Annotated in this window: 57 protein-coding genes and 1 tRNA gene (1 of these 58 only partly in view); 37 read left to right on the top strand and 21 right to left on the bottom strand. The window is 67.4% G+C overall.

The annotated features are described in order from the left end of the window. Nucleotides 1-389: the 3' portion of a QsdR family transcriptional regulator gene (locus AB0M65_RS05575; protein WP_364021877.1), read on the top strand. Its footprint begins 88 nt before the window's first position; the window shows 389 of its 477 coding nt (coding positions 89-477); the start codon falls outside the window, past its left edge; the stop codon is at nt 387-389. A gap of 4 nt (nt 390-393) precedes the next feature. Here AB0M65_RS05575 and rsmI read toward each other — a convergent pair whose 3' ends face one another. Next, entirely contained in the window at nt 394-1,227 is an 834-nt protein-coding gene (gene rsmI / locus AB0M65_RS05570) for a 16S rRNA (cytidine(1402)-2'-O)-methyltransferase (protein WP_364021874.1), read from the bottom strand. A gap of 68 nt (nt 1,228-1,295) precedes the next feature. Between rsmI and AB0M65_RS05565 the strand changes: the two genes are divergently transcribed. Beyond that, on the top strand, nt 1,296-2,867 hold the full coding sequence (locus AB0M65_RS05565) for a phospholipid carrier-dependent glycosyltransferase (RefSeq protein WP_364021871.1): 1,572 nt from the start codon (nt 1,296-1,298) through the stop codon (nt 2,865-2,867). 35 nt (nt 2,868-2,902) lie between these two features. Here the strand turns inward: AB0M65_RS05565 and AB0M65_RS05560 are convergent, their stop codons facing one another. After that, complete coding sequence (locus AB0M65_RS05560) at nt 2,903-3,850, bottom strand: DMT family transporter (protein ID WP_364021868.1); 948 nt, start codon at nt 3,848-3,850, stop codon at nt 2,903-2,905. 119 nt (nt 3,851-3,969) lie between these two features. Next, complete coding sequence (locus AB0M65_RS05555; RefSeq protein WP_364021866.1) at nt 3,970-4,212, bottom strand: hypothetical protein; 243 nt, start codon at nt 4,210-4,212, stop codon at nt 3,970-3,972. On the opposite strand from AB0M65_RS05555, the gene AB0M65_RS05550 reads away from it, so the two are divergent. Next, nucleotides 4,205-4,576 carry a hypothetical protein gene (locus AB0M65_RS05550; RefSeq protein WP_364021863.1) on the top strand — a complete coding sequence of 124 codons (372 nt, stop codon included), beginning with the start codon at nt 4,205-4,207 and terminating at the stop codon, nt 4,574-4,576. The genes AB0M65_RS05555 and AB0M65_RS05550 overlap by 8 nt on opposite strands. A gap of 94 nt (nt 4,577-4,670) precedes the next feature. Here AB0M65_RS05550 and AB0M65_RS05545 read toward each other — a convergent pair whose 3' ends face one another. After that, nucleotides 4,671-6,446 (bottom strand): serine/threonine-protein kinase, encoded by a 1,776-nt coding sequence (locus AB0M65_RS05545; RefSeq protein WP_364021860.1) that lies wholly within the window; start codon nt 6,444-6,446, stop codon nt 4,671-4,673. 184 nt (nt 6,447-6,630) lie between these two features. Here AB0M65_RS05545 and AB0M65_RS05540 point away from each other — a divergent pair, with 184 nt between their 5' ends. Both AB0M65_RS05540 and AB0M65_RS05535 read left to right on the top strand, forming a co-directional pair. Beyond that, entirely contained in the window at nt 6,631-8,502 is a 1,872-nt protein-coding gene (locus AB0M65_RS05540; RefSeq protein WP_364021857.1) for a propionyl-CoA synthetase, read from the top strand. A 269-nt stretch (nt 8,503-8,771) separates the two neighbouring features. Then, nucleotides 8,772-10,364: a beta-N-acetylhexosaminidase gene (locus AB0M65_RS05535; RefSeq protein ID WP_364021854.1), complete on the top strand. Its 1,593-nt coding sequence runs from the start codon at nt 8,772-8,774 to the stop codon at nt 10,362-10,364. A gap of 48 nt (nt 10,365-10,412) precedes the next feature. Here AB0M65_RS05535 and AB0M65_RS05530 read toward each other — a convergent pair whose 3' ends face one another. Then, complete coding sequence (locus AB0M65_RS05530; RefSeq protein ID WP_364021851.1) at nt 10,413-11,024, bottom strand: TetR family transcriptional regulator; 612 nt, start codon at nt 11,022-11,024, stop codon at nt 10,413-10,415. Next, nucleotides 11,014-11,709 (bottom strand): MOSC domain-containing protein, encoded by a 696-nt coding sequence (locus AB0M65_RS05525; protein ID WP_364021848.1) that lies wholly within the window; start codon nt 11,707-11,709, stop codon nt 11,014-11,016. Before AB0M65_RS05525 ends, AB0M65_RS05530 begins: the two co-directional genes overlap by 11 nt. A gap of 166 nt (nt 11,710-11,875) precedes the next feature. Here AB0M65_RS05525 and AB0M65_RS05520 point away from each other — a divergent pair, with 166 nt between their 5' ends. After that, on the top strand, nt 11,876-12,079 hold the full coding sequence (locus AB0M65_RS05520; protein ID WP_364021845.1) for a hypothetical protein: 204 nt from the start codon (nt 11,876-11,878) through the stop codon (nt 12,077-12,079). 5 nt (nt 12,080-12,084) lie between these two features. Here AB0M65_RS05520 and AB0M65_RS05515 read toward each other — a convergent pair whose 3' ends face one another. Further along, nucleotides 12,085-12,687, bottom strand: coding sequence for a DinB family protein (locus AB0M65_RS05515; RefSeq protein ID WP_364021842.1), 603 nt, complete (start codon nt 12,685-12,687; stop codon nt 12,085-12,087). Nucleotides 12,688-12,827: 140 nt separating this feature from the next. Here AB0M65_RS05515 and AB0M65_RS05510 point away from each other — a divergent pair, with 140 nt between their 5' ends. The 4 genes from AB0M65_RS05510 (at nt 12,828) to AB0M65_RS05495 (ending at nt 16,255) form a co-directional block, all read left to right on the top strand. Next, a complete protein-coding gene (locus AB0M65_RS05510) occupies nt 12,828-13,628 on the top strand; it encodes an SGNH/GDSL hydrolase family protein (RefSeq protein ID WP_364022004.1) in 801 nt (266 codons plus the stop codon). Next, a complete protein-coding gene (locus AB0M65_RS05505; RefSeq protein WP_364021839.1) occupies nt 13,607-14,164 on the top strand; it encodes a TetR/AcrR family transcriptional regulator in 558 nt (185 codons plus the stop codon). The genes AB0M65_RS05510 and AB0M65_RS05505 overlap by 22 nt, the downstream gene beginning before the upstream one ends. Before the next feature lie 256 nt (nt 14,165-14,420). Next, nucleotides 14,421-15,593: a sensor histidine kinase gene (locus tag AB0M65_RS05500; protein ID WP_364021836.1), complete on the top strand. Its 1,173-nt coding sequence runs from the start codon at nt 14,421-14,423 to the stop codon at nt 15,591-15,593. After that, nucleotides 15,590-16,255 (top strand): response regulator transcription factor, encoded by a 666-nt coding sequence (locus AB0M65_RS05495; RefSeq protein ID WP_364021833.1) that lies wholly within the window; start codon nt 15,590-15,592, stop codon nt 16,253-16,255. The genes AB0M65_RS05500 and AB0M65_RS05495 overlap by 4 nt, the downstream gene beginning before the upstream one ends. Here the strand turns inward: AB0M65_RS05495 and AB0M65_RS05490 are convergent. Further along, a complete protein-coding gene (locus AB0M65_RS05490; RefSeq protein ID WP_364021831.1) occupies nt 16,219-17,682 on the bottom strand; it encodes an NAD(P)/FAD-dependent oxidoreductase in 1,464 nt (487 codons plus the stop codon). The two genes, AB0M65_RS05495 and AB0M65_RS05490, sit on opposite strands and share 37 nt — an antisense overlap. A gap of 93 nt (nt 17,683-17,775) precedes the next feature. Between AB0M65_RS05490 and AB0M65_RS05485 the strand changes: the two genes are divergently transcribed. The 7 genes from AB0M65_RS05485 (at nt 17,776) to AB0M65_RS05455 (ending at nt 24,508) form a co-directional block, all read left to right on the top strand. Continuing rightward, on the top strand, nt 17,776-18,510 hold the full coding sequence (locus AB0M65_RS05485; RefSeq protein ID WP_364021828.1) for a DUF2786 domain-containing protein: 735 nt from the start codon (nt 17,776-17,778) through the stop codon (nt 18,508-18,510). A gap of 76 nt (nt 18,511-18,586) precedes the next feature. After that, on the top strand, nt 18,587-19,342 hold the full coding sequence (locus AB0M65_RS05480; RefSeq protein WP_364021825.1) for a GNAT family N-acetyltransferase: 756 nt from the start codon (nt 18,587-18,589) through the stop codon (nt 19,340-19,342). A 28-nt stretch (nt 19,343-19,370) separates the two neighbouring features. Then, a complete protein-coding gene (locus AB0M65_RS05475) occupies nt 19,371-19,709 on the top strand; it encodes a helix-turn-helix domain-containing protein (RefSeq protein ID WP_364021823.1) in 339 nt (112 codons plus the stop codon). Further along, entirely contained in the window at nt 19,706-19,975 is a 270-nt protein-coding gene (locus AB0M65_RS05470; RefSeq protein WP_364021820.1) for a hypothetical protein, read from the top strand. Before AB0M65_RS05475 ends, AB0M65_RS05470 begins: the two co-directional genes overlap by 4 nt. 111 nt (nt 19,976-20,086) lie before the next feature. Then, nucleotides 20,087-22,294, top strand: a complete 2,208-nt coding sequence (locus AB0M65_RS05465; RefSeq protein ID WP_364021817.1) for an MMPL family transporter — start codon at nt 20,087-20,089, stop codon at nt 22,292-22,294. Next, the gene (locus AB0M65_RS05460; protein ID WP_364021814.1) at nt 22,287-23,012 is read left to right on the top strand and encodes a class I SAM-dependent methyltransferase; all 726 of its coding nucleotides are present in this window, start codon (nt 22,287-22,289) and stop codon (nt 23,010-23,012) included. Before AB0M65_RS05465 ends, AB0M65_RS05460 begins: the two co-directional genes overlap by 8 nt. Before the next feature lie 50 nt (nt 23,013-23,062). Then, entirely contained in the window at nt 23,063-24,508 is a 1,446-nt protein-coding gene (locus AB0M65_RS05455) for an alpha/beta fold hydrolase (RefSeq protein WP_364021811.1), read from the top strand. 1 nt (nt 24,509) lies between these two features. On the opposite strand, the gene AB0M65_RS05450 is transcribed toward AB0M65_RS05455, so the two are convergent. Continuing rightward, a complete protein-coding gene (locus tag AB0M65_RS05450; RefSeq protein WP_364021808.1) occupies nt 24,510-25,832 on the bottom strand; it encodes a UTP--glucose-1-phosphate uridylyltransferase in 1,323 nt (440 codons plus the stop codon). A gap of 144 nt (nt 25,833-25,976) precedes the next feature. Here AB0M65_RS05450 and AB0M65_RS05445 point away from each other — a divergent pair, with 144 nt between their 5' ends. Genes AB0M65_RS05445 through AB0M65_RS05435 form a run of 3 tightly spaced genes read left to right on the top strand, consistent with a single transcriptional unit; the run spans nt 25,977 to nt 28,453 of the window. Then, entirely contained in the window at nt 25,977-27,086 is a 1,110-nt protein-coding gene (locus AB0M65_RS05445; protein ID WP_364021805.1) for a radical SAM protein, read from the top strand. A 13-nt stretch (nt 27,087-27,099) separates the two neighbouring features. Next, nucleotides 27,100-27,486, top strand: a complete 387-nt coding sequence (locus AB0M65_RS05440) for a cupin domain-containing protein (protein ID WP_364021803.1) — start codon at nt 27,100-27,102, stop codon at nt 27,484-27,486. Further along, entirely contained in the window at nt 27,467-28,453 is a 987-nt protein-coding gene (locus AB0M65_RS05435; RefSeq protein ID WP_364021800.1) for a galactokinase family protein, read from the top strand. The genes AB0M65_RS05440 and AB0M65_RS05435 overlap by 20 nt, the downstream gene beginning before the upstream one ends. Here AB0M65_RS05435 and AB0M65_RS05430 read toward each other — a convergent pair. Then, entirely contained in the window at nt 28,450-29,019 is a 570-nt protein-coding gene (locus tag AB0M65_RS05430; RefSeq protein WP_364022001.1) for a 5-formyltetrahydrofolate cyclo-ligase, read from the bottom strand. The two genes, AB0M65_RS05435 and AB0M65_RS05430, sit on opposite strands and share 4 nt — an antisense overlap. Before the next feature lie 218 nt (nt 29,020-29,237). Between AB0M65_RS05430 and glp the strand changes: the two genes are divergently transcribed. The 4 genes from glp to AB0M65_RS05410 all read left to right on the top strand — a co-directional run bounded on the left by glp (nt 29,238) and on the right by AB0M65_RS05410 (nt 32,284). Beyond that, nucleotides 29,238-30,509 carry a gephyrin-like molybdotransferase Glp gene (glp, locus tag AB0M65_RS05425; protein WP_364021796.1) on the top strand — a complete coding sequence of 424 codons (1,272 nt, stop codon included), beginning with the start codon at nt 29,238-29,240 and terminating at the stop codon, nt 30,507-30,509. After that, nucleotides 30,509-31,180 (top strand): GNAT family protein, encoded by a 672-nt coding sequence (locus AB0M65_RS05420; RefSeq protein WP_364021793.1) that lies wholly within the window; start codon nt 30,509-30,511, stop codon nt 31,178-31,180. Before glp ends, AB0M65_RS05420 begins: the two co-directional genes overlap by 1 nt. Nucleotides 31,181-31,342: 162 nt before the next feature. Then, on the top strand, nt 31,343-32,161 hold the full coding sequence (gene glpR / locus AB0M65_RS05415; protein WP_364021790.1) for a gephyrin-like molybdotransferase receptor GlpR: 819 nt from the start codon (nt 31,343-31,345) through the stop codon (nt 32,159-32,161). Between the two features lie 50 nt (nt 32,162-32,211). Beyond that, nucleotides 32,212-32,284: transfer RNA gene (locus tag AB0M65_RS05410), tRNA-Ala, on the top strand. A gap of 77 nt (nt 32,285-32,361) precedes the next feature. Here the strand turns inward: AB0M65_RS05410 and AB0M65_RS05405 are convergent. Beyond that, entirely contained in the window at nt 32,362-33,576 is a 1,215-nt protein-coding gene (locus tag AB0M65_RS05405) for a site-specific integrase (RefSeq protein WP_364021787.1), read from the bottom strand. On the opposite strand from AB0M65_RS05405, the gene AB0M65_RS05400 reads away from it, so the two are divergent. From AB0M65_RS05400 to AB0M65_RS05390, 3 genes are read left to right on the top strand one after another with little or no spacing between them, the layout of a single operon-like run. Beyond that, on the top strand, nt 33,561-34,640 hold the full coding sequence (locus AB0M65_RS05400) for an RHS repeat-associated core domain-containing protein (protein WP_364021784.1): 1,080 nt from the start codon (nt 33,561-33,563) through the stop codon (nt 34,638-34,640). The genes AB0M65_RS05405 and AB0M65_RS05400 overlap by 16 nt on opposite strands. After that, nucleotides 34,637-34,909 carry a hypothetical protein gene (locus AB0M65_RS05395; protein ID WP_364021781.1) on the top strand — a complete coding sequence of 91 codons (273 nt, stop codon included), beginning with the start codon at nt 34,637-34,639 and terminating at the stop codon, nt 34,907-34,909. The genes AB0M65_RS05400 and AB0M65_RS05395 overlap by 4 nt, the downstream gene beginning before the upstream one ends. 31 nt (nt 34,910-34,940) lie before the next feature. Further along, complete coding sequence (locus tag AB0M65_RS05390) at nt 34,941-35,600, top strand: RICIN domain-containing protein (RefSeq protein ID WP_364021778.1); 660 nt, start codon at nt 34,941-34,943, stop codon at nt 35,598-35,600. Nucleotides 35,601-35,835: 235 nt separating this feature from the next. Here AB0M65_RS05390 and AB0M65_RS05385 read toward each other — a convergent pair whose 3' ends face one another. Further along, a complete protein-coding gene (locus AB0M65_RS05385) occupies nt 35,836-37,059 on the bottom strand; it encodes an MFS transporter (RefSeq protein ID WP_364021775.1) in 1,224 nt (407 codons plus the stop codon). Nucleotides 37,060-37,136: 77 nt separating this feature from the next. Here AB0M65_RS05385 and AB0M65_RS05380 point away from each other — a divergent pair, with 77 nt between their 5' ends. Next, entirely contained in the window at nt 37,137-37,688 is a 552-nt protein-coding gene (locus tag AB0M65_RS05380) for an XRE family transcriptional regulator (protein ID WP_364021772.1), read from the top strand. Nucleotides 37,689-37,691: 3 nt separating this feature from the next. On the opposite strand, the gene AB0M65_RS05375 is transcribed toward AB0M65_RS05380, so the two are convergent. From AB0M65_RS05375 to senB, 5 genes are all read right to left on the bottom strand, one after another. Beyond that, entirely contained in the window at nt 37,692-38,102 is a 411-nt protein-coding gene (locus AB0M65_RS05375; RefSeq protein ID WP_364021769.1) for a VOC family protein, read from the bottom strand. A gap of 66 nt (nt 38,103-38,168) precedes the next feature. Beyond that, complete coding sequence (locus tag AB0M65_RS05370) at nt 38,169-38,315, bottom strand: hypothetical protein (RefSeq protein ID WP_364021766.1); 147 nt, start codon at nt 38,313-38,315, stop codon at nt 38,169-38,171. Continuing rightward, complete coding sequence (locus AB0M65_RS05365) at nt 38,312-39,007, bottom strand: TfuA-like protein (RefSeq protein WP_364021762.1); 696 nt, start codon at nt 39,005-39,007, stop codon at nt 38,312-38,314. Before AB0M65_RS05365 ends, AB0M65_RS05370 begins: the two co-directional genes overlap by 4 nt. A gap of 66 nt (nt 39,008-39,073) precedes the next feature. Beyond that, nucleotides 39,074-40,426 (bottom strand): YcaO-like family protein, encoded by a 1,353-nt coding sequence (locus AB0M65_RS05360; RefSeq protein WP_364021759.1) that lies wholly within the window; start codon nt 40,424-40,426, stop codon nt 39,074-39,076. Then, entirely contained in the window at nt 40,423-41,403 is a 981-nt protein-coding gene (gene senB / locus AB0M65_RS05355) for a selenoneine biosynthesis selenosugar synthase SenB (RefSeq protein WP_364021756.1), read from the bottom strand. The genes AB0M65_RS05360 and senB overlap by 4 nt, the downstream gene beginning before the upstream one ends. A gap of 246 nt (nt 41,404-41,649) precedes the next feature. Here senB and AB0M65_RS05350 point away from each other — a divergent pair, with 246 nt between their 5' ends. After that, nucleotides 41,650-42,054, top strand: a complete 405-nt coding sequence (locus tag AB0M65_RS05350; RefSeq protein WP_364021753.1) for a low molecular weight phosphatase family protein — start codon at nt 41,650-41,652, stop codon at nt 42,052-42,054. Between the two features lie 62 nt (nt 42,055-42,116). Here the strand turns inward: AB0M65_RS05350 and AB0M65_RS05345 are convergent, their stop codons facing one another. Beyond that, nucleotides 42,117-42,854, bottom strand: a complete 738-nt coding sequence (locus tag AB0M65_RS05345) for a methyltransferase domain-containing protein (protein WP_364021750.1) — start codon at nt 42,852-42,854, stop codon at nt 42,117-42,119. A 210-nt stretch (nt 42,855-43,064) separates the two neighbouring features. Between AB0M65_RS05345 and AB0M65_RS05340 the strand changes: the two genes are divergently transcribed. Genes AB0M65_RS05340 through AB0M65_RS05330 form a run of 3 tightly spaced genes read left to right on the top strand, consistent with a single transcriptional unit; the run spans nt 43,065 to nt 45,336 of the window. Further along, nucleotides 43,065-44,081, top strand: a complete 1,017-nt coding sequence (locus tag AB0M65_RS05340) for an ATP-binding cassette domain-containing protein (protein WP_364021747.1) — start codon at nt 43,065-43,067, stop codon at nt 44,079-44,081. Further along, nucleotides 44,078-44,938, top strand: coding sequence for an ABC transporter permease (locus AB0M65_RS05335; protein ID WP_364021744.1), 861 nt, complete (start codon nt 44,078-44,080; stop codon nt 44,936-44,938). Before AB0M65_RS05340 ends, AB0M65_RS05335 begins: the two co-directional genes overlap by 4 nt. 14 nt (nt 44,939-44,952) lie before the next feature. After that, nucleotides 44,953-45,336, top strand: a complete 384-nt coding sequence (locus AB0M65_RS05330; protein ID WP_364021741.1) for a YciI family protein — start codon at nt 44,953-44,955, stop codon at nt 45,334-45,336. 70 nt (nt 45,337-45,406) lie between these two features. On the opposite strand, the gene AB0M65_RS05325 is transcribed toward AB0M65_RS05330, so the two are convergent. Next, a complete protein-coding gene (locus tag AB0M65_RS05325; protein ID WP_364021738.1) occupies nt 45,407-45,697 on the bottom strand; it encodes a DUF1905 domain-containing protein in 291 nt (96 codons plus the stop codon). Nucleotides 45,698-45,722: 25 nt separating this feature from the next. Further along, complete coding sequence (locus AB0M65_RS05320) at nt 45,723-47,282, bottom strand: GMC family oxidoreductase N-terminal domain-containing protein (RefSeq protein ID WP_364021735.1); 1,560 nt, start codon at nt 47,280-47,282, stop codon at nt 45,723-45,725. A gap of 153 nt (nt 47,283-47,435) precedes the next feature. Here AB0M65_RS05320 and AB0M65_RS05315 point away from each other — a divergent pair, with 153 nt between their 5' ends. From AB0M65_RS05315 to AB0M65_RS05305, 3 genes are read left to right on the top strand one after another with little or no spacing between them, the layout of a single operon-like run. Next, complete coding sequence (locus tag AB0M65_RS05315) at nt 47,436-48,791, top strand: aspartate aminotransferase family protein (RefSeq protein ID WP_364021732.1); 1,356 nt, start codon at nt 47,436-47,438, stop codon at nt 48,789-48,791. Continuing rightward, on the top strand, nt 48,788-50,005 hold the full coding sequence (locus AB0M65_RS05310; protein ID WP_364021729.1) for an epoxide hydrolase family protein: 1,218 nt from the start codon (nt 48,788-48,790) through the stop codon (nt 50,003-50,005). Before AB0M65_RS05315 ends, AB0M65_RS05310 begins: the two co-directional genes overlap by 4 nt. Then, nucleotides 49,998-50,825, top strand: a complete 828-nt coding sequence (locus tag AB0M65_RS05305) for an alpha/beta hydrolase (protein WP_364021726.1) — start codon at nt 49,998-50,000, stop codon at nt 50,823-50,825. The genes AB0M65_RS05310 and AB0M65_RS05305 overlap by 8 nt, the downstream gene beginning before the upstream one ends. Nucleotides 50,826-51,170: 345 nt before the next feature. Here AB0M65_RS05305 and AB0M65_RS05300 read toward each other — a convergent pair whose 3' ends face one another. After that, a complete protein-coding gene (locus AB0M65_RS05300; RefSeq protein WP_364021723.1) occupies nt 51,171-51,491 on the bottom strand; it encodes a hypothetical protein in 321 nt (106 codons plus the stop codon). Nucleotides 51,492-51,691: 200 nt separating this feature from the next. Here AB0M65_RS05300 and AB0M65_RS05295 point away from each other — a divergent pair, with 200 nt between their 5' ends. After that, nucleotides 51,692-53,095: an FAD-binding monooxygenase gene (locus AB0M65_RS05295; RefSeq protein ID WP_364021720.1), complete on the top strand. Its 1,404-nt coding sequence runs from the start codon at nt 51,692-51,694 to the stop codon at nt 53,093-53,095. A 33-nt stretch (nt 53,096-53,128) separates the two neighbouring features. Continuing rightward, entirely contained in the window at nt 53,129-54,595 is a 1,467-nt protein-coding gene (locus AB0M65_RS05290; protein ID WP_364021717.1) for an MFS transporter, read from the top strand. The last annotated feature ends 68 nt before the right edge of the window (nt 54,596-54,663 follow it).

Genomic DNA, 54,663 nt, shown 5'->3' with positions numbered 1-54,663 from the left:
TGTGGTCGATGACCGTGGAGGTCTTCGAGGCGCGTGCTTCCGGCAAGCTCGGGCGAGGCGCCGAGGGGATCGCCGACCTCATCGGCACGTTCGTCCGGACCGTGAACGGTTCGAAGCCGTTCCGGGAGTTTCTGCGCAACGAGCCCGAGCGGGCGCTGCGGATCCTGACGACGAAGGCCAGCGTGGTGCAGAGCCGGGCGATCGCGAAGGTGCGCGACTTCCTGGCAGAGGAGGTCGCGGCCGGGCTGCTCACCCTGCCGTTGCCGGTCGACGACCTGGCCTACCTGCTGGTGCGGATCGGCGAGTCCTTCATCTATACGGACGTCATCACCGGCGCCGAGCCCGATGCCGGGAAGGCACGTGCGGCGGCGGCCGCCCTGCTTTCCTGACCGATCATTTACGGGACGCGAGGACGGCGTCGTAGAGCTCCTTCTTGGACACTCCCGTTGCTTCCGCGACCTCGGCGGCGGCCAACTTGAGGCGTTCACCGGCGGCGACCCGCGACGAGACCTCCGAGACCAGGTCGGCGACGCTCACCGAACGCGGCGGCGCGCCCGCGAGAACGACGGTGATCTCGCCTTTGACTCCCTCGGCGGCCCAACTGGCCAGGTCCGGGAGGGTACCGCGCTTGATCTCTTCGTAGGTTTTGGTCAGCTCGCGGCAGACGGCGGCACGGCGATCGGCCCCGAGGACGTCGGCGGCGTCGGCGAGTGTGCTCGCCAGGCGGTGAGGTGACTCGAAGAACACGACGGTGCGGGGCTCGTCCTTCAGGGAACCGAGCCACTTCGCGCGTTCGCCGGGTTTGCGCGGAGCGAACCCTTCGAAACAAAACCGGTCGCACGGGAGGCCGGACAGCGCAAGCGCCGTGGTCACCGCGGACGGGCCGGGAAGGCAGGTCACCGGCACATCCGCCTCGACACAGGCGGCCACCAGGCGGAAACCGGGGTCCGAAACACTCGGCATCCCGGCATCGGTCACCAGCACCACCGTCTCACCCGCTTGCAGCGATTCCAGCAACTTCGGCAGCCGGGCGGTCTCGACATCCTCGTAGAAGCTGACGACGCGTCCCGTCGTCGAGACGTCGAGGGCGGCGGTGAGGGACCGCAGGCGTCTGGTGTCCTCGGCGGCGATCACGTCGGCCGTCGCGAGGGCTTCGGAAAGGCGTGGCGAAGCGTCGCGGACGTCTCCGAGCGGGGTGGCTGCGAGCACGAGGCGTCCTTCGGTCATTTCCGAAGGTTAACCGGTTCCCGGATCCGGACACCGAGTTCACTCTCGCGCCCGTAGGATCAGGCCCCGTGACCGCGCTGCTGACCCGTGACGACGAGAGCATGCGGCCTGATCCGGTCGACGCGCTCCGCCCACCGAGCGACCGGGAGGCCACCCTCCTCGGCCGCGGTATGCCGACCGACCGCCTGCGCGGCTGGGTCGTCACGCTGGTGCTGACCTTGATCGGCGCCTTCGTCCGGATCCAGAATCTGGGTACGCCCACGGACAAGGGGACCCCCGTCTTCGACGAGAAGCACTACGTCCCGCAGGCGTGGCAGATGCTGCGCAACGGCGGTTACGAAGACAACTACGGCTACGAGCTGATCGTGCATCCGCCGCTGGCGAAGCACCTCATCGCGATCGGCGAGTGGCTCTTCGGCTACAACGCCTGGGGCTGGCGGATCATGCCGGCGCTGGCCGGCACGCTGATCGTGTTCCTCACCATCCGAATCGCACGGCGGCTGACCCGTTCGACGCTGCTCGGCGCGGTCGCCGGGATCCTGGTGATCAGCGACGGCGTGCTGCACCTGCAGTCACGGATGGGCATGCTCGACATCTTCATCGCGGTGTTCGTCCTCGCCGCGTTCGCCTGCGTGCTGTGCGACCGCGACCAGGTGCGGCGGCGGCTGGCCGTGGCCGTCCGCGAGGGCTGGGTGAACGAGTCCCGGTTCGGCCCGAAGCTGGGCTTCCGGTGGTGGCGGTTCGCCGGCGGGCTGATGATCGGCCTGACCTTCGGCGTCAAGTGGTCGGCGCTGTACTACATCGCCGCGTTCGGCCTGCTCACCGTGTTCTTCGACGTCGCGGCCCGCCGCGCCGCCGGGGTCGAGCGGCCGTGGTTGGGCACGCTTCGCCGCGACGTGCTGCCCGCGCTGTGGGCGATCGTCGTGATCCCGATCCTGGTGTACCTCGCCTGCTACTGGGCCTGGTTCGCGAGCGAGACCGCGACCGACCGCAATTACGTGGCGATCAAGGACATCGATCCGGGCTTCTGGGCCTGGATGCCACCCGCGTTGCGGTCGCTCGGCAACTACTCGATGAACGTCCTCGACTTCCACGCGAATCTCGTCACGCCCAAGGACAAACCTCATCCTTGGGAATCGAAGCCGTGGACCTGGCCGATGGGGTTGCGGCCGATGCTCTACGCCTACGCGGGCGGCAGCGAGGCGACCGGCTGCGGCGAGTCGACCTGCGTGCGCGCGACGATGCTGATCGGGACGCCGGCGATGTGGTGGCTGGCCCTGCCGATGCTGGGCTGGAGCCTGTGGCGGTCGTTTTTCCGGATGGACTGGCGGTACGCGGCCGTGCTCGTCGGCTACTTCGCCGGCTACCTGCCCTGGTTCACCAACCTCGACCGCCAGATGTACTTCTTCTACGCGACGCCGCTTTCGCCGTTTCTGATACTCGGGTTGACGCTGATCCTCGGCCAGATCCTCGGCAGCGCGAAACGCGGATTCGAACGACGAGGCACCGGCATGCTCGTCGTCGCCCTCTACGTGGGTCTCGTCGTGGCCAACTTCGCCTGGCTTTGGCCGGTCCTCAACGGCAACGCGATCACGAACGAACACTGGAACGCCGAGCTGTGGCTTCCGTCCTGGAAGTGACCCAGCAGGGTTGATCCAGAAGTCCGCTCAGTTCGTCACGGCAGCGGTGCTACTGGATCTGATATCCGACGACGCGTAAGGCGGGCACGGGCGAAGACCCCGGCCGCGACCAGCGCGGTGATCGCGACGATGCATACGAGCGACACCGCCGACGGCCGCAGCCGGGGATCCGGCAGCTGCAGGAGCAGCGCGAACACCGGAGACAGGGTCGTGATCAGTGCCGCGGTGATCGGTTCGGTATGCCGCACCCCGACCTGGAACAGGTACATCGGCAAGGCCACGCCGATCACCGCGAGCACGGCCGACGACACGAACGCTTCACCGAGCCGGGGCGTTTCGTCGAAAGCGGTGAAGGCCCAGCCGATCGCGATGGTCAGCCAGAACCGGTTGGCGAGTACGGAGCGCGGACTGGCCCCGGCGTCACTGAGCCGCTTCGAAAACATCACGTTGCCGGTGGACGCGAGCCCGCACACGAGCGTGAGAACGATGCCGAGGACGACTTCGGCGCCGGGGCGGGCGCCGACGCCGCTGTGTCCGGCGAGTGACGCCCAGACCAGCACGGCGAGCAGTCCGCAGATTCCGATCGCCGTGACGATCTCCACGCGCAGGACCGCGCTGCCGCGGCGAAGGAACGGACCCAGCAGCACCGTCAGCGCCGGGCCGATCGCCAGGCTGATCACGTTGACGATGGCGGGTTCGAGGAACTTGAGCGCGTACAACATGCTCAGCCAGGTGACCGCGGTGGTGACGTTGATGGCGAGGACGTCGGCGCGCTGCTCGCGGAACGGGCTCAAGGCCGTCGGCAGCCCTCGCCTCACGACTTCGGCGCCGAAGAAGAAGGCCGCCGCGAGGCTGAGCGAAATCGCCGCGACGCTGAGCGGGCTGAAAGTCTGGACCTGGTTGCCGGCGTAGACGTCGAGTGTCGCGGTGAACACCGCGAACGCCACCAAAGGCACCAGACCGGATCGTGCGGACGTCGTCATTTCTCCCCCAGGTTGCATGTACGTACATCTAATGTAGATACATGCAGATATCTTCAGCGGGCCGGGTACCCGTCAAGGTCGGGTTTTCCGATTCGACTGTGACACTTAGGCCGCAGTTGTTACTCTCCCCTGGTCAGTCGCAGCACGACAGGGGGCATCATGACGATCCGACCGCTCGGGGCGGCCTGCGCGGCCGCGGCGCTGTTCTTGATCGCGGGTTGCGAGGAGCAGACGCCGGGGACCGCGGCGCCGCAATCTTCGGTCGCTCCGGGTACCTCGGCGGCGCCGAGCAGCAGTTCGAGCGAACCTACGCCGACCGTGAGTGCTTCGCGTCCTTCTGCGACGACAGCGTCGGTGGCCACGACACCCACCGCGGGTGGCGCGGCGGCGCACACGCCGGACGGGGCGGCGAGCGTGATGGAGGAGTACCACCACGCACTGGGCGAGAAGGACCTCGAAACCGTCTGCCGGATCACCGCGCCCGCCTTCAACGGCGGGATGAAGGAATGCCGCAGCCTCACCCCGATGCAGTTCGGGATGTTCTCGGCGGACGATTTCAAGAAGCTGAAGCTCACTCGCGTCGACCGGGCGAAGGTGCAGAGCAAGGGACCGGACAAGGTCGTCGTTCCCCCGGGCGCGATCTCGCCGCAGGCGGCGATGATGGCGGCCGATCCCAAGACGTTCACCATGGCGTGGCGCGACGGGTCCTGGGTCATCGTCGACTGAGCGGGCCGGAAGAGAGCAAGGGACCTTTGCTATCACTCTCTCCTGGAGAGTGATAGCAAAGGTCCCTTGCTCTCTTTCCGCAGGTTTCCGCAGGTCAGCGTGGATGGCGCTGGGGCTGGGGCTGGTGCTGCGTCTGCGGTTTCTGCTGCGGAGGCCGTCGCGGCACGATCTGGGTCACCGGGCCGTCCGGCGACTTGCCCGCCCTGGCCAGCCAGCCTTCGACGTCGCGCCGCACGGCGGCGAGCGTCGGGCGGCGGCGTGGCTCCTGGTCGAGCGACGCGATGAGGATCCGGGCGTGGGCGCTGCGGTTCGGCAGCTTCGACACCGGTTCGGCGCGGGCGGCGGCCATGAGCGCGGCCATCGGGGTCTCCCGGGTACCGCGCGGAGGCTGACCGGACAGCGCGTAACTGACCGTCGCGGCCAGCTGCCAGGCGTCCGACGCCGGACTCGCCGGCGAACCCATCGCCTGCTCGGGGGCCACGAAGTCCGGCGTACCGATCATCATCCCGGTCGCCGTCATCTTCGAGTCACCTTGGCTGCGGGCAATGCCGAAGTCGATGAGGTGGGCGAGTCCGTTGCGGTCGAGGATGATGTTCGACGGCTTGAGGTCGCGGTGCAGCACACCCTTTTCGTGCGCGGCGGCGAGCGCGCCTGCCATGGTCGACCAGAGCCGCCCGGCGGCGATGTCGTCGAGCGGGCCCTGGGTGTCCACGATCTCGGACAGCGAGCGCCCTTCCAGATACTCCATCACCAGCGCGAGCCCGTCCGGCTCCTCGGCGAGGTCGTAGACGCGGACGCAGTTGGGGTGGTTCACCACCGCCAGCGCACGGGCCTCACGCTGCATCCGCTCCTCGGTGTCGCGGTCCGGCGCGTGCGCGATCTTCAGCGCGACCGTGCGGTTCAGCTGCGTGTCGATTGCTTCCCAGACGGTGCCGAAGCCGCCGTGGCCGAGACGGCGAACTCGCTTGTAGCGGCTGCCGCCGGAGTTGCGGGAACCCGGGGGCGCCGGAACCGGACCGGGCACCGCGGCCAACGCGGGTGGTTCGGGTGCCTGCGCCAGCGCCGTCGCCGGATACTGCTTGGGCGGGGCGGGCGGGGGCGTCAACTGCTGCTGCGGCTTCGGCGCGGGCGGCTCCGGCCGGTACGGCTCGACCTGCTGGCGGGGCTGCGGGTCCGGCCGGTTGATGACCGACCACGGCGGCGGCCCGACCAGCGCGACCGGGATCAGGCCCAGCACGCTGAGCGGCAGGAAGCCGAGCCAGAAGTGCACGGCGGTGTTCGCACCCATCCCGACGCTGGCCAGCACCATCAGCACGAACGGGATCCAGAAGAACCGCGAAGGCCACTTCGGGCCGCGGCGGAACGCTGTCCGCGCCTGCAGCATCACGAACAGCAGCGAAAGCGCGGGCAGGCCGACCAGCAGGATCAAGTAAAAGATGTAGCTCAGCTGCATCCCGTTCGGATAGAACAGGACCTCGTACACGTTTTGACCGCGGCCAAGGTACTCGCTCTGCGCGCCGATCAGCGGGCTGTAGTCGGTGTTGAACGTCGACAGATCGCTGGCGGAGAACCCGGAGTCACCGCCCTTCGGCGCGGCGGCCTCCTGGTAGACCTGCGAGACACCGGTGGCGAGCAGCCACGGCAGCAGGAAGACTGCGACGACGCCGATCCCGCCGAAGATGGACAGGGTCACCACGTCGTAGCGGTTGCCGGTGCCTTTGCGGATGATCGCGACGATCATCGCTCCCAGTGCGGGCAGCAGCGCGACCAGCGCTCCCGCGGTGCTCGTCGCCCACACCCAGTCACCAGGCCAGATACCTGGCCCGAACAGGCCGTGCGCGAACGAAAGCAGCGCGCTCGCTAGTCCCATGGACCCTGCTCCCCTCGCTAGTCGAGTCCGTTTCCGGCGGTTTTCCCCCGGTCCAGCTTAGGACGCCATGGGCCCTCGCAGGGTTGCCGGGTTGTCACGGGCGTCTCCGTGCCGTTACCACCAGGCATTCACCCGGTGGTGAGTCCATGATGGAGCCCCGTACCCGAGCGCGAAGGAGCATTCGATGTACGCCGAGTCGTACCAGCGGAGTCTCGAAGACCCGGAGGGCTTCTGGCTCGAAGCCGCGCGGGCGATCGACTGGACTCGCCCGCCGACGCGGGCCCTCGACGCGTCGAAGGCGCCCTTCTACCGCTGGTTCCCGGACGGGGAACTGAACACGGCGTTCAACGCGCTCGACCGGCATGTGCGGGACGGCCGCGGCGAGCGGACCGCGCTGATCTGGGACTCCCCGGTAACCGATTCCGTGCGCCGCTTCACCTACGCGGAACTGCTGGACGACGTCGCCCGGTTCGCCGGCGCGCTCGCCTCACTCGGGGTCGGGAAGGGCGACCGCGTCATCGTGTACTTGCCGATGGTGCCCGAAGCGGCCATCGCGATGCTTGCCTGCGCCCGGCTCGGCGCGGTGCACTCGGTGGTGTTCGGCGGGTTCGCGCCCAAGGAGCTGGCTGCCCGGATCGAACACGCGAAACCCAAGGTCATCGTGGCCGCGTCGTGCGGAATCGAACCGGCACGGGTCGTCGAGTACAAGCCGATCATCGACGAGGCGCTCGCGGGCACGGCCCACCAACCGGACAAGATCGTCGTCCTGCAGCGCGACCGCGCCCGCGCCGAACTGGGCGAACGCGACGTCGACTGGGCCGAACTGGTCGCGAACGCCTCCCCCGCCGATCCGGTGCCGGTGGCGGCGACCGACCCGCTGTACATCCTCTACACCTCCGGGACCACGGGGAAGCCGAAGGGCGTCGTACGCGACACCGGCGGCCACGCGGTCGCGCTGGCCTGGTCGATGGGTGCGATCTACGACGTCCATCCTGGCGACGTGTGGTGGACGGCGTCGGACGTCGGCTGGGTCGTCGGCCATTCCTACATCGTGTACGCGCCACTGCTCATCGGGGCCACTTCGGTCATGTACGAGGGCAAGCCGATCGGGACTCCTGACGCGGGCGCGTTCTGGCGGGTCATCACGGACCACGGGGTGAAGGCGCTGTTCACCGCGCCGACGGCGTTGCGGGCGATCAAGAAGGTCGACCCGGACGCGAACGAACTGAAGAAATACCAGCTCGGCCGGTTCGAAACGTTGTTCATGGCGGGTGAACGACTCGATCCGGAGACGTATCACTGGGCACACGAAAAGCTCGGCACACCGGTGATCGACCACTGGTGGCAGACCGAGACGGGCTGGCCGATCGCGGCGAACCCCCGCGGGCTGGAACCGATGCCGGTCAAACCCGGTTCCGCGACGAAACTGGTACCGGGTTGGGACGTGCGAATCCTGGACCAGGCGGGCGAGCAGCTCCCGGCCGGGAAGGAAGGCGCCATCGCCATCAAGCTGCCCCTGCCGCCGGGTTCGCTGCCGACCTTGTGGGACGACGACGAGCGGTATCGCGAGGCATACCTTTCCCGGTACGACGGGTACTACCTGACGGGTGACTCCGGGTACGTCGACGAAGACGGCTATCTGTTCGTCATGGGCCGCACCGACGACGTCATCAACGTCGCGGGCCACCGGCTTTCGACCGGTTCGATGGAGGCCGTGCTGGCTTCGCACCCCGCCGTCGCCGAATGCGCGGTGATCGGGGTGCGGGATCAGCTCAAGGGCCAGTTGCCACGCGGGTTCGTGGTACTCAAGTCGGGGGTCGACGCCGACGCCGAAACGCTCAAGGCCGAACTGGTCGCGCTGGTGCGCCGCGACATCGGCCCGGTCGCCGCGTTCCGTGACGTGTCCATTGTGGACGCGTTGCCGAAGACGCGGTCCGGCAAGATCCTGCGGAAGACCATGCGCGGTATCGCCGACGGCCGGGACGAACCCGTGCCGTCGACCATCGAAGACGCGAGCGTTCTCGATGCGCTGAAAACGGTGTTGCGCGGCGAGTGAACCGGTGATCGGTACGCCCTAGGGCGTGTCTGGCAGATCTCTTCGATGGGCTTCGTGATCCAGGTGGTTCGTGGTGGTGTGGGCCCTTCGGCCTCGTACTGGACGTACTCGGTCGAAGGGCCCGCGCCGCCGGGGGCCGCCTGGATCACGAAGACCACGAACGAGATTTGCAGACACGCCCCTAGTCCGATCGGGTGTTGTCCCCTTTGCCCTATTGGTCTATACCTCTAAGAGCAGAGAGTCTCCAGTTCCCCGACCGGAGGTGCTCCATGAGTAAATGCCTGTCCAGAACCGTGCTCGGCGTGGCCGTCCTGAGTCTCGTGACTTTCGGATTGCCCGCGACGGCGAGCGCGGACCCCACGACGGCGCAGCACGCGAAGGCCGAACGGACCGTGACCGACGTCGTCCCCGCACCGGTCGACGCGAAAGCCGATCCCCGCGAGAACTTCCGGCTCGGGCCGGCGACCGTCATCCGTACCGACCGCGACGGCAAGCAGGTCGCGGAATACCTGGCAGGCCTCCTGCGGCCCGCCACCGGCTACCGGCTGCCCGTCGTCAGCGGCCACCGCGGCGGCGGCCCCGCCATCTCCCTCGAAACCGGGCACGCGGGCGGCCGCGTGGGCACCGAGGGCTACCAGCTCAAGGTGTCGTCCTCCGGAGTGACGCTGAAGGCGAACACCGACGAGGGCTTGTTCCTCGGCGTCCAGACGTTGCGCCAACTGTTCCCGTCGGCGATCGACGCGAAGACCGTCCAGCACCGCTCGTGGGTGGTTTCGGGCGGCACCGTGCTCGACTACCCGCGCTTCGGCTACCGCAGCGCGATGCTCGACGTCGCGCGACATTTCTTCACGCCGGCGCAGGTCAAGCTCTACATCGACCAGATCGCGCAGTACAAGCTCAACACGCTCCACCTGCATCTGAGCGACGACCAGGGCTGGCGGATCGAGATCAAGAGCTGGCCGAAGCTGGCCACCGTCGGCGGGCAGACGGCCGTCGGCGGCGCGCCCGGCGGGTACTACACCCAGGAGCAGTACAAGGACCTGGTGCGCTACGCGGCTTCGCGGCACATCACGATCGTTCCCGAGATCGACATGCCGGGGCATACCAACGCGGCCCAGCACTCCTACGCCGAACTGAACTGCGACGGCGTCGCGGTGCCGCCGCGCACGGACATCGAGGTCGGCTACAGCTCGCTGTGCATCGGCAAGGACATCACCTACAAATTCGTCGACGACGTCGTCCGCGAACTGTCCGCGATCACTCCCGGGAAGTACATCAACATCGGTGGCGACGAGGCGCACTCGACCACACCGGAGGACTACCAGACCTTCGCCAAGAAGGTGCAGCCGATCGTCGCGAAACACGGCAAGCTGATCACCGGCTGGCACGACATCGCGAAGACAACCCCGCCGGTTTCGGCCGTTCCGCAGTTCTGGGGAACGACCGGCACGGACGCCAACGTCGCCGCAGCAGCGGCGCGGGGCAACAAGATCCTGATGTCGCCGGCGAACAAGGCGTACCTGGACATGAAGTACAACCCGCAGACGCCGCTCGGCCTGGACTGGGCCGCGTTGATCGAGGTCAAGGACGGCTACAACTGGGATCCGGCCACGTACCTGCAGGGCGTGACGGAGAAGAACGTGATCGGTGTCGAGGCGCCACTGTGGTCGGAAACGCTGATCACCAGTGACAACATCGAGTTCATGGCGTTCCCGCGGTTGCCGGGCCACGCCGAGATCGGCTGGTCTCCCAAGGCTTCCCGCTCTTGGGACGCCTACCGGCTCCGGCTGGCGAAGCAGGGCCCGCGATGGGTTCAGCAGGGGATCGACTTCTACCGGTCCACTCAGGTCGACTGGAAGTAGTCCCGTGCGACGGCCCGTTACTTGCGAATTTTTCAAGTAACGGGCCGTTCATGGCACGACGGCGGCGTCGAGACGGGCGGTGATGGCGGCCCTGGCGAGTGTGTAGGCCTCCGTGCCGCCGAACATGACCGAGTCCGCGTTCGCGGCCCGGCCGAGGGCGTGCAGTTCGAAGGCGAGCTGCTTCGCGTCGACGGACTCACGCAGGTGACCCGCTTTCCGCGCCGCGACGACGGTGGATCGGATGAACTCGGCGAAGCCCCGGCTCGCGTTCGCCACCGCGTCGTGGACCCGGCCCGTCCGCGCGTCGTACTCGGCGCCGGTGTTGAAGAAGAAGCACCCGCCCGGGAACACCCGGCGCTCCGAGTAGTCCAGCCAGTTCGCGCACAAGGCACGCAGCCGGGTGATCCCCTGCTCGACCTCCAGAGTCGGGGCGACGACGTTCTCGGTGAAGATCGCGCTCGCCGTCTCGACGGCCGCGAGCTGCAGTTCCTCCTTGGAACCGAATAACGCGAACACACCGGATTTGCTCAGTTCGAGTTCGGTGGCGAGCCTGCCGAGGGACAGCCCGTCGAGCCCTTCGACGGAGGCGATGTCGACGGCGCGCCGCAGCACGATCCGCCTCGTCGCGTCGCCGCGGGCCACCCGGCCGTCAACCGGCATTTCGTTCCTCCCACCGCCGTTTCGCCGATTCCAGGCCGTCACGGTACTGCCGGGAGAGTGCGGGCGCCGCGAGGATCCGGTCCAGTAACGACCAGTACGCGGTGCGGCGATCGTCGTCCAGCTGGGCGACGTTGGTGTACGACGCGATGTACACCTCCGCGATCGTCGGGTTCACCGGATCGCGTTCTTCGAGCGTCAGGGTGCCGGACGTGGGGACCTCACCCGTCCGAAGTACGCGCAGATACCAGCCACTGTGCCCGGAGTCGATCATCGCCGGGATGATGTCCTTGCGCCCGGTCTTCATCGCGAGTTTGAAGCACGGCGTCCGCGGCTGGGAGACCTGGACCAGCGCGCCACCCCACGACCAGACGTCGCCGATGCGCACGTCGTACTCGTCGGCACCCGCGACCGACAGATTCTCCCCGAAATCGCCCGCGACCGCCGAGAAACCGAGCGCCGACCAGGCCGCGTAGTGCGCGGCGGGGTAGACGTAAACCGCTTTGTCGACCCCGCCGTGGACCGTACGGTCCGCCTGGTCGTCGCCTGCCAGATTGATCTCGTCCAGTTTCAGGAAGGGCGCCTCCACCCGCGCCTTCGAGATGGCGCTGTACACCGGGATGTCCCGCTTCACGCCGAGCACGGACGGCCGCCCGACGAAGACTTCGTTCAGTTCGAGGGTGCTCATATCCTCGAAGGTAGCACGATCGTTCGTATATGCTTCCAGTACTCGCGCTGCCGCTCTACGGCGAGAGCGGCAACCTGGTGACGGTGCGCGAGGAGATCCACCAGCTGCGGACCCAGCGGCAGCCTCGTTCCGCGGCCCCCTGCTGACCGAGTCGGAGTCACCGGCCGTGCGCGAGGAGCGTGAGCCGGTCACCGCGTCAGTGCGGCGGGTCGTCCTTGACGGCGGGGATACCGCGGCGCTCCGGTCGTACTGGGAGACGTCGTGTGGTGCCGACGACCTCGCAGTCGTCGACGCGCTGTGCCGGATGCTCCCGGACACCGATCCGCGCCGGGCCGTGGCGTTCACCCACCGGGCCCGGCTGGGGCGCTAGCGAGGCTATGTCCGGAGGTCGTGATCGGGTGGGGCGATGGCCGCCGCGGCGGCGCGCTCGATCTGGTCGCGCCGGACTTCCCAGAAGGCCGCGTCGCGCTGCTGGGTGGCGTAGTCGGCGGCCATCCCGGTCGAGCCGTCCAGTTGTTCGCGCAGGATATCGGCGTGTCCGGCGTGCCGGCTGGTCTCGGTGAGCAGGTGGACGAGGACGTTGAACAGCATCACCCGCGGTCGCGGCCACCAGGGCACGTGACCAGGCGAATCAAGCGCCAGAGCCGCGATTGTCGCGTCAGAGTGCTCCCAAACGCGCCGGTAGCGGCCGATGACCTCCTCGCGTGTCTCGTGCTCGGTGGCCCACAGGTCAGCGCCGCGTTGCCCGAGGTCGTCCCATCGGGGCAGCGGTTCGGGGAACGGCCGGTCGAAAACCTCGCCGAAGTACCGGGACTCCGAGAGCGACAGGTGCTTGACCAAGCCGAGCAGGTTGGTTCCGGTCCGGGTCAGCGGACGGCGGATCTCGTACTCACCCAGTCCTTCGAGCTTCCAGAGCAGCACCTCGCGGACCTCTCGCAGGTCACTGTGCAAATACTCTTTCGCGAAATCATCGATCATGACGCGAGCCTGCCAGGAAGTTTCGTTCACTTGGTGGACGTGGCCTGGCGGCGTAGGCCCCCGCTCCCCGAAGTAGACAGCGTCTACCCAAGTTTGATAGACAGTGTCTACAAGGTGAACTCGTGGTTACGGAGATCTGGATGGGCTACCAACGTTTCGTCGTGCTCGGCGACAGCTGCGCCGAAGGGCTGGCCGATCCGCATCCGGACGGCGGGTACTACCGCGGCTGGGCCGACTTCGTCGTGGGACGCCTCGCCGAAGGAGAGCCCGGTTTCCGCTACGCCAACCTCGCCGTCCGAGGGCGGCGGCTCGACCAGATCCACGCCGAGCAGACCCCGGCGGCGCGCGGGCTCGCGCCCGATCTGATCGCGTTGTTCGGCGGCGGCAACGACGTGATGAGCCGCGGCTGGGACGCGCGTACGGTCGCCCGCCGCGTCGACGCCGCCATCCGCGCCTGCACCGAGATCGCGCCCGCCGTCGTCACCTTCACCCTCAGCGACATCTCCCACCGCATGCCGATGGGTCACCGCATGCGCCCGCGCCTCATCGCGCTGAACGACGCCGTCCGCGAGGCGTCCGTCAGCTACGGCGCGACGCTCGTCGACCTCTGGCCGGACCACGCGGCGCACGATTCCCGCTACTTCGGCCCGGACAGGCTGCACCTGTCCGAACAGGGCCACCGGCGCCTCGCCGGGCACGTGCTCGGCAAACTCGGCGTCGCGTCCGACCCGGCCTGGCTCGAACCGCTCCCCGGCCTCGACGCCCGTCCCGGCCTGCGGGCGGACCTGCGCTGGCTGACGAGGGAGGTCCTCCCGGTCGCGGTCACCCGGTTCCGCAACCGGCTCGCCGGCCGCCAGCCGGGTGACGGGTTCCTGCCGAAACGCCCCGATCTCCTTCCCGTCCTCACGGAGGCACAGGCGTGGGCGCCCGGACCCGCCTGATCGACACGGCGGCGAACCTGCTGGCCGAAGCGGGCGTCGGCGCGGTGACGCTGCGTGGGATCGCCAAGGCGGCAGGTGTCTCGCACGGGGCGCCGTTGCGGCATTTCTCCGGCCGCGCGGCCCTGCTCTCCGCCGTCGCCACCCGCGGCTACACCGAACTGCTCGATCGCGGCACGGACCTGCCGGACGGGACCCCGCGCGAACGGCTGGTCGCGGCCTGCCACGGCTATCTCGGCTTCGCGCTGGCCAATCCGGCGATGTTCGAGCTGATGTTCCGGCGCGACCTCATCGATCCGGACGATCCGGAACTCACCCGGGTGAGCAGCGCGGTGTTCGACTTCTTCGCCGCGCTCGTCGCCGAAGTCCAGGACGGCGGCTGGCATCCCGCGACCGATCCGCGACTGCTCGCGTCCTCGCTGTGGGCGTCACTACACGGCCTCGCCCAGCTGTGGCTTTGGGGCGGTCTGGCAGGCGCGAGCTTCGCGCCGTCACCGGAAAGCGCGCTGGCTGTCACCCTCGACGCCTATCTCGGCTGAACGTTTCTGCTCGGCGAAGAGGCGGCCCGCTTCGGGTACCCCTCCCAAAAGGCCCTCTTACCCGAAGTGGGTCAACCTCTTCGCCGAGTTGGGGGAATGGAATGTCCATCCTGGTTCGACGTTAACCGGACGGATCGCCCAGCGGAATCACCCCGAGACGGAAGCCGACGTAAACCTTCGCGGTATATCGTGGCGACAAATACCGCAGTAGTTGCAGGAATTGGGTCCCTTAACACTCCGGCGGTAGCTTTCGAACGTGCCGTCCCTCGCTCAACCGATTCAGCTCCTTCGCGCACGACCTTTGCTCGTCGACTGTCTCATCGCGGCCGCCGTGGCCGCCTTCCTCGCGCTGGGCGTGGCGCCTCGCGGCGGCTCGTTCGGCGACCCGGTCCCGGCCGGGGGTGTCTTCCTCGCCGTCCTGATCGCGCTTCCGCTGGTCGTACGCCGCCGTCATCCGATCGCGGTCCTGCTCGCCTCGGTTTCCCTCATGACCGTCTTCACCGCTCTGGGTTACCGGGCCACACTGGGCGAACCCGCGGCCTTCATCGCGGCGTACACGGTGTGGGCGCGCTATCCGCCCGCGAAGGCCGTGGCACCGACCGTCGTGTGGGTCGTCCTGTTCGAACTCGGCCTCGTGCTCGGGCATACGCCGTCCTTGGTGGTCGAAACGACGCGGCTGCTCGCACAGTGCGCGGGCACGATCATCGTCGGGCGGCTCGGCTACCTCCGCGCGGACAGGATGGTGGAGCGGGCCGTCCGGGCCGAACGCGAAATCCGGCTGGAGGCGGAGCAGGCCGTCGCCGAGGAACGCCTCCGCATCGCCCATGAGCTGCACGACGTGGTCTCGCACCACATTTCGGTGATCTCGGTGCAGGCCAACCTCGCACGGTACGTCTTCGAGTCCTCACCGGACACCGCGCGCGCCGCGCTCGACACCATCACCGGGACGACGACGGAAGCGCTCGACGAACTCCGGCGCCTGCTCGGGGTGCTGCGTCCACCGCATCGCGAACCCCACGAATACTGCCCGCAGCCCGGCCTCACCGATCTTCCCGCTCTGGTCGCACGTGTGCGTGAAGCCGGGCTCACGGTGAAGACGGAGAACGTCGGCGAGCCTCGGCGGCTGCCACCCGGCCAGCAACTGTGCACTTACCGCATCGCGCAGGAAGCGCTTACCAACGTTCTGAAACACGCCGGGAAGGCGTGTGCGGAGCTTTCACTCGAATACGGCGAGGAAGCGCTCGTGCTCCGCGTCCGCAATTCCGCTTCCCCGGAGACACCGCCGCCCAATCCGGCGGGACAAGGCCTCATCGGAATGCGTGAACGAGCGAGAATGTACGGTGGCTCGATCACGATGGGACCGGCCGGATCCGGCGGTTTCTCGATCGAACTGACCCTTCCCTATCTCCCGCAGGAGCGAACCCGGTGACCAGTGTGCTGGTGGTCGACGACCAGGATCTCGTCCGAGCCGGCTTCGTCGCCCTGCTCGACGCCGTTCCCGACGTACGCGTCGCGGGCGAAGCACGAAACGGCCTCGAAGCCGTCCAGAAGGCTCTCGCGCTGCGGCCGGACGTGATCCTGATGGACATCCGGCTGCCCGGACTCGACGGCGTCAAGGCGACCGAACGGATCCTCGCGGAGGCCGGTCCGGAAAAGCCGAGCGTGCTCATGCTGACCGTGTTCGACCTCGACGAGTACGTCTACACCGCGTTGCGCGCGGGCGCGGCGGGCTTCCTGCTCAAGGACAGCCCGCCGGAGACGCTGATCGCCGGCATCCACGCCGTCGCACGCGGCGACATGCTGTTCGGCCCGACCATCACCCGGCGGCTGGTCGAGGCCTTCACCCAGGGCCCGCCCGGGCAACCGGCGGCACCGCCGTCACTGGCCGGGCTGACCGAACGCGAACTCGAGGTGACGCGGTTCGTCGGCACCGGTATGACGAACGCCGACATCGCACGGAAGCTGCTGGTCAGCGAGGCCACGGTGAAAACGCATCTGAACCGGGTGATGACGAAACTCAGGATCTCCAGCCGGGCGCAGGCCGTGGTCGTCGCTTACGAAACGGGTCTCGTGCGGCCTCGCGGTTCCTGAACGAGCCTCTCGAAGTCCTTGCCCAGCACGGCTTTCGCCGCGTACCAGCCACCCATGCCGTGCACGCCGGGCCCCGGCGCCGTCGCGGCCGAGCAGAGGAAGACGCCACCCAGCGGGGTCCGGTGCGGATTCCATCGCGGGACCGGCCGTCCCAGTACCTGCCGCAGGTTCACCGCCCCGGTTGCGACGTCACCGCCGGGGTAGTTCGCGTTGTACGTCTCCAGTTCCGGCGCGGTGAGGCATCGGCTCGCCAGGATCGTGTCGGAGAAGCCCGGTGCGAACCGTTCGATCCGGCGGCGGACGATCTCGGTGACGTCGCGTGGATCGCCGTTCGGCACATGGCAATACGCCCACACCGGCCGCTTCCCCGGCAGCCCGCGGGACGGGTCCAGCGTCATCGGATCGGAGACGAGCACGTAACGGCCGTCCGGGTCTTCTCCGCGTGCGATGGCGTTTGCGGCGGCATAGACCTCGTCACGTGTGCCTCCGAGGTGGACGGTGCCCGCCTTGCCGACCTCGGGCATCGCCCAGGGAACCGGTTCGGACACCAGGAAATCGACCTTCGCCGCGCCGGGACCGTACCGGTAGGACTCCAGCGCCTCGCGGTAACGCGACGGCATCAGGTCGCGCGCGATGTCGAGGAAGCCGCGCGGGGCGATGTCGAGGATGATCGTTCGCGACTTCGCCAGTTGCCGCAGATCCGTGACGCGGCTGCCGGTGTGGATCCGCCCGCCGTGCGCGCGGACGTCGGCGGCGAGCGCTTCGGTGATGGCCTGGCTGCCGCCGCGGGCGATCGGCCAGCCGGTCGAATGCGCGAGGTGGCCGAGCAGCAGGGTCGCGCCGGCGGCGGCGAGCGAAGGCTGGCGGCCCATCACGTGCGCGGAAACGCCGGCGAGCATCGCGGGTGCTTCCGGACCGGTGAACAGACGGCGCTCCAGCCCGGAAGCGAGTGTCAGCATCCGGGCGGGCAGGAGTGCGGCGACCCGCGGATCGCGTGGTGGATGGCGGAGATCACCGAGCAGGAATTCGGTCACCTCGCGGCTGCGTTCGGCGAGCGGGCCCAGCAGGCGGCGCCACCGGGGGCCGTCCGCGCCGAGGGCGTCACAGGTCCGGTCGAGGTCCTCGTACGCGAGTCCGGCGCGGCCACCGTCGAGCGGATGCGCGTACGCGATCTCCGGTCGCAGGAGTTCGACACCGTGCCCGGCCAGGCCGAACCAGCGGAAGAACGGGGACGCCGCGGCCATCGGATGCCCGGTGGCGCAGATGTCGTGGCGGACGTCGTCGTCGAACAGCGGCGCGGTCCGCGTTCCCCCGCCGATCTCCTCCGCCGCCTCGTGAACCTCGACCGACAGCCCCGCACTGGCCAGCAGGACCGCGGCAGCGAGCCCGTTCGGGCCGGAACCGACCACCGACACGTCGTGCGACATGCCACCCCCTTGCCGGGGTCCGAACATCTGATCGAATATTGTCGGACCCCTCTCCTAGATTGATCCGGACCAACCCAATCAGGAAGGGGGGCCATGCCCGACCACGACACGCTGCTCGCGCGCGTCCGGAAACTCCTCGCCAAGGCGGAGGATCCGGCGGTCACCGAGGCCGAAGCCGAGTCGTACAACACCAAGGCCGCCGAACTGATCGCCCGGTACGGCATCGATCAGGCGCTGCTGGCCGCGTCCGGCGCGACCATGGACGAGATCACCCAGGTCACGATCCCGCTCGACAACCCGTACAGCCGGGACAAGGCGGGCCTGCTCACGAATATCGCGCACCCCCTGCGCTGCCGGGCGCTGCTGCACCGGCTCGGCCAGTCGGTCACCGCGGTGACCGTATTCGGCTTCCGCTCCGATCTGGAGCGCGTCGAACTGCTGTATACGAGCCTGCTGCTGCAGGCGACCACCCAGCTGACCAGGGTCCGTCCGGAGAACCGGGTGTTCGCGGGCGAATCGCTGGCCGCGTACCGGCGCACCTGGCTGCACGGGTTCTCCGGCGCGGTCTTCGAACGCCTTCGCCGCAGCGAAGACACCGCGGCCCGCACCCATACCGCCACCGCCGGCCAGCGTTCGGCGGAACTCGTCGTCCAGGACCGGACGGCGATGGTCCAGCAGGCCTATGACGAACAGTACGGCGACCTGCGTTCGGCACCGCCGAGACGCCTGTCCGGCAGCGGCTACCTCGACGGGCACTTCGCCGGGGAGCGCGCCAACCTCAACACCACCGGTCTCACCGGGCGGCGCCGCGCGCTGCCGGTGCGCTAGCCCGGTTTCCCGACGTGAAATAGCGGCACCGTGAAATCCCCTCGTGAGAGCGTGTGTCCTCGGGTCTACTGAGGACATGATCGTAATCGAAGACCTGTCCACCCGGCCTGATCTGCGCGAGCCCGCGCTCGGCCTCGGTGGAGCAGGCGGTGAATTCCTCCAGCACGACCGAACGGGCCTGCTGGCGAAGTCGTCCCATCTCGCCGCGCGCTGGCCGGAGTTCTTCCTCGTACTGATGGAAGACGGCGTTCCGGTGGCCAGAGCGGCCGCCGTCCCGGTCGCGTTCCCGACGGCCGAGCGCCCGGAACTGCCGGACCACGGCTGGGACGAGGCCCTGATCTGGGCCGCCGAAGACGTACTGGACGACCGTGAGACGAACACGCTGATCGCACTCGAAGTGATGGTCGCGCCAGGCCGCCGTGGTGGCGGCCTGGCCACAAAAGCCTTGGAAGCACTGAAGAAACGCGCCTCGGAGATGGGGATGCGCACCCTCGCCGTGCCGGTCCGCCCGGCCGGGAAGGAGAACGAACCGGAACTGTCCTTCGAGGACTACCTCGCCCGCCGCCGCCCGGACGGGCTGCCCGAGGATCCGTGGCTGCGCACGCACGAGCGGCTCGGCGCGCGGTTCGTGAAGGTGGCGCCGTTCGCGATGACGGTCACGGGCACCTTCGCGCAGTGGCGGACGTGGACAGGCGTGCGACTCCGGGACGGACTGACGACCGTGCCTGGCGGGATCGCGCCGGTGCTCGCCTCCTCCGCGCTGGACCTCGGCGTCTACGTGGAACCGAACGTCTGGCTGGAACACCTGGTAGTCCCGGCCAGCACCTGCTAGATTTCTTTGGCATGTGCAGGTTGTCGCTATGAACGCCACCGGACCTTCCGGCGACGAGCTGCTGCGGCTGCTGGGGACCCTGGCGAATCCGCACCGGCTGCGGATCGTCGCAGCGCTCCGCGCGGAGCGCGCCTACGTGAGTCAGCTGGCGCGAGAACTCGGCATCAGCCGGGCGCTGTTGCAGCTCCACCTGCGGAAACTGGAGGCGGCCGGGCTTGTCTCGGCCACTCTCGAGCTGTCGGAGGACGGGAAAGCGATGAAGTTCTACGAGGTGAACCCGTTCCTGGTCGAGCTGAGCCCGGACACCATCGCCGCCGCGGCGCCGACACTGAGTACACCCGGCATCGAAGAGGGGGAACGACCGTGAAGTGGCATCAATGGCAGGAAGTCGCCGGGCTGATCGGCATCTTCGTGTTCCTCACCGTGGTGATCACGGTGGTCGTCTGGCAGTTCGGCGCGACCATCCGGGCAAGGGGCGCACTCGCACGCGAGCAGGAATACCGCAGGCTCGCCGAAAAGGCCGTCCAGGCGCAGGAGGAGACCGAACGCAAACTCACCGAACTCGACGGCCGCCTCGCCGATCTCCAGAAGAGCGTGGGCTCGGTCGAACGGATCCTCAAGGAGGTCGACTGACCGGCCGGTGAAAGACCCTGGGCCGCCGAGCGGCAACTCGACGGCCCAGGAAAGAAGAAGCAAAAACCTCGCCCGAGGCATCTCACTCCTTCACGCAAAGGACTGTAGTTCATGCTGCCCGAAAACAACTCGCGCGCACCGGTGACCGAGCGGATCGCCGCCTGGTCCGTGCGGCACCGAGCGATCACCCTCGTCGGCTGGGTCACGCTGGTGGCCCTCGCCCTGCTTTCGGGAACGCTGCTGGACGGCGAAAGCCGTCGCAGCACCGATCCCGGCGAATCCGGCCGCGCGCAGACCGCGTTGAACGCCCAGAGCACTTTCGACCCGATGCGCGAGAACGTCCTCGTCCAGGCGAAGGGACCCGGATCACCGCCGTTCACCACGAACGACGAACTCCGGCGCGCGACCGACGACCTGGTCACCACGCTCATCCGGTCCGGCGCTGTCGTGGACGTCCGTTCTCCGTTGGCGGCCGACGGCGCCGAGCGGATCTCGCAAGACGGCAAGTCCGGTCTCGTCGGCTTCTCGATCGCGGGCGGGGAGAAGGACATCCGTCCCAACTTCGAGGCCGCCGCCGCCCAGGTCGAGCAGGTGGCCGCCCGGCATCCGTCGGTCCGGCTGGGCCTGTCCGGCGATCTGAGCCTCTCGACGGTCGTCGACAAGGGCATCCGGGAGGACGTCGAACGCTCGGAACTCCTTTCCCTGCCGATGACGCTGGTGATCCTGCTGATCGTGTTCGGTGCGCTGGTCGCGGCGTCGGTTCCGTTGCTGCTGGCGGGTACGAGTGTCGCGGCGACGTTCGGATTCCTGTCCGTCGTGGACGACTTCACCCCGATCAACAGCGCGACGACGGTGATCACGCTGCTCATCGGCATGGCGGTCGGTATCGACTACTCGCTGTTCTTCCTTCGGCGGCAACGGGAAGAACGCGCACGAGGGCACGGCGTCGACGACGCGATCCGGATCTCGGCGAGGACGTCCGGGCATGTCGTGGTCGTCTCCGGGGTCACGGTCGTCCTGTGTGTGAGCGGGCTGGTGTTCACCGGTCTCGACAATTTCCGCGGGCTGGCGATCAGCACCGCGTTCGTCGTCGGGCTGGCCGTGCTCGGCGCGGTCACGGTGCTGCCCGCGCTGCTCTCGCTGCTGGGCGGCAAGGTCGATCGCGGCCGCATCCCCTGGCTGGGCAAGCGGCGCACGGCAGCGGAGACCTCCCGGTTCTGGACCGCGACCGCCCGCGTGGTCACCCGGCGGCCGGCGCTGTGGGGCGGGCTCGCGACGGCGCTGCTGATCCTGCTCACCCTGCCCGCGCTCGGCATGCGACTGCGGGATCCGACTCCGGCGGAAAGCCTGCCTCGGTCGATGACGACGATCGACGCCGCGGTGCGTACCCAGGAGGCGTTCCCCGGTGTGGTCTACCCCGCGACCGTGGTGCTCACGGCGGAAAACGGCGGCCCGGTCGACAGCCCCGCACTGCGGTCGGCGATCACCGGCCTCGACCGGCGGATCGGTGAAACCGGTGGGGCGCTGAACAAACCCATCGCGGTCGCGAACGTCGGCGACGCCGTGGTCGTCCGGGTCCCGTTGTCCGGCGCGGGCCGCGACCCGCGGGCCGACGCGGCGCTGGCGAAACTACGCACCGAAGTACTGCCCGCGACCATCGGCCGGGTCGATGGCGTCGAGTACGCCGTATCCGGGCGGACGGCGAACGCGCGTGACTTCGCCGACCGGGTCATCGAACGGATGCCGCTGGTCTTCGGTTTCGTCTTGCTGGCGGCGTTCGTGTTGCTGCTGCTGGCTTTCCGGTCCGTGGCGGTGTCACTCGTGTCGATCCTGCTCAACCTGCTGTCGATCGGCGCGGCCTACGGCGTGCTCACGTGGATCTTCCAAGACGGACATTTCGCGTCACTGCTGGGTTTCACCCCATACGGCGGGGTTGTCGGCTGGCTGCCGATGTTCATGTTCGTCCTGCTGCTCGGGCTGAGCATGGACTACCACATCTTCATCCTCAGCCGGATCCGCGAACGCCGGGCCGAAGGCGCTGTCGCCGCGATCGTCCGCGGCACCGGCACCAGCGCGGGGGTGGTGAGCAGCGCGGCGGTGATCATGGTCGGCGTGTTCAGCGTCTTCATCACACTGAGCGCGATCGAGTACAAGATGATGGGTGCCGGGATGGCGGTCGCCGTGCTGATCGACGCCACCCTCGTCCGCGGTGTGCTGCTGCCGGCGTATCTGGCCCTGCTCGGCGAGCGGGTCTGGCGGCCCGGCCGTAAACCCGTGGCACCCGGACGCGTACCGGAACTATCGTCGCCGAATGCCTGACGCGCTCTTCGCCCACGCCCGGCTCGCCCCGATCTACGACGCCTTCGACGGCCCTCGTGACGATCTGGATCACTACCTCGCCATCATCGGCGAACTCGGGGCGAAGAGAGTTCTCGACGTCGGCTGCGGGACAGGCTGCCTCGGCGTCCTGCTGGCCGAACGCGGTATCGAGGTCGTGGGAGTCGACCCCGCCGAGGCGTCGCTGGAGGTCGCGAAGGCCAAGGACCCGGAAGGGAAGATCACCTGGATCCACGGTGACGCCATGACGGTGGGCGCTCTCGGCGCCGACCTGGCCGTGATGACCGCCAACGTGGCACAGGTCTTCCTGACCGACGCCGAATGGGACCGGACTCTCGAAGGCGTCCACACCGCGCTGGCACCCGGCGGGCATTTGGTCTTCGAGATCCGGCGCCCCGGTCGCCGCGTGTGGGAGGACTGGGCCGCCGACACCGGGCACGACACCATCGACGTCCCCGGCGTCGGTGAGGTCGAGCAGTGGCGCGAGGTCACCGAGGTGAACTTCCCGTTCGTCTCGTTCCGGTACAGCTACCGGTTCTCCGACGGCGAGATCGTCACTTCGGACTCGACCCTGTGGTTCCGCGAACGGGACGAGCTGGAGTCCTTGCTGACGCGGCACGGCTTCCGTGTCCTGGACGTGCGGGACGCGCCCGACCGGCCAGGACGCGAGTACGTGTTCATCGCGCAGCGAACGACCTAGATCGCGGCACTCCCGGGTATCGTGTGAGCCCACGGCCTGAGGAGTTGATCGTGGCGAAGTCCCTTGCGCTGTTCGTTCACGGACTTTTTTCCACCGAAGCCACGTGGGCCTCGATGAAAGGGCTGCTCTCCGCCGACGCCGGGTTGGCGGATGACTACGACTTCGACACTTTCGGTTATTCCTCACCGAAACTGCGGGTGAACCCGGCTCGCCGGATCCCGGACTTCAGTGTTCTCGCGGACCGACTCGCCAGTGTTCTCGAAGCCAAGCACGGGAACTACGAGCGCGTCGTCCTGGTCGCGCACAGCCAGGGCGGGCTGATCGTGCTCCGGTTCCTGATGCGCCAGCTCGCCGAGGGCAAGGGCGTGCGGCTCGCCCGTATCCGGCGGATCGTGCTGTTCGCCTGCCCCAACAACGGATCCGAGTTCATGCTGACCCTGCGGCGTTCGCTGCTCGGCTGGCACGCGCAGGAACGGGAACTGCGCCCGCTCGCGGAATCGGTGGTCGAGACCCAGCGTCGCGTGCTCGCCGATGTCGTCTACGCACCGCATCTCGACGACCACCGCTGCCCGATCCCGGTCGTCTGCTACGCGGGCGACACGGACAACATCGTCTGGGCGTCTTCCGCCAAGAGCGTGTTCCCGAATGTCGGTGTGCTGCAAGGAGATCACTCCACGATCATCCAGCCGGACGGCACCTCCCACCCGTCGTTCCTGGTACTGCGTGACTCGCTGATCACCGCGCTCACCGAACCGATGCCGTCGCCTCCGAAACAGAAGACCGGCATGGCCTCGTCGGAGAGCGACGACTACCACTCCGAAATGACCCTGCACGGGCCGGTCATGGTCGATGTCGAAGGCGGATCGGGCAAACCCGTCCCGATCGCCGTCCGGTCCGGTCCGGTGGACCAGATCTCCGACGTGGACATCGTCTGCACGTCCGAGAACATCTACATGCAGATGGCGATGACCTTCAAACCGTCGGTTTCGGGCAGGCTGCGCCGCGCGGCCGCGAAACGGGGGCCCGCCGGCGAGATCCTCGAAGACACCGCCGCGGCCGAACTCGACGACTGGATGCGGAAGAACGGCCGGTTCGGCCTGCCCGTCGAACCGGGGACGGTGGCCGCCACCTCTTCGGGCGCCTTGATCCGCCGTGGCGTCCAGCGGATCTACCACGCCGCGATCGGGATCCCCGTCCTCGGCACCGACCGCTTCGAGGTGAACCCGCACTCGGTCGCGCAGGCCGTGCACAACGTCTTCGAACTCGCCCGGCGCGAGCGTGACGAGGACGGCCTCGAACTGCGTTCCGTGCTGCTCCCGCTGTTCGGTGCCGGGCTGGGCGGCCTGGACCCCGCCATCTGCTTCGAATGGATGTGGCGTGCCCTACGGCAGGAACTGCGTGAGGACGACGCGTGGGAAGTGCACATCTCGACCTGGACGAAAACCGAGACCGAGACGATCCTCGCCGCCGTCCAATCCCACGCCGGACTCCCCTGAGTCAGAGGATTTCACCGTCCGGAACGGTTTTCGGCCCGGCGATCTTGACGTCGCCGCGCAGCACCACGTTCTTCCCGAACGTGACGTCGCCTTCGACGTCAAGGCTCGTGCATTCCTTCAACGACGGGGCGTGCGGGATACGGGTGTCGAAGTCCCGCAGCAGCTTGAAATGGTCCTTGCTCAGCGACACCATGGGCGGGGTCGAGGTGAACTCGGGGATCATTTCGCCGCTCGGGTCCAGCACGTACGCGTCCGACCGGACGACGAGCAGGTCGTCGGTGGTCTTGACCGGCGCGAACCGGGTCCGCGGGATCTCGATGGCCTGTGCGCCCTCGACCGAGGCGACCGCCGCGCCCATCGCCGTTTCGAGCTGGATGACCGGCGTGCTCCCGGAATCGGTCGGGTCGACGGTCTTGCGGTTCACGATCAGCGGGAGTTCCGGCGCGGCCGGGTCGGCGTCCTGCAACTCCTTCAGGCGTTCCAGGTCGAACCAGATGTTGTTCGTGTTGAAGTACCGCCACTTGGCCACGTCGCCGAACGAATCGTCACCCTCGGGGACCTGTGCGGATTCACGCAGGACGATCCGGCCGTCACGCCGGGCAAGATGCCCGCCCTTGCGGTCGGCGGGCGTGCCGAGGACGGTCTCCATCGCGAACGGGATGTTTTGGTCCGCGAGCCAGGCCGCGATCCGGGCGTCCGGGACCGCGCCCAGGTTGTCGGCGTTGGAGACGAAGCACCAGCGGATGCCCTCGGCGAGCAGCAGGTCGCGCATCCCGCTGACGGCCAGCGCGATGTAGATGTCGCCGTGGCCGGGCGGGCACCATTCGAGTTCCGGGTTCGCGGGCCAGTCGACCGGCAGCCCGTCGGCGGTGATCTTCGGCTCGCGACCCTGCAGGAAGTCGGCCGGGATGACGTCGTCCGCCAGACCGGGGTAGTTCTTCAGCAAGTCGAGCGAAGGCTCACGCGTGCCGGCCGAGTTCATCAGGATGAGCGGCAGCCTGGCGTGGTGGGTCTCACGGACCGAGAGCACCTGCATCGCGATGACGTCGAGGAACGTTTTGCCCGGTTTGATTTCGAGCAGCGATTTCGGGCCGGTAAGACCCATGCTGGTGCCGAGGCCGCCGTTCAGCTTGAGTACCGCTGTCCGGTCCAGTACATAACGGGAAACCTCGGCATCCGGCTCAGGCAGGTCCACCAGCCTGCTGATCTCCTCGAGCGGCTCGAGTTCCGACCCCGGCAATTCACCGGCGCCGTCCTCGGACAGTTGCTCGAGACGCCGTCGCAGTGCCGCCAGCTCCATGGCGTGCGCTCCGCCGGAACGCATTTTCGACAGCGTATTCGTGAAACGATCAGGCAAGCTCATGGTGACCTTTCTGAACACTGCTCCGGACGTTAGTGTATCCGACACGGGTGAAGCACAGACCCGGCCCACCGCGGCACCGGGCCGGGATGACCGAAGGCGGCGCGCATGTCGACAGACCTTCCCGGCGGACCTCTCGACCTCACCGCGAAGCTTTACCAGGAATTCGCGCACCGGCAAGTTTCACTGGCGGCAAGCGGCGAGCAGCCACCCGCGCCGCTGGTGGTGGAGCTGGACCCCACCTCGTTCTGCGACCTCGCCTGCCCCGAATGCATCAGCGGGAAGCTGCTGAACAGCGGCCGGTTCTCGGACGAGCGGCTGACCGGCCTCGCCGCCGAACTCGTCGAGGCGGGTGTCGAGGCGGTGATCCTCATCGGCGGCGGTGAACCTTTGCTGCATTCGGCGATCGGGAAGGTGATCACCCTCCTGCACGATGGCGGGATAAGCGTCGGCATCACCACGAACGGCACCACGATTCACCGGCATATCGACGTCCTCGCGGAGCACGCGAACTGGACGAGGGTTTCGGTCGACGCGGCGACGGCGGAAACCTACGGCCGATTCCGTCCCGGCCGCGGCGGCCGGAATCGGTTCGCCGAAGTCGTGCGGAACATGGAACTACTGGCGTCCCGGAAAAGCGGGAAGCTCGGTTATTCGTTCCTCGTGATGGGACGGCCGTCATCGGGCGAAAGTAATGTGAGCGAGATCGCCGCGGCCGCCGAGCTGGCGAAACGGATCGGGTGCGACTACTTCGAGGTGAAACCCGAATACGATCGGGAACATTTCATTCTCGGTCAGGATCCCCGCCTCCTGGAAGTCCTTTCCGAACAGCTCGCCCGGCTCCGCGAACTCGACGGCGACGGCTTCAAGGTGCTGAGTCCCGCCACGCTCGGCGTGATCGGCGGCGGGGGTGGCACCGCTGTCGAAGTGAAGGACTACACCGCCTGCCCGGTCGCCGATCTCCGCACCCTGATCACCACCTCCGGTGCCTACTTCTGCCCTTACCACCGGGGAAATCCGGCGGCGCGGTACGGGGATCCCGAGACCGAGTCGTTCGCCGGGATGTGGAACGGTGACCTTCGCCGCCGGGTGCGTGAAGACCTCCGGCCCGACGAACACTGCCGCTTCCACTGCATCCGTCACGGTTCCAACCTGGCCCTGTTCGGGATGCGCGACGAGCCTTTCGAACCGGTCCCCGATTACGACCCCTTCCTGTGACGGAGTTCCGACTGTGCGTACGACGACCCCGCTGATCTCCCGCGCGGCCGACGGCAAGGAGACCGTCAAACCCGACGGCACCGCGGTCAACTACCACCTGTTCCCCGAATACGAGATCCACTGGAACGAACTGCCCGACGGCGTCACCCAGCAATGGCACCACCACGACACGATCGAGGAAACCGTCTGCGTCGTCGCCGGGCGGATGCTGCTGCGCTGGCGGGAAGACGGCAGGGAGTGCGTGGAGGAACTGGGTGCCGGCGACGTCGCGCGGCTGGGTACCGCACCGCATACGTGGGAGAACAAATCCGGCGAGCTGGTCCGGTTCATCGTCTTCAAGCTGGTGCTGGACGGCGTCGACAAGCGGGAGATCTTCCGAAATGACAAACGGCTCGACTGAGCCGCCGGGATCCGCGCCCGCCCGGATCTGCCTGGCGGGCGAGGACCTCGACTGGCTCGGCGGCTCGTCACTGCAGGCCGCGATCGATCTCCGGATCCACTGTGTGCTCACGCTGGCCCCGCGTCCCACCGGGTTCGAAGTCCGCGCTTCGGGCACGCTCACCGGCCGGGCCTCCGCCGCCGACGTCTGGACACCGGCCGACGAGACCTGGGCGGATCTCGCCCGGCTCGCCGTGACCTTCCACCGCGACCCCGGCGACGACCGCTGGCCGAGCCGCCTGGACATCGTCTCGGCGATCCCGCCAGGCGCGGGGCTGGCGAGCAGCGCGGCGCTGTGCGTGGCCACCTTGGCGATCGCCGCGGACCGGACCGTCCCCGGCGAGCCGATCGACGCGGGCCTGGTCGTGGAACGGGAACTGGCGGGCCGGGACGTCGGGCCGATGGATTACGTGCCCTGCACGGCGGGCGGTGTCGTGCGCGTCTTCTGCCAAGAAGGGCGGGTCGAGTCGGTCCGGCAGCTGGAGTGGCCCGGTGACCTGGCGATCGTCGTGGTGGACACCCGGCGCACGCGGGACACCAGCGAGGTCATCCGGTGGAAACGGGCGCGAAGCCAGGCCGGGGACCCGGCGATCGCCGCGTACGTCCGCCGGACCACCGAAGTCGTCGAGACGCTGAGCACGCTGCTCGCGACCGACGCACCGGATCCGGTCGCGATCGGCGAAGCGCTCGACGCGGCGCAGAGCACGCTTCGCGACGACATGGGTGTCAGTGACGACGTGACCGACGGCTGTCTGGACGCCTTGAAGAGGCATGGCGCGTTGGGCGCGAAGATCACCGGGACCGGGAAGGGTGGCTGTGTCTTCGGCGTCTTCACCGGATCCGACGCCGCGGGCGCCGTGCGCGCACTGCTCGCCGAAGGCTTCGCGGCGACCTTGACGAAGGTGTCGAAGACCGGGGTGCTGCCCTAGCCCACCGGCCGCGGTGCCTGCCCCTGATCCGGCGTCAGCACGCCGGTCATCCGGACGTCGTGTGGTTCCGCGGGCAGCGCGCGCACGAGTTCGGTGTCCCGGACGACGGCGATCAGCGCGGCACCCGGCGCGGCGAACCCGAGCGACCGGTCGTAATATCCGGCGCCCCTGCCGAGCCGGACTCCTTCGTCGTCGACGGCGAGCGCGGGGATCAGGACCAGATCCGCCGTCCCCAGCGTGTCGGCACCGAGCCGTCGGCCCGTCGGTTCGAGGAGCCCGCGCAGGCGGCCAGGGCCGAGTGTCGACGGGCCTTCGTAAGCGGCCCAGTCCAGTGGTCCGGGTTCGTCGGGGACGATCGGCAGCAGTACGCGTTTACCCTGCTCCAGAAGTTGATCTAGAAGCCGCGGCGAGCCCGGTTCGGCGCCGAACGGGACGTACGCGCAAACGACGTCACCCGGCAGCAGTGCGGCCGAAGCGGCCAGCGACGCCGCCTCCCGCACCCGCTCGTCCGACACCAGCAAACGTCGTTCGGCGGTTATTCGGGTGCGCCACTCCGCTTTGCTCAGGTGTTCATTGCCGGGCTTGACCACGCGGTCAGGTTAGGCTTCACGCCTATGACAGGCGCAGCGACCACCCCGGCGGCACGGACCACGAGGAGCTTGCCCGATCGGGCGATTTCCGCGGCTTCGGACCGCATCACTCCTGGTAACGGTGGTGAACTTCAGTTCACCGACGGGCCTTCATCGCGTGCCTGGTCGAACGAACGGATCGAGATCCCCCAGTCATGACGGAGCCCATCGCCGAAGCGGCCGAGACCGAAGACGCGGGACAGTTCCGTTCCGTCGAGGATCAGATCGCGCTGACCCTGGACGCCGCGGTGCGCCCGCGCCCAGTCCGCGTCGCCATCTCCGAGGCCCAAGGCCTCCTGTGCGCCGAAGAGGTCGTCGCCGAACACGCGCTGCCCGGTTTCGACCAGGCCGCCGTCGACGGCTACGCGGTACGAAGCGTCGACGTCCGCACCGCCGGCCAAGAGCCGGTGCAGCTGCCCGTCGTCGGCGAGATCGCCGCCGGCTCGCGTCAGCCGCGACGGCTGCAGCCGGGACAGGCCGTGCGGGTCGACACCGGCGCGCCGCTGCCCACGCTGGCCGACGCCGTCGTCCCGACCGCCTACACCGACGGCCATCAGGCCAAGGTCACCGTGCACAAATCGGTGCCGTCCGCCGGCTACGTGCGCCGGACCGGCGAGGACGTCCAGATCGGCGACGTCGCCGTGCGCAAGGGCGACACCATCGGCTCGGCGCAGGTCGGCCTGCTCGCCGCGGTCGGCAGGGCGAAGGTGCTCGTCTACCCGCGGCCGCGGGTTTCGATCGTGTCCGTCGGCGACGAACTGGTCGACATCGACCGCACCCCGTCGGTCGGGCAGGTCTACGACGTCAACTCCTACGCGCTGTCCGCGGCCGCGCGCGACGCGGGCGCCGAGGTGAGCCGCGTCGGCATCGTGCCCGGCGACCCGAAACGGCTGCGCGAGATCGTCGAAGGCCGGCTGCTGATGTCGGAGATCGTCGTCGTCGCGGGCGGTGCCGGCGGGAGCGCGGGCGACGAGGTGCACGCGGCGCTGTCCGACCTCGGCCAGATCGACATGACCCGGGTCGCCATGCATCCCGGTTCGGTACAGGGTTTCGGCAGGCTCGGCCCCGATTCCGTGCCGACCTTCCTGATCCCCGGCAACCCGATGAGCGCGCTCGTCGTCTTCGAGGTGCTGGTCCGCCCGCTGATCCGCGCCGCACGCGGCACCCGCAACCCGCATCGCCGCATCGTCGGCGCGCGGCTGCTCTCCCCGATCACCTCGACCAAGGGCCGCAAGGGGTTCCTGCGCGGGCAGCTGCTGCGCGACGAGGGCAACGGCGAGTATCTGGTGCAGCCGCTCGGCACCTCCGGCGCGCACCTGCTCGCGTCGCTTGCCGAGGCGAACTGCCTGATCAACATCGACGAAGACCTCACCGAGGTCGCCGCGGGCGAGCAGGTCAAGGTGACCTTCCTGGCCCAGCGGGCGTAATGGGCGCACCGATTTCCGGCGTCGCGTATCCCATCGAAAGCAGGCATCCGGGCTGGCCCGCGAAACTCGGGCCGATCCGGGTGCCTGCCGGGACGCTCGCCGTCCGGCCGGTCCGGCTGCGCGACGGCGGCGAGTGGAGCCGTGTCCGGCTGCGCGACCGCGAGCACCTCGAGATGTGGGAACCGACCGGCATCGGACCGTGGCCCGAGCGCAACGCGTTCTGGTCGTGGCCATCGCAATGGCTCGCGCTGCGCGGCCTCGCCCGGCGCGGGCAGTGTCTCGCGTTCACCATCACGGTGGATGGACGCTTCGCCGGACAGATCACTGTGGGTAATGTCATCCGGGCGTCGCTCCGGTCCGCCTGGATCGGCTACTGGGTGTCATCGGACCTCGTCCGCGGCGGCGTCGCGACCGGCGCTGTCTCACTGGTCACCGATCACGTCTTCGACTTCGCCGGACTGCACCGGCTCGAAGCCACCGTCCGCCCCGAAAACACCGCCAGCCTGCGGGTTCTCACCAAAGCGGGGTTCCGGCAAGAAGGCCTCTTCGAGCGCTACCTCGACGTCGCGGGTGGCTGGCGGGACCATTTCTGCTACGCCGTCACCAAGGAGGAGACCGGTGACGGACTGGTCTCCCGGCTCGTCGCGAAAGGCCTCGCGGAGCGGGTCTGACCCCGGTTACCGGGGCGTACCAGTGACCGCGTTACCACAAGCTGTGAGATTCACCTAATTTGGTGATGCATTTTCCGTGATCGAAACCGGCGAGTCTGCGCGGCGTGTGTGACTGTTGTGGCTAGCGTGACTACAGCAGTGGATCGGGGGAGGTGACGGGAGATGCCCAGTTCGGTGATCATCGTCGCGCTCGCAGCGGCATGGCTCGTCGTTCTCGTGCCCATGGTCGCCCGCAAGCGCCAGCAGGTCGCACGGACGGCGGACTCGGCCCTCGCGGCGCGAGTCGTGCGGAGCGGGAGCACACGCCACGAGGGACCGGAGGAGTTCGCCATGGCGGAGAACACGGAACCGTCGGTAGAAGACGACCTGGCCGAGCTCGAGGCGGAACTCGATGCCGACCTCGACGAGGAGGAAGAGGAAGCCGAAGCGCTTCCTCAGCCCTCGCGCGAGCCACGCACCGAAAGAGAACGCCAAGCCGCCGGCTACCGGCCAGGACGAGGCGGTTTCGACCCCGAAGCCGCCGACATCGCCGCACGCGCCAAATACGCGTTCCGGCAACGGGTCGTCATCGCGCTGCTGGTGTTCGCGGTCGCCACCGCGGTCGTCGCCGGTTTCCTGACCCCAATGGTCTGGTGGGCCAACGGTGTCACCGACGCCGTCCTCGTCGGCTACCTCGCGTACCTGCGCCGCCAGGTCCGCATCGAGAACGAGATCCGGCAACGCCGCCTCGCCCGCTACAACAACACCCGCGCCCCACGCCGCCCGGCGACCGACGACTCCGGCTCTCACGACTCCCACGATTCCCATGAGGATGTCGAGGTCGTCGCCGCCGAACGCCCGGACATCGTGGAGCGCAAGCCGTCCCCGATGTCCCGCATCCGGCGGCAAGCCGTCGTCGTCGACCTCGACGACGAAGACCCGGCCTTCCACGAGCTCGACGAGCCCGGGACCAGGCCTTTTCGCCGGGCCTCCGGAGAGTGACCCCCCGTTTTGAGGCTCCATGAGCCGCTGATAGGCTCATGGAGCTTCAAGGGGCTGTAGCGCAGTTGGTAGCGCGTCTCGTTCGCATCGAGAAGGTCAGGGGTTCGATTCCCCTCAGCTCCACAACAGCTCAAAGGCCCTTCCCAGTGATTTGGGAAGGGCCTTTTGCTACCCGTACAGCAGCGAAGTACAGCAGCAGATCATTGCAGGCTATCGCCGAGCTTCTTGAGCGCCGCCCGAGTCTGGTCCGACGAAATCTCGGTGTAGATCTCCATCGTGACCGCGAACTGAGCGTGCCGAAGAATGCGCATCGCGACCCGAGGATGCACGTCAAGATCCGCCAGCAGCGACCCGCACGAGCGTCGGCCGTCATGCACGGTGATGTACCGGACGCCCGCCTTCCTGCATCGCGTCGCCCACGTCCGAAGGAAGTTACGCGGCTCGATCGGCGTGCCGTGCTCGGTCGTGAACACAAGCCCGCTGTCCAGCCAGGCGTCAGCCTTCTCCTTGTCCCTGCCCCGACGCTCCAGCCGCAGCTTCAACGCGGCTGTGACGATGTCGATGAGCGGCATGGTGTCGTCAGACGTCGGTGTCTTCGTCTGGCGATGCAGGAGCTTCTTTTGGACCCTCTGCAACTGCCAGGAGATATCCAGCTCGGACGTCTCAAAGTTGATCGCCTCATCCGGGAGCCCGAGCACCTCACCCTCACGCATGCCCATGATCAAGACGAGGGCGTACGCCGCGTACAACGGATCGTTCTCGGTCTTGGCCGACTCCAAGAACTTCCGAGCCTCATCACTCGACCAACGTTGCCGCTTCGGCTTCCGGAGAGATGGCAGGGTCACGAGCGCCACGGCGTTGCGGCTGATCAACTCTTCGCGGCACGCGTAGTTCAGCGCGCTACGCAGACAGTCCCGAATGTCTTTGATCGTGCGACCTGACGGCGCTTGCTCACAGCATCGCCCGAGCGCGCAGCACCGTTGCTTGGCCCGAGACCTACGGGCGTCCTTGCCCTGCGCGCAGCACTGGCACACCGTAGGCAACTTGTTGGCCCACTTCTGTGCCTCACGAAGTTGCAGACGGTCGAGACGCTTGTCTCCCAAGAACGGTGCGATGTACAGCCGAACGAAAAGCTCGTAGTTCACGTACGTCTTGGGTGCCCGGTTCGGCCGAATAACTTCCTCAAGCCAGTAGTTCAGGTACGGCCCCAAGTTCGGAACCCGAGTCGCGACAGGCCCCTTCTTCGCCTCCTGGTGCAGCTTCAACCACTTGTCGTGAACCTCCTCGCGCGTCTTCCCGTAGACGTACTTGCGTTTCCTCTCCCCGCTTGGAGTCGTGACCCACACATAAGCGGCGAAACCGTTGCGGTGAGGGTAAATCGAGCCCTCTCCGTCAGCACGTGCCTTCCCAGTCATCAGGCAGCCTCCGCCACTCGATCGTTGATGTACTGATCAACCCGGGGCGGATGGTGTGGAGGCAGAAGAAACGTCTGTCCCGCAAGCCCGACATCTGGCGGTACGAGTGGGACGCGGACGACCGGCTCGTCGCCGTGACCACTCCCGACGGCACGCGCTGGCGCTACCGCTATGACGCTCTGGGCCGCCGGATAGCCAAGCAACGACTGGCGTCGGACGGCACGGTGGCCGAGCAGGTGCGATTCACCTGGGACGGCACGAACCTCGTCGAGCAAGAACACTCCGACGGACGAGCTCTCACCTGGGACGTAGACCCACAGACGTCGCGCGCGCTCACCCAAGTCGAACGTATCCGCGCGGCTGATGCACCGCAGAACTGGGTGGACGAGCAGTTCTACTCCATCGTCACCGATCAGCTCGGCACTCCGGCCGAACTCATCGACCAGACTGGCGAACTCGCCTGGCGCAGCCAGGCAACCCTGTGGGGTCAGGCGATACACAGCCTGACCGCGCGGGCGGGCACTCCATTGCGGTTTCCAGGCCAGTACTTCGATGCCGAGACCGGCCTGCACTACAACTATTACCGTTACTATGACGCCGAAACAGCCCGTTACGTCAGCGCCGACCCGCTAGGCTTGGCGCCGGCACCCAACCCGCATTCCTATGTGGACAATCCGGCGTCGTGGATGGATCCGCTGGGGCTTACGCCGTGCACACCGAGCAGTGTCGCCGATGATCCCGCCAAACTCGCAGAGCACAACCGCCTGGCCAAGAAGTACGGCAAGGACGGCTTCCGCGAGCTCGGCGACGGCAGGATTCGTTACTACGGAAAGACCCGGGGCCCAGAGCATCCGGGCCCGATGCGTGGTGCCCGTACGGTGCGAGAATACGACCCGCACACCGGACGCTCGCGAATGTGGCAGGAAACCCTCGACCATGAAGGGCGAATCCGCCAAATCCGGCCACATGTCCCAGGCCCCAAGGTGCATCACACCTTCGACGCTGATGGAAACTACACCGGCAAGTGGTGGCGGGACGCCGACGGAAACAGGATTGACGCATGACGACTGACAACAGCCAGGAACCGACCAGGGACGAGGTCCGGAAAATCCTGCGTGGCTTGATATCCGGTGAAGTCAGTCCGCGCGAGGCTTCGGATTGGGCAACACCGTGGATCACCGAAGAAGCGGGCGATGTCGAAGACGAGGTCGTGTGGGACACCCTTGATTGGCTCAGCGGTGCCGATACCGAAACCGATCCTGGTGTCTACCTCTACGGGCAAGATGACTTCCGGCACTGGCTCAGCGACTTCGAGTCGAAGGCCGGCGCCTGAAAGGGAACTGGGCGAGGCTACGGCACTGAGAATGACACTGCGCACGGATCTTGTCGGGTTGCTCGCGGCAGCCGGCATCGTTGACGTGGACGATGCCATCGCGGACGAGCACGTGCGATCAGCGGCCTACCAGCGCCTGGTTTCAGTTGCGGCTGCCTCGCAAAGCCGTGACGGCGACCGCAGGATCGTGACCACGATCCTGCGCGACCCTGAAACACTGACGTCCAAGACCGTGGTTGTGGCGCTCATCCAGATCAAGGGTGTCCACTCCGGCCGTTGCATCCAGGTCGCAGGCCTCTGGGGCACACCGAACCAGGGCGCCAACGCCGACCTCGCGGGCACGGAACTCCGGGACTGCGCCGGCGGAGTCAAACAGGTCTGGGAACTGATACCCCTGGGCGACAAGAAGTACGGCTTGAAGAACAAGAACTTCGGAAAGTGCCTCGACGTGCGCTACGGCGAGGTCGCCAACGGCACACCGCTGATCCAGTTCGGCTGTCACTACGGTGGCGCCCAGCAGTGGGTCTTCGTCCAGGGTGACAACAACACCCTCGGCCTCGCCAGCGCCCTGACCGGCAAGTTCGCCGACGTCGCGGGCTGGCAGACCGGAAACGGTGCGGGCATTTCCCAGTACGACGGCACCGGCGGCGCCAACCAGCGCTGGACCATCATCCAGATGACCACCGCATAACTGCCGATATCTCTTGAAGGCCACCATCAGGACCAGAGCTTCTGATGGTGGCCTTCAATTCCGCCGCGGCAGGCGTAGCCCGGATCAGCTCAGACAGGGAATATGCCGTGCCGCTGCTGTTACCAGCGGCACAGCATACCCAGCTCAGGCGGCAAAACTGCCCAGCCGCCGTCGCCGCTGGTGGGAAAGGTTTCACACGCGGATCTGGTGCGGCTTGGCTAACTTGGCGGCTCATTCACTCGGTTGCCTCAGCAGTGACTGCGGGCTGTCGATACGAGACGGCGCCGTGTGCACCGTCCGTGGTACGGCGTCCGCGATAACCGTCGACAAGGACGAGCGGGACAGCGAGCAAAGCCAGCCCAGCACCGATCCAGGACACAGCGGTGACCGAAGCACCCAGGTTCAGCACCCCGGCAGCGAACAGCGGAGTAAGGCTGATCCCCAGCTGAAAGGCCGACACCGTCGTCGCACCGGCCAGGGTCGGGGCGGAACCGGCGATGGTGAACACCCGCCCATAGAGAGCCGGGTTCAGGACGAAAGCCGCGATGCCCAACAGGAACACCAAAGGCACGACGACCCAGACGGACGCGGCGAATACCGCCAGCAGTACAGAGAACAAGCAGATGCCGAGGACGCCGCCGAGCAGGGCGTGGTGCGGAAGCCGGTCGGAGATGCGGCCGCCGAGGGACAGGCCGACGAACGCGCCGATCCCGAAAAGGGCGAGGACGGCGGGGATCCAGACAGTGGGCAAAGAAGTGACGTCGGCGAGCACCGCGGCCAGGTAGTTGAACGAGACCATGTATGCGGCGGTGCTCAGGATCGTGATCGCGTAGACGCCCCATAGGCGCGGAGACCGCATCGCGCGCAGTTCGCCGGAAAGGCTCGGAGCGGGAGACGCCGTGGCGGGCAGGCCGACGGCGCAACCGACCACGCCGACAACCGTCAAACCGACGACGCCCCAGAAGCCGCCTGTCCAGTCCGTGAAGTGGCTGAGCAGGGTGCCTGCCGGGCCCCCGGCCACCATCGCGACGCTGAGGCCCGCGACGACGACGCCTGAGGCACGCGCGTTGCGGTCGGGGGTGACGAGGCTGATCGCGGTCACGGCGGCGACGGCGAAGAAGCCGGCGTAGGCGAGGCCCGCGACGAATCTGGTGATCAGCAGGATGAGGTAGTCGTCAGCCAGCAGACCCGCGGCGATCGAGGCGGCGAACACGAGTTGCGTGACCATCAGGGCGGTTCGGCGCGGCCATTTCAGGCTGAGGACGGCGAACGGCGGGCCGCCAAGGACGACGCCGAGTGCGAACGCGGTGATGAGGGTGCCCGCGGTGGGCAGGGAGACGCCGAGGTCGGCGGCGACCGAGGGCAGGACCCCGGCCATCAGGAACTCGGCGCTTCCCATCGCGAAGAGGCTGAAGGCGAGCAGATAGACGCCGGTGGGGAGCCGGTTCGGAGTGGTCATGGCGCCAGCATCCGCGGCGTCTGGCTGTTTCGGCAAAGAACTTTGCCGGAATCGGGATGAAGTGCTGTCCTGGTCTCATGGACCCCACCGTCACCGCGGCGATCGAGCTGATCGCGCCCCGGCTCCGTCGCGCCCGCGAGAAGAAGGGGACGACGCTGGTGGAGCTCAGCCGCGCCACCGGCATCTCCACCAGCACCCTGTCCCGCCTCGAATGCGGGCAGCGCAAGCCGAGCCTCGAACTGCTGCTGCCGGTCATCGCCGCGCTGGGCCTGCGCGTCGATGAGATCGTCGCCTCGCCCCGGGTGCTCGGACCACCCCGGGACGGCCGGTTGCTCGTCCCGCTCACCCGGTATCAGGGCGGGCCGCGGGCTTGCAAGATGACGATCCCGGCCGATGACGACGAACCCCGGCCGCGGACGCACACCGGGCACGAGTGGCTCTACGTGCTGCGGGGCAGGCTCCGGCTCGTCCTCGGCGACCGGGACGTCGTGCTGGGTCCCGGCGAGGCCGCCGACTTCGACTGCCGGACGCCGCATTGGTTCGGCGCCACCGGCCGTGGGCCGGTGGAGGTGCTCAGCCTCTTCGGCGGGCAGGGTGAGCGGATCCATGTCCGCGCCCGCACCCGGTAGCGCTCAGACGCGCTGCTGGATACGGAGCAGGTTGCCCGCCGGGTCACGGACGGCGCCGTCGCGGATACCGTAGGGCTGGTCGGTCGGCTCCTGGATGATGTCGGCGCCGGCCTCCGCGAGGTGTTTGAAGGTGCCGTCGAGGTCGTCGGAGGACAAAAGCATGCTCGCGTAAGTGCCCTTCGCCATCATCTCGACGATGACGCGGCGTTCGTCGTCGGTGATCCCGGGGTCGATCGCGGGCGGGTGCAGCACGATCGACACCTCGGGCTGCCCGGGCGGGCCGACGGTGAGCCAGCGCATCCCTTCGTAGCCGACGTCGTTGCGGAGCTCGAAGCCCAAGGTGTCCCGGTAGAAGCCCAGTGCGGCCTCCGGGTCGTCCTGCGGAAGGAAACTGGCGTGAATGCTGATGTCCATGGCGGTTACGCTAGGTGAGGTTGATGTCCGGCGCTTCTCGATTCCTGATCGGTCAGGTCACGCGGGTCATTCGATCGAGGTCATGATCGTCATGGTCAGGGACTCCAGGGTGCCCTGGACGCCCTGGGACGAGTTCCGCACGGCCTCCAGGAAACGTTCGAGCTGCTCGGGGCTGAATCCGGACAACGGGGCCAGCGACGGGTCGATGTTCACAGCGCACCTCGGGCTTCGACGGATTTGATCTGCGGTTTGGCCACCGGGTCGAGGAATTCCCGCATCCGCGCGAGGAGCAGCAGCGCGTCCTCACGTTTCGTGTCGGGGGCCCCGCCGTCGAAGAACGCGGCGATCCTGGCGTGCTCGTCCGCCGGGAGTTCCCGGCGCAGCAACATGAGCACGGTCCGGTTGACGCGCTGCGGGAAGTAGAGCTCCTTGGCGATCTCGAGGAACCGCTCCCCCGTCTCGGGGGCGAACGCGCCTTGCTCGATGCCCGCGGCGACGGCGAACCGGGTGTTCACCATCGGTTCGGACAACGCCGAGAGGTTCTCCTCGTCGTAGGTGACGGCGACCTCGTCGTCGGCGTCGATCCGCCCGGAGAAGTACTCCTCGTAGATCTTGCCGACGCCGACCATGCCGAACGGTGAACATTCCGCCGCCCGCAAGGCACCCATACTCGACGAGCCGAACATCGTGACGCCGCGGTCCATCGCTTCGAGCACCTCCTTCGGCGAGATGCACAGGCTCTGCAGGAAGCGGCCGTCCACGATGCCGATGGCCTCCGGCGGAACCGGGCGGGCCAGCAGTTCGGCGAGGTCGCCCCGTTTGACCGGCGGCAGGAACTCGACGTCGAGTTCGGCCGACGCCGACTCCTTGTCGATGCTCGGGCCGATGAAAACCACTGCGCGCATGACGGATCTCCTAGGGCGTGTCGGGGCAAATCTGTTCGATGGGGTTCGTGATTTGTCAGACACGCCCTAAGCGGGCTTGGAAAGTTCGGCGGCGCGTTTGCGGGCCGACAGTTCGGCCAGCGCGTTGTTCCAGACCGTCGCCCCGCGCGGGCCGATCTTGCAGTGGTCGACGGCCCACGATTCGAGCCTCGGCACGATCACCCGTACGACGCTGACCGGGATCCCCGGCGGCGAGAGGTCGACGGCGAGCGCGCGTTCGATCCCCGCGGCGCGGAGCCGGTCCAGGATCAGCTCGATGTCGGTCATCACGTCGTCGGTGATCCACGACGGGATCTCGTCGAACGCGACCTGTTTGCGCATCGGCTGCCATGCCCACGCGCCCTTGTCGATCGTCGCCGACCGCTGGACGTGGTTCTGGTACTTGGACACGTTCTCGGTCGGGAGCCGGATGTCCTCACGCATCGCCTGGATGTCGACGGCGCGGCCTTGCGCGCATTCGGTGATGGCGCGGATGAGCGCGACACTCGCGTCCGGATGCGTGCCGAACCCGCCGTGTCCCTGCGACGTCGTCGGGCCGAGGTCCTCCGAAGTGGCCGCGAGGAAACTCGGGATCTCCAGATCCGAGGTGATGTGCACGATCCGCATCTTCAGCCCGGCGTCGTGGAACTTGTCCACCAGGGACTTCGCGAGTGGCGGCAGTGTTTCGAGGTCCACGTGCGGGTGCAGCTCCCGCAGATACGACGTGACGTGCTCGGGCTGCGGTTCGACGAAGATGCCCTTTTCCAGCACCTGCGCGAGCTGGCTGCTCACAAGTTCCGCGTTGGTCATCGAGTCGCGCTCGATCAATTCGGTGAGCGCGTGGCAGATGGCCTCTTCGAGGCTGTTGCCTGACGCCAGTCCGTTGGTGGAAAGCACCTTGTAGCAAGGAGGTTCGTGGAACTTCAGGCCGTAGACGGCGGACGCCTGCGGGATGAGGATGGTCTCGGAGTTCATCAAGTCGTACGCCTCGACCCACGAGATCGGCAGATCGTCGCGGTAGTGCCGGGAAAGCTCCGCGTTGTTCTCACGCGGGTCCAGCACCGTGCGGCCTTCGGCGACCAGTTCCTCGTAGGACGCGATGACCTGCGGTCGCACCGGGAGCGCGGCGGAGAACCGCTCGATCGCCTCCATCGCCGCGGACGTCTTGGCGTCGATGTTCCGCAGGCCTTTGCCGTTGTAGACGGAAATGATGTCGTTGGAGCGCGGCGCGATGGCGTTGTAGACCGGGATGCCGACCCGGTCGAGCCAGGTGATCTCCGCGACCCGGGTGACCCCGGCGCGCCGCAGATGCGGCTCGATCCGCGCGTAGGTCTGTTCGGCGGTGAACTCCCGGTGCACCCCGCCGCCCCCGACCTTCGGAACGCTCTTCCTGAGTTTCATCGCACTCCCTTGTATCCGGCGTTCACTGGGATCGCTTCGGCGAGCAGCCGTTCCCATGCCTCGGTTTCGCGCCCCGGATCCACCGAGGCGCGGCGGGCGGCGCATTGCCACCGCAACCGCGTGTAGAGCCCGTCACGGTCGTGTTCGGCGGCATCGAGCACGGCGGCCAGCGCGGCCGTGTCGCCGACGGGGAAATAACCCGCGTAGTCCTCGCCGAGCAGCCCGACCGAACCCGGGATGCGGGTGGACACGATCGGCACCCCGGCGGCGAGTGCTTCGGTGACCACGTTGGCGCCGCCTTCGTGCAGGGAAGTGAGCACCAGCAGACGGCTTCGGGCGAGTACGGCGAGTGCTTCGGGCCGCGGCAACGGGCCGAGCCACCCGTAGCGCGGGTTCTCGATCGACTCGGCACGCAAACGGTCGCCGATGTCGTCCTCACGCACCCCGCCGACGTGGGTCACGGTGATCCGGGATGACGACGGCAGCGCGCGCACCGCCTCGCTCAGCCGCAGTGGATCCTTGACCGGCCTGGCATGCGCGAGGAACGCGATCTCGAACCGGTCCTCGGCCGGCTCCTCGCCGTCGATCGGCGGCATGGATTGGGTGATCACCCTGGTGCGGCTCCGTAATTCGGGCGGCAGCTGCAGAAGTCCTTGCGGCTGAAGGACGACGATGCGTGCGGCGCGTTCGAGCAGCGACAGGTCCACCCCGCCGGCGACCAGGTCCGGGTAGAGGTCGGTGCCGGTCAGCGCGACCACGATCGGTGCTTCCGGCCAGTCCGCGCTGAAGGCCCGGATCGCCGCTTCGCTCTTGCGTGCGTGCAACGCGACGAGCAGGTCGTACCGCTCGCCGTCGTAGTCCCGCACCACGCGGACCTCGTGGCCGAGGTCCCGCAGCAGCTGTGCCCAGCGGCGTGCGGTGACGCCATTGCCGTAGTCACTGGCTGCGGGGACGGGCCCCGCGACGAGGATTCTCATCGCGGCCCCAGTCCGTGTCGTAGGCCGGCCATTTCCCGTATCTCGGTCACCGAAGTCCACCGCCGTCTTTTCCACGCACTGCGAAAGTGTGGCAGTGGCCATAAAACACACTCTTCTCCCATACTGCGAATGGGACGAAATGATGAGGTTCTCCTCGATTGCCACCCTTTTCGTCATACCGGGGCAATGACGATTTCACGGGTAACCTCGGTACGAGGACACGGACCGAGGAAAGTGGGCGGGAAGATGACGGATATCCTGTTCGTCTGCGTGCACAACGCGAGCCGATCACAGATGGCCGCCGCATTGCTGAAGCATCACGGGTTCGGCAGGGTGACCGTGCGATCCGCGGGCTGCGACCCGGCGGAGAAGGTCAACCCCCTGGTCGCGGGCGCGCTGGCGGAATGGGAGGTCGACATCACCGGCGAGGTGCCGACCCAGGTCACCTATGCGGACGTGGCCGCGGCCGACGTCGTGATCACCATGGGCTGCAAGACATATCCGGTGGCCGAAGGCACCCGCTACGTCGAGTGGGTCGTGCCCGATCCGGAAACCGGGGGAGTCACCGGTATCCGGCCGCTGCGGGACGACATGGACCGCCGGGTCCGCGAACTCCTGGCGTCCCTTGTGGACAGTCCGGCGCACGTCTAGCGGAAACACGAAAGGCCCCTTCCCCCTGGCGAGTGAGGAAGGGGCCTTTCGCATGGCTCCGGTCAGGACTTGACGCCCTGGACTATCAGCCGCTTGGCACGCTTGTCGTACGGCGCGCCGTCGAAACCGCCGTAGGCCTCGATATCGGTGAAGCCGGCGTCTTCGAACAGGCGGCGCAGTTCGGCGGCACTGTAGATGTAGGACTGGATATGCGCGGAACGGGCGACGTCGCCGTCGACCAGCGTCCAGTCGGTGCGCAGCTTCGTCCAGTCGTCGAGGACGCTGTGCCGCATGTACGCGATGCCTTCGGGCTGCGGGAAAGCGTGCGTGCGCCCGATGTTCTTCGCGACGATCTCCTTGCCGTAGACCTCCAGCAGCAGCTTGCCGCCCGGTGCCAGGCTCGTCTGCGCGTTGGTCAGCACCTGGAGGTTCTTTTCGGCTTCGTCGAAGTAACCGAACGACGTGTACATGTTCAGCACGACGTCGAAACCGCCGGGACGGACGAATTCGAGCATGTCACCCTGTATGAATTCGGCCGAAACCCCCGCGTCGGCGGCGGCTTGCTTGGCGCGGTCCAGCACGGGGGCGTTGAGGTCCACACCGGTCACCTGGTAGCCCTTGCGAGCCAGCGGCACGACGAACCGGCCCGGCCCGCAGCACAGGTCGAGTACCCGGGAACCGGCCGGGAAGGCCAGCAACGGCGACTCCCGCACGAGTTCGTCCGCCTCCACCGTCAGGCGCCGCGGCCACATCAGCTCGGAGAAGCCCGACCACAGGCCATCGTCGGAGTACCAGGTCATTTTCCGTCCTCCCTAAGGCACCATCAGGCAATACCGTCGATTCTCTGCCGCCCCGTATGCGAAGCATCTCTTCGACTGCGCGCGAAAAACGCGACAGCACGACAGGAGAAGCGTTCGCGCCCTTGATCGGCAACAATGAAGTCTTCACGTCGCGGTCGTGGCGCCAGGCCGCCTGAAGAGATGTCAGGCGCGAAACCAGAAAGGTTCATCATGGCGAAGGTCCGCGACGGGGATCCAGCGATCGAAGCGTCCGGGTTGACGAAGATATACGGCGAAAAGCGCGCACTCGACGGGCTCGACCTCACCGTCCCCGCGGGGACGGTGTACGGCGTTCTCGGCCCGAACGGTGCCGGGAAGACCACTTCGGTCAAGGTGCTGGCGACGTTGCTGCGTCCCGACGGAGGACAGGCCAAGGTCTTCGGTCACGACGTGGTGCGTGAAGCGGACGCTGTTCGCGCGCGGGTGAGCCTCACGGGTCAGTACGCCTCGGTGGACGACGACCTGACCGGCACGGAGAATTTGATCCTGCTGTGCCGTCTGCTCGGCCACGGCAAGGCGGCCTCGCGGGCACGCACCGAGCGGCTTCTCGACGCCTTCGGGCTGACCGAGGCCGCCGGTCGTCAGGTGAAGAACTACTCCGGCGGTATGCGGCGGCGGCTCGACGTCGCGGCCAGCATCGTCAACACCCCGGATCTGCTCTTCCTGGACGAGCCCACCACCGGACTCGACCCGCGCAGCCGCAACCAGGTATGGGACATCATCCGCGCGGTCGTCAAACGCGGCACCACGGTGCTGCTGACCACGCAGTACCTCGACGAAGCCGACCAGCTCGCCAGCCGTATCGCGGTCGTCGACAACGGCAAGGTCATCGCCGAGGGGACGCCGGGCAAGCTGAAGGCGTCGATCGGCGCCGGTGCGATCCACCTGCGCCTGCGGCACGCCAACCAGCGTACGGACGCGCAGAACGTGCTTTCCCGGTTCCTGGAGCGGCCCACGCTTTCGGAGCATGACGAGGTACTGGTCAGTGCCCGTATCCCGGGTGTCGACGGCGACGCCGGGATGGCCGAGTGGGCTTCCAAGGCCCTGCACGAGCTTTCGCTGCGGGACATCGTCGTCGACGAGTTCTCGCTCGGACAGCCGAGTCTCGATGAAGTGTTCCTGGCATTGACCGATCGCCCCGCGGGATCGGCCTCGGATCACGCCGCCAAGGAGGGGGCGAACCGATGACTTCCACCGTCAAGCCGGCCGAAACGACCGACGCGGCCGAGGAAACCCGGCCTGCCGACGTCGACGCGCTCGACGCGGTGCTGGCGTCGGCCGACCGGCCCAAGCGCCCCAGCGCGCTGTCCGCGTCGCTCACCTTCGGGTGGCGGGCCGCGCTGAAGATCAAGCACCTGCCGGAGCAGCTGTTCGACGTCACGGGCTTCCCGATCATCATGACCGTGATGTTCACGTACCTCTTCGGTGGCGCCATCGGCGGTTCGACCGAGGCGTACCTGGACTACCTGCTCCCTGGCATCCTCGCGATCACCGTCGTGATGATCACGATGTACACCGGTGTCGCGGTGAACAGCGACATCTCGAAGGGTGTCTTCGACCGCTTCCGGACACTGCCGATCTGGCGCCCCGCCACGATTGTCGGCTACCTGCTCGGCGACTTCCTGCGTTACCTCATCGGCTGCGTCGTCATCATCGGTGTCGGCCTGATCATGGGCTACAACCTGGGCAGTGTCGCCGGCACGGTCGGCGCGGTCGCGCTGCTGCTGGTGTTCTCGTTCTCGCTCTCGTGGATCTGGACGTTCCTCGGCCTGTCCATGCGGTCGGAGAAGACCGTGATGAGCGTGAGTATGGTCGCGTTGTTCCCGCTGACCTTCCTGTCCAACGTTTTCGTGCAGCCCTCCACGATGCCGGGCTGGCTCGAAGCCGCGGTCAGCTGGAACCCGATCACCCACCTGGTCACCGCGATGCGGGGCTTGATGAGCGGCAGCCCGGACGCGGGCGAGATCATTTGGGTACTGGTCGCCAGTGCCCTGGTGATCGCGGGCTTCGGCTCGGCCACCATGTGGGCCTACAAGCGGAAGTAAGAAGGGGAAAAAGAATGAAGTACATGGTTTTGCTCTACTCGCACCCCGAGCCGTGGGGTCACCCGGTGGAGGAATTCACCCCTGAGTTCTCGGGGCTTTCCGCGGACGAGCGTAAAAAGCACTTCGCGAATTTCGAAGCACTGCTCGGTCGTTTGCACGAAAACGGCGAGCTGGTCGGCGGAGAAGCACTCGGCGACCCCACCAAAGCGAGCCTGTACACGGTCGAGGGTGGCGAGACGAAGAAGAGCGAAGGCCCGTACTCGTCGACGAAGGATCACCTCGCCGGCTTCTTCCTGATCGAGGCCAAGGATAAGGAGCGAGCCGACGAGATCGCCGAAGAGCTCGTCGCGCCCGGACAGAGTGTCGAGCTGCGGCCGGTCTGGACCGGCGGCGAATAGCCGACGTCGGAAGGGCCGGACCGAGTTTGCCCGGTCCGGCCCTGTTTTGTTTGCCACAGCGTTGACCTGGTCAGGAAATTCGCTTGGTCAGGTGCACGGTGACCTTGTCGCCGATCTCCTTCTGGATGACCTTCCGGAACGGCTTGCGCAGTGGCATCATGTGGATGCCGCCGCCGATCGGCAACATACTCGCCTCGTAGTCGTGGCCGTCCACGGTGCCACTGACCTTGACGGCCTTGCCGGTGCCGAAGAACTCGGCGGAGTCCGGCATGTTCACACACGGCCAGCCGCTGTTGCCGTCGGGAATGACCTCGGCCGTGAACGTCACGTCGATTACGTGTGGTGCTGTCTTCTCAGCCATGTTTTCAAATCTTCCTCGTCGTAGTTCATGCGGTCCAGTGCGGTTCCGCGCCAGGGTGGAGAATCAAATCCGCAGCCTTTTCGGCGATGGCGATGACCGGGGCGCCGGTATTGCCCCGCACGATCGTCGGCATGACGGAAGCATCCACGACACGAAGTGATTCTATTCCAAGAACCCGCAATTGCGCATCCACGACCCGGCCCATGCCACAGGTACCCACCGGATGGTGGCCGGTCAGCACGTTACGCCGGGTGAAAGCGAGTAAATCCGCCTCGGTTTCGGAGGCGGGCGCGGCAATGGCGTCGAGGATGTAGGGCTTGAGCGCGACCTGCCTGGAAAGCTCCAGGCTGATCCGCACCCCTTCGACGGCCATCGCGAGGTCGGCCGGGTCGGCGAGGTAGTTCTGGACGATCTTCGGTTTGGCGGTGGGTTCGGGGCTGAACAGGGTCACGTTCCCCCGGGTGCGCGGCTTCGCCACGGACGCACCGAACGAAAGCGCGTGCCGGGTCGGCGGCGAAAGGAAGCCGTCGGAGATCATCAGTGGCATACAGATGAACTGCAAATCCGGTACGTCGCCGGTGATCGTGACGAACCCGCCGGTCTCCGGGCCGCCGGAGGTGAGAAAGCCGGTCGCGTCACGTTCGTACTGCGCGGCGTGTTCGGGCTCTCCGGCGGCGAGCAGGCTCACCGGCTGGTCGTGCCCGAAGCTCAGCCAGACATGCGGGTGGTCCTGCAGCTGCTGTCCGACGCCGGGCAGGTCGACGACGACCGGGAGCCCGAACGCACGCAGGTGATCGGCCGGGCCGATCCCCGAATGCATCAGGATCTTCGGCGAGTTGTAGGTGCCGGCGCTGATGATGACTTCGCGCTCGGCCCGGATCTCGACGATCTCGTCGAGCCGGTTGCCGACGACCCCGGCCGCCCGGCCGTTCTCGACAAGTACCCGGTGTACCTCCAGATCGGTTTCGACGGTGAGATTCGGGCGGTCCAGCGCGGGACGCAGGAACTCCGAGGAACTACTGGCCCGGCGGCCGTCGCGTTGCGTGACCTGGAACGCGCCGAACCCTTCTTGCGTGGCACCGTTGAAGTCGTGGTTGTGCCGGTAGCCCGCCTCGACCGCGGCGGCGGTGAACGCGGCGGAACTGGGGTTGCCGGTCCGCCCGTCACTGACCCGCAGCGGCCCGCCGACGCCGTGGAACTCGTCCTCGCCGCGTTCATTGTCCTCCGAACGCCGGAAATACGGGAGTATCCCGGCGAAATCCCAGCCGGGCTCGGCCCAGTCGTCGAAGTCGGCGCGGTTGCCGCGGACATAGGCACCGCCGTTCACCGCGCTGCCACCGCCGACCACCCGTGCCTGCGGCAGGTAGACGCGCCGCCCTTCGGCGTGCGGTTCCTGGTCGGTGTCGAAGTCCCAGTCGTGCCGGGTCTTGAAGAACTGCCCCCCGGCGACGGGAATCCGGAAGTTCGGGTGATCATCGGACGACCCGGCTTCCACGAGAACCACGGTGACGGACGGGTCGGCGCTCAATCGGTTAGCGAGGACACAACCGGACGCACCGGCCCCAACCACGACAAAATCGACCATATCGGGAATTTAGCAAGATCGACGGGGGGTCGGTTTCTCCTGGTTTGCGGCAAGATCTCCTGAATCCTGCGGCAATCAGCGAGAAGACCGGTGAGGCCGCCTCACCTAGCGTGGGTCGTGTCTGCTGCCGAATTCCGCGGAGGGAACGCCGAAATGACCATCGCTACCGAGGCGCGAGCGCGTGCGGAATTCGCGGCCACGCTTCAGGCCCTGGACCGCAAGCACCTCATCCATCCGCACCAGAACCCGGCACGGACCGAGCGGAATATTTTCGTCCATGGCAAGGGATCCGTGGTGTGGGACGCCGAAGACGTCCCGTTCATCGACGGGATGGCGGGTGGCAACTGGGTCGTCGCCGTCGGTCATGGCCGCCGCGAACTGGCCGAGGTCGCGGCCACACAGGCGGAGAAGCTGGAGTATTTTTCGCTGTGGCGCGAGTACTCGAACGAACCCGCGATTCGGCTGGCTGCCCGGCTCGCCGAGCTGGCCCCGCCGGGAATGGACAAGGTCCACTTCACCAGCGGTGGTTCGGACGGCACCGAAGCGGCGCTGAAGATCGCGCGGCGGTACCACTTCGAACGCGGCGACACCGAGCGCACCTGGCTCATCGGGCGGCAGTTCGGTTACCACGGAACGACTTTCGCCGGAGCCGCGGTCAGCGGTATGGACGACATGCACTTCGGCGCCGGTGAGGTCATGCCGCATGTCACCAAGGTCAGCCCGCCGATGCTCTCGCATCCGGAGATGTTCGGTGGAGGAGACCCGACGGACTTCCTGTTGCGGGAACTCGAAACCGAGATCCTCCGCATCGGGCCGGAGAAGATCGCCGCGATGATCGGCGAACCGGTGATGGGTGGCGGCGGCGTCATCGTGCCGCCGGACGACTACTGGCCGCGGATCCGCACGCTGCTGACCAAATACGGCATCCTGCTGATCGCCGACGAGGTCATCACCGGATTCGGCCGTACCGGCGAGTGGTTTGCTTCGGCGCATTACAACCCGGACATCATCATCACCGCCAAGGGGATTTCCAGCGGTTACGCGCCGCTCGGCGCCGTCCTCCTGCGGAACGAAATCGGCGAGACCATGGTCGGCAACCCCGAGAAGTTCTTCTTCCACGGGCTGACCTACTCGGGCCACCCGCTCGGAACCGCGCTGGCGCTGGCGAACATCGACATCATCGAACGGGAGAACATCCTCGGCCAGGCCAAGAAGATCGAGAGCTGGTTCACCGAGGGCCTCGACGGCATCCGCGACCTCCCGATCGTCCACGACGTCCGCGTGCACGGCGCCATGGTCGGCATCGAGCTGACCGCGGACCCGGATACCGGGGAGCCGATGCCGTTCGACCGCATGGTCTCCCTCATCGACGACCTGCGCGGCAAGCACCGCGTCCTGACCCGCGACTACGGCCCCACTCTCGTCGTCGGCCCGCCGCTCGTACTGGAAGAGGAACAGGCCGCGGAGATCTCCGCCGCCATCACCGACGTGTTGCGGACCCGGTCATGACTCCGTTCAAAGTGGACATTCCACAGGAAGCCGTCGACGACCTGCGAAGACGGCTCGACGACACCCGCTGGCCTGCCGAGACCCCCGACGTCGGATGGACCCGCGGTGTGCCGCAGGCCTACCTGAAGGAGCTCGTCGAGTACTGGCGCACCGAGTACGACTGGCGCGCCACCGAGGCCAAGATCAACCAGTTCCCGCAGTCGATCACGAATATCGACGGGGCGAACATCCACTACCTGCACGTCCGCTCGCCGGAACCGGACGCCACGCCGATGGTGATGACCACCGGCTGGCCCAGTTCGATCGTCGAGTACCTGGACCTCATCGGGCCCCTGACCGATCCGCGAGCCCACGGTGGCGACCCGGAGGACGCCTACCACCTCGTCATCCCGACGTTGCCGGGCTTCGGGTTCTCCACGCCGCTGACGCGGCACGGCTGGACCGTGCCGAGGATGTCGGAGGTCTGGGGCAAGCTCATGGCCGAAATCGGCTATGAGCGCTATATCGTGCAGGGCGCGGACTGGGGTTCGTTCATCTCCATCATCCTCGCCGCGATGAAGCCCGAGAACGTGCTCGCCGCGCATGTGAACTTCCTCGTGACCCCGCCCGCCGACGCGAGCGACCTCGAAGGCCTCAGCGAGGAAGAGCTCGAACTGCTCGGCCCGTACATGTACCCCGCGCCGGGGTACATGGTCCAGCACGCGACGCGGCCGCAGACGCTGAACTACAGCCTGAGCGACTCGCCGGTCGGGCAACTTGCCTGGTACATCGAGAAGTTCCACGGCTGGTCCGGCGCCGTCGACTCGCCGGAAGAGGTCTTCGACCGGGACGATCTGCTCGCCAACGTGACGCTGTACTGGCTCACCGGTTCCGCGGGCAACGCGGCGCACTTCTATTGCGACAACGCGCCGTTTACCCGGACGTCGGCGACTCCGCATCCGGAACTGGCCGTCGCCGACCCGCGGTTCGAGGAGTACAAGACCTTCGTCGCTCCCCTGCCGCCGATCTCGACGCCGATCGGGATCGCGGCGTACAAATACGACATCATGGAGCCGATCCGCACCTATGCGGACCGGGCGTTCTCCGACATCGTGCAGTGGCGCCGTCTCGACCGCGGCGGCCACTTCCCCGGTCTGGAGGCGCCGGACCTCTTCCTCGACGACCTTCGGAAGTTCAAGCAGGCCTTGCGGAAAAGGGGTTTGGACCATGGCTGAGCAGGCCAACATCGAGAACCTCGACTACGGCAACCGCGAACTCCCGATCGAGAAGGTGAGGTCCGCGGACGGCACCACCATCGCCTACGAGAAGTCGGGCAGCGGGCCACCGGTGATCATCATCGGCGGCGGCCTGAACGAGAAGGCGATGCACGCCGAACTCGCCGAAGGCCTTTCCGAGAGCTTCACGGTGTACAACTACGACCGCCGTGCACGCGGTGACAGCGACGACAACCGCGTCGGACCGTACACAGTGGACATCGAGATCGAAGACCTGGCCGCGGTGATCGAGGCCGCCGGCGGCACCGCCAGCGTCTTCGCGAACTGCACCGGCTCGATGATCGCCGTCCCGGCGGCCGCCCGCGGCGTCCCGATGACCAAACTGGCCATGTACGAACCCCCGTACAGCGGCCCGAAGGTCCCGCCCGGCTACACCGAGCAGCTCAGGGAGCTGCTCGAACAGGACAGGATCAAGGACGCCGTGTCCCTGTTCCTGAAGTGGGACGCGTTGTTCACCGAGGACGAGATCGAATTCTTCTCGACGCATCCGATCTGGCCGGCGTTCGAGGCGATGGCGCATTCGATGCCGTACGACTCGATCCTTTCCGACGACGCGGACTGCGTCCCGGTCGAGGAGCTGGGCGCGATCACCGTGCCGAGTCTCGTACTCGGCGGGAACAAGAGTCCACAGTGGATGAAGGAGATGTGCCAGGCCGTCGCCGACGGGATCCCGCGGGGTGAGTACGTCACCATGGACACCGCCGGGCACCTGATGGACGACACGCTGGGCGCGGAGCTGCTGACGAAGTTCTTCCGCTGAGTTGGATCGTGAGTGGTAAGGGTCGTGAGTGGTAAGGAAAAGGTGGCTTGTCCATGAAGGATTTGGGACACTCACCGTCCCAAATCCTTCATGGACAAGGACTCCTTGAGGGCCACCAGTCCCAACGGCGGCGCGTGAAGGACCCCTTCCCTCGGCTCAGCCGGAGAAACTCGACCTTCACACCTTCCCCAGTACAGGAAGGCCCCCTTCCTGTACCTAGGCGCAAGGAAGGGGGCCTTCCTGTACTTCACGCGAGCAACGCCACAGGTGACGTGTAAGTGCTTAAAGCGGGTGGTTGCGAAAGCCACTTTCGCACCCTTCAACGCGGGCTCATTGATCTGTCTGTCATTTGGTTCCGTTGTGATCACTGGAAAAGCCGTAGGAGCCGATGAGCGTGGCCCCGCTGGGGACCGGTCCTTCCGGAGCCCGCTCGCGAATACCCCGCTGGAACTCGTGGAAAGCGGTCGACGCGGCGAGGGGATTCCCGTCGCCCTCGACGACACCGACGTGGACGAAACTCACCCCGTCGTCGAGCCGGAACGACGCGTAGCTCAGCCCACCGGGCTGATTCAGCGCCAATTCCGTGAATACGGCTTCCACCAGTCGCTGATTCTCACCGGCGGATTCCGGGGTCGTCTGGTAACGGACAACGAACGCCGAACCCATTCCGTGCTCCTTCCTCATCGCGCGGAGGTACACAACGGAAACTACGCGGTCGCCATGCGCCGGAATACCACCGCGAAACAAGCTCGCAACTCCGGAGAAGCCACTAACCAGACCTCGCAAAGTGGGAGAAGAGCACAAGTGGAGGGCGAGCCTAGCGTTTTTCGTATTCGCCCGCACCTGATCAGGAGAGGCACACGCCAATGGGAACGAAAATCGGCGATCACGCCGTCGTGCTCGGGGGCAGCATCGCCGGGATGCTCGCCGCCCGCGTGCTCTCCGACGCCTACCGCCAGGTGACCGTCATCGAACGCGACGACCTCACCGCGGCCGGGACGAACCCGCGGCCGTCGATCTCTTGGGCGATCCACATCCACGCCCTGCTCGAACGCGGGCGGATCATCATCGAAGACCTGTTCCCCGGTTTCGTCGACGACATGATCGCGGCGGGCGTGCCGGTCGGCGACTACGGATCGACTTGTCACTACTACTTCAACGGCGAGATGTTCGCCATCACCGACACCGGGATGGCTTGTGTGGCCGCGAACCGGCCGGTGATCGAGCACTTCCTGCGGTCCCGCACGCTACCCCGCCCCGGTGTCGTCCTGCGTGAGCGGACCGACATCGTCGGCCTGGTCGCGAGCGAGGGCAACGAGCGCATCACCGGTGTCCGCGTGCAGAGCCGTGACGGCGGCGGCGAAGAGGTCATCAGCGCCGACCTGATCGTAGACGCCTCCGGCCGCGGTTCGCGTTCTCCGCGCTGGCTGGAGGAACTCGGGTACGAGAAGGCGCCGGAGGAGAAGGTCCAGATGGACCTGACCTACACGACGATGGACTTCGTCGGCCCGCTGCCGGTGGATCCGCTCGGTGAGGACATCGCGCTCGTCCCGACGGCGACCCCCGGCTTCCCGCGCGGAGGCATCTTCGCGCGCCTGGCCGACCGCTACGCCCTCACCCTCACCGGTATCGCCGGTGACCGGGCGCCGACCGACCACGACGGCTTCCTCGCCTACGCCAAGACGTTGCCGGTCAAGGAGGTCTTCAACGCCATCGAGAACGCCGAGCAGCGCGCACCCGCCGGTTCGTTCCGGTTCCCGGCGAGCGTCCGCCGCCACTACGAGAAGCTGCGCCGCTTCCCCGCCGGGTACCTGATCCTCGGCGACGCCGCCTGCATCTTCAACCCCGTCTACGCCCAGGGCATGACGGTGGCCGCGATGGGCGCGAACGTGTTGCGCAAGCACCTCGGAAAGGGCGTCGACCCGTCGTTCCGCGACTACTTCCGTGACCTGGCGAAGGAAATCGACTCGCCGTGGATGATGTCCGCCTCCGCCGACCTCGGATACGAGACGGTACGCGGGAAGCGCACCCTCGCGACGAAGATCGGCAACGCCTACATGTCGAAGGTGATGGCGGCCGCGGCGAAGGATCCGGTGGTGGCACGCGGGTTCATGCGCACCATCTCACTGATCGACCCGCCGCAGGCGCTGATGAAGCCGTCGATGATGCGCCGGGTGCTGTTCTCCGGTGGCGGCAAGCAGGAAGCCACCGTGACCACCCTTCCCAGCATTCGGACGGACTCCGGCGAGGCCGAGCGTCCCGCGGCTTGATCCACCCTTTCGCCACGAAAGCAAGGAGTTCCGGTGAGTCATCTCCAAGCGGCGGGCGACGCCGTCAGGTTCCGCTGGGCCGCACTGGTCCTGTTGTGCGCGGCCAACTTCGCGGTACTGCTGGATTCGCAGAGCGTCATACTGGCGCTGCCCTCGCTGGCGCCCGACCTCGGGATGTCACCCGCCGACGCGCAATGGGTGCTGAGCGCGAAGCTCATCACCTTCGGCGGGCTGCTCATCCTCGGCGGCCGGGCGGCCGACCACTTCGGCAGGCGCCGGGTGTTCGTGCTCGGCACGGCGCTGTTCCTCGTCGGCTCGGTGCTCTGCGGCCTGGCGTGGAGCCCGGCGGTGATCATCGCCGCGCGGGCGCTCAGCGGGATCGCGGCGGCGCTGATGGTGCCGACGGCGTTGTCGATCCTCATGAACACCTTCCCCGAGGGCAAAAGCCGCAACACCGCCCTCGCGGGCTGGTCCGGGATCGGCGGGATCGGCGCGACGGCGGGGCTGCTCGTCGGTGGACTGCTCACCCAGACCCTCGGCTGGCAGTGGGTGTTCTACGTCAACGTGCCGATCGCGGTGCTGGTCATCCTGCTCGCGCCGGTCCTTCTTCAGGAGAGCCGGGACTCGGGCAAGCGCCGTAGCCAGGACGTCGCGGGCGCGGTGGTCAGCACGCTCGCACTGGTCGCGATCATCCTCGCCGTCGTCCAGGCGCCGGCATGGGGCTGGACGAGCGCGCCGACGCTGATCCTGTTCGCCGTCGCCGCCGGGCTGCTCGCGTTGTTCGTGGCCGTGGAGAAGCGATCGGCGTCGCCGCTGGTGCCACTGGCGCTGATCCGCCGTCCGGCACTCGCGGGTGGCAACCTCGTCACGGTGGCGATGGGGATGGCGGCGTTCGGACTGTCCGTCACCATCTCGATGTACGGCCAGGTCGTCCTCGGCTACAGCCCGCTGGAATTCGGTGTGCTCCAGTCCGTGATGCCGATGCTGGCGTTCGTCGGCGCGTACGCCGGGCAGTCCGTGGTCACCAGGCTGGGTTTCCGGCCGGTCGTCGCGGCCTGTCTGGTCCTGCTCGGTGCCGGCTGCCTGCTGCTTTCACAGGTGCCGGTCAACGGCACCTACGGAGCCGACATCCTGTGGGGCCTGATCGTCTTCGGCCCTGGTCTCGGCGCCGGCATGGCGGCCGCTTCGGTCGCCGCGTTGTCCAAGGTGCCGCAGGCCGACAGCGGTGCGGCGTCGGGGATCAACGTCGCCTCGTTCCAGATCGGTGGCGCGCTCGGCGTCGCCGTGGTCACCTCGGTGTCGACGTCGTTCACCGCCGCGCCTGGCGGGCCCGCCGAATTCACCGCCGGGCTGCGGGCCGCGTTCATCGCGTGCGTGGTCTTCGCCGTCATCGGTCTCGCCGTGACCGCGACGTTGTTGCGGGGTACCAAGAAGCGTCATCTGCACAGCGTCGACGGCCAGGACCGCGACGACCGCGACGACCTCCCGCTTGCCGGCTGACGTTCTCCGCGTGAAGGCCCCCTTCCCTCGGCCATGGGTTGAATGATCAGCCGAGGGAAGGGGGCCTT

Origin of the sequence: Amycolatopsis sp. NPDC051071 (assembly GCF_040682875.1) — a bacterium.
In the GTDB taxonomy this organism is placed as follows: Bacteria; Actinomycetota; Actinomycetes; order Mycobacteriales; family Pseudonocardiaceae; genus Amycolatopsis.
The sequence above is the reverse complement of the archived record's forward strand: the minus strand, read 5'-3'. Positions and strand labels throughout refer to the sequence as shown.

Coding starts and splice junctions, on each gene's coding strand:
- AB0M65_RS05435 (WP_364021800.1), top strand. CDS start 27,467: ATGACAAACGGCTCGACTGAGCCGCCGGGATCCGCGCCCGCCCGGATC.
- AB0M65_RS05475 (WP_364021823.1), top strand. CDS start 19,371: ATGAACGCCACCGGACCTTCCGGCGACGAGCTGCTGCGGCTGCTGGGG.
- rsmI (WP_364021874.1), bottom strand. CDS start 1,227: ATGACCGAAGGACGCCTCGTGCTCGCAGCCACCCCGCTCGGAGACGTC.
- AB0M65_RS05405 (WP_364021787.1), bottom strand. CDS start 33,576: ATGACTGGGAAGGCACGTGCTGACGGAGAGGGCTCGATTTACCCTCAC.
- AB0M65_RS05530 (WP_364021851.1), bottom strand. CDS start 11,024: ATGCCGGTTGACGGCCGGGTGGCCCGCGGCGACGCGACGAGGCGGATC.
- AB0M65_RS05490 (WP_364021831.1), bottom strand. CDS start 17,682: ATGTCGCACGACGTGTCGGTGGTCGGTTCCGGCCCGAACGGGCTCGCT.
- AB0M65_RS05395 (WP_364021781.1), top strand. CDS start 34,637: ATGACGACTGACAACAGCCAGGAACCGACCAGGGACGAGGTCCGGAAA.
- AB0M65_RS05360 (WP_364021759.1), bottom strand. CDS start 40,426: ATGAAACTCAGGAAGAGCGTTCCGAAGGTCGGGGGCGGCGGGGTGCAC.
- glp (WP_364021796.1), top strand. CDS start 29,238: ATGACGGAGCCCATCGCCGAAGCGGCCGAGACCGAAGACGCGGGACAG.
- AB0M65_RS05450 (WP_364021808.1), bottom strand. CDS start 25,832: ATGCGTTCCGGCGGAGCGCACGCCATGGAGCTGGCGGCACTGCGACGG.
- AB0M65_RS05445 (WP_364021805.1), top strand. CDS start 25,977: ATGTCGACAGACCTTCCCGGCGGACCTCTCGACCTCACCGCGAAGCTT.
- AB0M65_RS05330 (WP_364021741.1), top strand. CDS start 44,953: ATGAAGTACATGGTTTTGCTCTACTCGCACCCCGAGCCGTGGGGTCAC.
- AB0M65_RS05460 (WP_364021814.1), top strand. CDS start 22,287: ATGCCTGACGCGCTCTTCGCCCACGCCCGGCTCGCCCCGATCTACGAC.
- AB0M65_RS05545 (WP_364021860.1), bottom strand. CDS start 6,446: ATGGGACTAGCGAGCGCGCTGCTTTCGTTCGCGCACGGCCTGTTCGGG.
- AB0M65_RS05535 (WP_364021854.1), top strand. CDS start 8,772: ATGAGTAAATGCCTGTCCAGAACCGTGCTCGGCGTGGCCGTCCTGAGT.
- AB0M65_RS05365 (WP_364021762.1), bottom strand. CDS start 39,007: ATGCGCGCAGTGGTTTTCATCGGCCCGAGCATCGACAAGGAGTCGGCG.
- AB0M65_RS05325 (WP_364021738.1), bottom strand. CDS start 45,697: ATGGCTGAGAAGACAGCACCACACGTAATCGACGTGACGTTCACGGCC.
- AB0M65_RS05305 (WP_364021726.1), top strand. CDS start 49,998: ATGGCTGAGCAGGCCAACATCGAGAACCTCGACTACGGCAACCGCGAA.
- AB0M65_RS05375 (WP_364021769.1), bottom strand. CDS start 38,102: ATGGACATCAGCATTCACGCCAGTTTCCTTCCGCAGGACGACCCGGAG.
- AB0M65_RS05315 (WP_364021732.1), top strand. CDS start 47,436: ATGACCATCGCTACCGAGGCGCGAGCGCGTGCGGAATTCGCGGCCACG.
- AB0M65_RS05525 (WP_364021848.1), bottom strand. CDS start 11,709: ATGAGCACCCTCGAACTGAACGAAGTCTTCGTCGGGCGGCCGTCCGTG.
- AB0M65_RS05335 (WP_364021744.1), top strand. CDS start 44,078: ATGACTTCCACCGTCAAGCCGGCCGAAACGACCGACGCGGCCGAGGAA.
- AB0M65_RS05485 (WP_364021828.1), top strand. CDS start 17,776: ATGCCCGACCACGACACGCTGCTCGCGCGCGTCCGGAAACTCCTCGCC.
- AB0M65_RS05515 (WP_364021842.1), bottom strand. CDS start 12,687: ATGATCGATGATTTCGCGAAAGAGTATTTGCACAGTGACCTGCGAGAG.
- AB0M65_RS05300 (WP_364021723.1), bottom strand. CDS start 51,491: ATGGGTTCGGCGTTCGTTGTCCGTTACCAGACGACCCCGGAATCCGCC.
- AB0M65_RS05345 (WP_364021750.1), bottom strand. CDS start 42,854: ATGACCTGGTACTCCGACGATGGCCTGTGGTCGGGCTTCTCCGAGCTG.
- AB0M65_RS05310 (WP_364021729.1), top strand. CDS start 48,788: ATGACTCCGTTCAAAGTGGACATTCCACAGGAAGCCGTCGACGACCTG.
- AB0M65_RS05320 (WP_364021735.1), bottom strand. CDS start 47,282: ATGGTCGATTTTGTCGTGGTTGGGGCCGGTGCGTCCGGTTGTGTCCTC.
- AB0M65_RS05350 (WP_364021753.1), top strand. CDS start 41,650: ATGACGGATATCCTGTTCGTCTGCGTGCACAACGCGAGCCGATCACAG.
- senB (WP_364021756.1), bottom strand. CDS start 41,403: ATGAGAATCCTCGTCGCGGGGCCCGTCCCCGCAGCCAGTGACTACGGC.
- AB0M65_RS05390 (WP_364021778.1), top strand. CDS start 34,941: ATGACACTGCGCACGGATCTTGTCGGGTTGCTCGCGGCAGCCGGCATC.
- AB0M65_RS05385 (WP_364021775.1), bottom strand. CDS start 37,059: ATGACCACTCCGAACCGGCTCCCCACCGGCGTCTATCTGCTCGCCTTC.
- AB0M65_RS05560 (WP_364021868.1), bottom strand. CDS start 3,850: ATGACGACGTCCGCACGATCCGGTCTGGTGCCTTTGGTGGCGTTCGCG.
- glpR (WP_364021790.1), top strand. CDS start 31,343: ATGCCCAGTTCGGTGATCATCGTCGCGCTCGCAGCGGCATGGCTCGTC.
- AB0M65_RS05510 (WP_364022004.1), top strand. CDS start 12,828: ATGGGCTACCAACGTTTCGTCGTGCTCGGCGACAGCTGCGCCGAAGGG.
- AB0M65_RS05465 (WP_364021817.1), top strand. CDS start 20,087: ATGCTGCCCGAAAACAACTCGCGCGCACCGGTGACCGAGCGGATCGCC.
- AB0M65_RS05380 (WP_364021772.1), top strand. CDS start 37,137: ATGGACCCCACCGTCACCGCGGCGATCGAGCTGATCGCGCCCCGGCTC.
- AB0M65_RS05420 (WP_364021793.1), top strand. CDS start 30,509: ATGGGCGCACCGATTTCCGGCGTCGCGTATCCCATCGAAAGCAGGCAT.
- AB0M65_RS05480 (WP_364021825.1), top strand. CDS start 18,587: ATGATCGTAATCGAAGACCTGTCCACCCGGCCTGATCTGCGCGAGCCC.
- AB0M65_RS05540 (WP_364021857.1), top strand. CDS start 6,631: ATGTACGCCGAGTCGTACCAGCGGAGTCTCGAAGACCCGGAGGGCTTC.
- AB0M65_RS05340 (WP_364021747.1), top strand. CDS start 43,065: ATGGCGAAGGTCCGCGACGGGGATCCAGCGATCGAAGCGTCCGGGTTG.
- AB0M65_RS05295 (WP_364021720.1), top strand. CDS start 51,692: ATGGGAACGAAAATCGGCGATCACGCCGTCGTGCTCGGGGGCAGCATC.